Below are 57671 nucleotides of genomic sequence, written 5' to 3' on the forward strand. Positions count from 1 at the left end.
TTCAGTTTTCAAAGAACTAAAAGCGGGTGAAGAGAATCGAACTCTCGACCAGAGCTTGGAAGGCTCTTGTTTTACCACTAAGCTACACCCGCGTGGTCGGGAAGACAGGATTTGAACCTGCGACCCCCTGGTCCCAAACCAGGTGCTCTACCAAGCTGAGCCACTTCCCGTAATAAGCGCGCCCGAGAGGAGTCGAACCCCTAACCTCTTGATCCGTAGTCAAACGCTCTATCCAATTGAGCTACGGGCGCATATTCATGATGGGGGGGTCGTCGTCGTATTTTGGCACTCAATTATCTTATCATACTACTTTTTCAAATGCAAGTACTTTTTTAAGATTTTTTTGATGCGGCCGAGAGGACTTGAACCTCCACGGGGTTTCCCCCACTAGGCCCTCAACCTAGCGCGTCTGCCGTTCCGCCACGACCGCGCGGAAAAAACAAAAAGTGAGCCATGAAGGATTCGAACCTTCGACCCTCTGATTAAAAGTCAGATGCTCTACCAACTGAGCTAATGGCTCGTAAATGGCTGGGCTAGCTGGATTCGAACCAGCGCATGACGGAGTCAAAGTCCGTTGCCTTACCGCTTGGCTATAGCCCATCGAAAAAATATCTTATTTTCAAAGACAAATGTTATTGTACCATAATGTCCAATAAAAAACAACTGCCAATTAGCAGAAGTTAAAATGGCGGTCCCGACCGGGGTCGAACCGGCGATCTCCTGCGTGACAGGCAGGCATGTTAACCACTACACCACGGGACCATTTGGTTGCGGGGACAGGATTTGAACCTGCGACCTTCGGGTTATGAGCCCGACGAGCTACCGTACTGCTCCACCCCGCGATAATACTATTCATATAAAATTCATATGGTGGAGGATGACGGGATCGAACCGCCGACCCCCTGCTTGTAAGGCAGGTGCTCTCCCAGCTGAGCTAATCCTCCGAAGTGGTGACCCGTACGGGATTCGAACCCGTGTTACCGCCGTGAAAGGGCGGTGTCTTAACCACTTGACCAACGGGCCAATATGTATGGCAGAGAAGAAGGGATTCGAACCCTCGCACCGCGTTAGCGATCTACTCCCTTAGCAGGGGAGCCCCTTGAGCCACTTGGGTACTTCTCTGTATGGCTCCGCAGGTAGGACTCGAACCTACGACCGATCGGTTAACAGCCGATAGCTCTACCACTGAGCTACTGCGGAATAATGAAGACAATTTGTATCTTATAAAAATTCTTTCTGTAAGTCAAGAAGTTTTTAACAACATCTTGTTCAAACGTGACATGTTTATAATATACTGGATTGCGTTTTTACTGTCAAGATGTTTTCGATATCGGTTTGAGTTTCCCTTTACACTTTCCGCAGACATATCTTTTTGTATTTATTTGACGCCTTCTTACATATTGAAGTAAACACTCCATACATTCATACTTATAAATCTTTTTTTCCTTCTCTTCATTAATCATTCGTTTACAAAAACGAGGTGCATCAACTTTCTTTAACAACTCACGAAAATCTCTGTCCCTGTGCTTATACCCTCTTCCTGTAATATGCAAGTGATAATGACACAGTTCATGTTTGATGATTCCGATTAACTCCTCCTTACCATACATTTCGTAATATCGATAATTCAGTTCAACATTGTGACTCTTCAACAAATAACGTCCACCAGTTGTACGCAGCCTACTATTGAACGTTGCTTTATGTAAAAACGGCATTCCGAAGTATTGTAGCGATACTTCTTCCACTAGCCGTTGAATTTCTCCCTCGCCCATTCTCATTCCTCCTAAACAAAAAAATATTTTTACACTTTTCACGCTTCTTATACATATATTAAATAGTACATATACCCATCCTCATTCAAGACGCGTGGTTTCTAAAAACACAACATGAATAGAAATCCACTCACCAACCTCTCATCAATAGCACTTTAGATTTTTGAGAGTAGGATTAAACAAGGAGGGATTCCTATGCCTACGTGGCTAAAAAAACAGATGCAACGTGCATATTTCGAAAAAAACCGGTATCAAATTAAATTGCTAAATGAATGCTGGTTTTATTATAGCAAAATACATCAAAACTCATAATCCATTACACTTTTTATTCTATAAAAAAAGAGCAGTTTCATCTGCTCTCTTCTCTTACTATTCAATCGGCAACATAGATAGTGCAACGCGTCCTTTTTTTGTATCAATATCATCTACCCATACTTTTACAATTTGTCCTACTGATACAACATCTAACGGATGCTTTACAAACTGTTTACTAAGCTTAGAAATATGCACTAAACCATCTTGCTTTACGCCTACATCAACAAAAGCACCAAAATCAACAACGTTACGCACTGTTCCTTCTAGTTCCATACCACGTTTTAAATCTTCTAATTTCAAAATCCCTTTTTTCAGAAGTGGTTTAGGCAACTCATCCCTCATATCTCGTTCTGGGCTAATGAGCGCATCTATAATATCAACTAACGTCGGCTCCCCAACCCCCGTTTCTTGAGACAACTTAGAAATCTCTACTTCTTCCAATCTCTTTTGTAATTGCGGTTGTCCTACGTCATCTATCGATAACCCTAAACTCTTCAATAACAATTCAACATTTTTATATTGTTCGGGATGAATACCTGTTCGATCTAATGGATTCGCTCCTTCTAATATACGCAAGAAACCTATACATTGTTCGTACGTCTTTGCACCTAAACGTGGGATTTTCTTTAATTCCGTGCGCTTTGTGAATTTCCCATCCTCTTCTCTCTTTGCCACAATATTTTTCGCAACAGTTTTCGATAAACCTGAAACATATTGTAACAATGCAACCGAAGCCGTATTTACATTAACCCCAACTTGGTTAACAGCTGTCTCTACTACAAATGTTAATGACTCATTCAATCTCTTTTGAGATACATCATGTTGGTATTGTCCAACCCCAACTGATTTAGGATCAATTTTCACAAGTTCAGCCAGTGGATCTTGCAGACGTCTTCCAATAGAAACGGCACTTCTCTCTTCAACTTGTAAATTCGGGAATTCTTCACGAGCTAAATCAGAAGCTGAATATACACTAGCACCCGCTTCATTTACAATAATATAAAAGACTTCCTGTTTCACACTTTGTAATACATCTACTATAAATTCCTCTGTTTCTCTAGATGCTGTCCCATTACCAATTGCAATCATTTCAACTTGATATTTATCTATAATAGAAAGAACTTTCGTTTTTGCGTCATCATATTTACGAACAGGCGGATGCGGATAAATAACATCAATATGTAGTACTTTCCCCGTATCATCTACTACAGATAATTTACAACCAGTTCTATATGCCGGGTCTACCGCTAGCACGACTTTCCCTTTCATCGGAGGTTGTAATAATAAGTTACGTAAGTTCTCAGAGAAAATATGTATCGCTTGTTCTTCAGCTATTTCTGTTAATTCTTTACGAATTTCTCTTTCGATTGAAGATTGAATTAATCGTTTATAACCATCTTCAATCGCTAATTGTACATAATGCGCACTTTTAGAATCGTTATCACGAATTACTTTCTTATATAAGAAATTTAATATCTCATCTACTGGTGGGACAACAGAAACTCTCAATATATCTTCTTTCTCACCGCGATTCATTGCTAATACACGATGTGGTACTACTTTTTGCAATGGTTCTTCATAACTGTAATACATTTCATATATATTCTTTTCATCTTTTTCTTCACCTTTTACAGACGAAGACATAATACCTTTTCTAAAAGTAATATTTCGAATCCAACTACGATACGTAGCTTCATCTGAAATCATTTCTGCAATAATGTCTTGTGCACCTTGTAAAGCTTCTTCTGCAGATTGCACTTCTTTCTCTGCATTAATAAATTCCACTGACTTTTTAGCCGGATCTTCTTTCTTATATAACAACAACCATTCAGCTAACGGTTCTAACCCTTTTTCTTTTGCAATCGTCGCTTTCGTTCTTCTTTTCTCTTTATATGGGCGATACAAATCTTCTACTTCCTGCAACTTTGTAGCTTTAACAATTTGCTGTCTCAGCTCTCCTGTCAGTTTTCCCTTCTCATCAATAAGACGAATAACTTCTTCCTTCCTATCTTCAAGTTGCATCATATATTGCCATCTCTCTAAAATCGCACGAATTTGCACCTCATCTAAAGAGCCTGTCCATTCTTTTCGGTAACGAGCAATAAATGGAACTGTGTTACCTTCTTCTGTTAATTGAATAACATGACGAACTTGCTTTTCGCTAAAGCCTAATTCTTTCACTAACATTTTCATTAACGCTTGTCGATTATCTACCATTTCCATATACAACCGTAACCTCCTCTATAATAAAAAAAGTTGCCCTTCAAAGAGAGCAACTTAAACTGCCGATTTAAAAATCTATTAGTCCTAAACTAATTTGTAACGCTTCATCTACACGACTCATCATCACTTCATCTAAATGAGTGATTTTGTCCGTTAAGCGTTGCTTATCGATTGTTCGAATCTGCTCAAGTAAAATAACAGAATCTCTCTCAAAACCATACTTTTTCGCATCAATTTCCACATGAGTGGGTAATTTCGCTTTTTGAATCTGTGCAGTAATAGCCGCTACAATCACCGTTGGACTAAAACGATTTCCGATGTCATTTTGAATGACAAGAACCGGACGAACGCCTCCTTGCTCAGAACCAACAACTGGGGAAAGGTCTGCAAAATACACGTCGCCGCGTTTTACAATCAAAATATTACCCCCCGCTAACTAAGCGTTCTACTGTATGAGCTGCTTCATACTCCGCTAAGAAAGCTTCAGATGCAATACCAAGATTAATTTTTCCCATTTCAATATACCCACGTCGCATTGATTCATGTTGGTAGCGTTTCTTCGTCTTATGTTGACGCAATAACAATTGTGTTGCCTGGCAAATTAGTTCATGGCGATTCTTATTCTCTTGTTTTCCAATTCCGTCCAATTCCGTTACCATTTGCTTTGGCAACCGAACCACGATTTCAGTAGTTACACTTGATTCGGACACAAAAATACACCTCCACCGTCAACTACACACCCAAATATATATATATGACACCTATTGTAATAATACCATTGTATGGAGCCTGTTGCAAAGACTTCCTTATTCCTTGCTTATGTTTTCCAATTCATAAACAAAACATTCATCTTCTTAAATTTTTTATCTCATAACTAACTAAAAACAATAGAACTCCTCTTCAAAACTTACGTGTAACTTATATAAAAAATGATTATAAGTAAAAAGCTTCTCATCAAAAAGAGCTTATTATCCAGCAATGAACAGTCACTCCAATGACAAGAAGCAATCATACTACCTTCTATATATTGTTCAAGTAATTAATTATCTCTACAACCTTACCATTCCGTATAAATATTCTTGGCACACGGAAACTGATCGTTGCAATAATTTCATAATTAATAGTCCCTGAATATTCCGCAACCTCTGTAGCGCTAATATACTCATCTCCCTGCCTTCCAATAAGCGTAACTTTCGTACCAAGCGGCACTTCACAAGGAAGATGAATCATGAACTGATCCATTGTTACTCGCCCTACAATCGGTACCCTTTTACCATTTATAAGCACTTCAAATCCTTGTAATCTTCTAAGCCATCCATCTGCATAACCAATCGCTACAGTCGCGATCCATTCTTCAGTTTTCGTTCGATAAGTGACGTTATAACTAATTCCATCACCTTTAATCACCTGTTTAATATGAGCTACTTTCGTATGCAGTGATAGCGCCGGTTCTAATTCAAATGGTAAAAAAGGACGTATTTCTACAGAAGGAGATAATCCATACATTGCAATCCCAATTCGCACTGCATTAAATGTAATCCCTTGAAAACGTAACGTGGCAGCACTATTAGCTGTATGGACAAACTTAGGATCCACTCCGAATTCTTTCAACCAACTTAACTGCTCTAAGAACGTGTTATATTGCTTATCAAAATACGAAGTCTCTACCTCATCTGCCGTTGCAAAATGCGTGTATACTCCTTCTAACTCTAAAAACGGTGCACCTTCTAAACTCTTTAAAAATGCTTTCAGTTCTTTTCTTTCACGTATTCCAATTCTCCCCATACCACTATCAAAGTTAATATGGAATTTCATCACAGATGAACCATCCCAAAGTTTAATTGCTTCGTCCACCCATTCTTTTTGAAAAACAGTTAGCGCTACATCATTTTCAGCAGCTACATTTACATCACGCGGCGGCGAGGGACCTAACACTAAAATCGGCACAGTAATACCAGCCCTCCGAAGCACTAAAGCTTCATCTAAAAAAGCCACAGCTAACCTTGTTGCACCCGCTTCTAATGCCGTTTTAGCCACCGGTACATAATCGTGCCCATACGCGTTTGCTTTAACTACAGCAAAAATCTCTACATCACTTGGGATGAACTCTTTAATATGTGTAACGTTGTTATAAATGGCATCTAAATCCACTTCCACCCAAGTGTCACGGTAAAATGGTGCTTCTTCCATAAATACACTTCCTTATACACGATATGCGAAGCTTATTCTTTTATATGCTTCTTTTATGAAATCCACCTTCAAACTAAGAAAAGACGTGGTGCACATATATCACCACGTCTAAGAAGTCTACTTCACCTGCTTCGCTGTAACTGAACGAGCAACCATTAGTAGCTCCTTCGGCTCTAAACCTTTAGACACGAGCATATATTCTACTCCGTTATGCGACCACGTTACAGAGTCTTTCGTCAATGCACCAATCGTAAACCCAAGATCAACTGGTTCTCCACTTACACTTACCGCTGATGAAGCCTCTGCAACTTTTGCCTTTTCTTGTATTAAAGTAAAGGATTTCTTATTTCCAGTGTATGTGAGTATCGCACGCTTGCCACTGTCTGTCTTCAACTCTTTTTCATCTTGCAGAGTCATACCTTGCGGTGTATCAAGTGGATACAAAATAGCAAACGGTTTGTCTTCTTTCGCTGTTGTTTGAACATCTACCTGCGCTCTAGACATATTTTGTTTCGTATCAAATGCACCTTTATCAAATTTCGCATCGAATTTCACCTTAGAGAAATCTACTTTTACAAGAACATTTTGATCATTATCCATTAACTTCACTGAAACTGGAGTCAAATCGCTCTTCTTCAGCGTAATCTCTTGTTTCGGCAACATATTTTGATGTTGATAGTTTGTTTTTGTTTTAAAAATATAATACTTATCTGTTTTCTCGAAAGTAAGGTTTTTCTTATCCTGCAAAATATCTCTTACAAGTGATTCATATAAATAAGCCTGGCTGCTATTTTGCGGCCAATCACTTTGAAAACGGAAGCTCTTATTAAGTGCTGGCGTTAATACAAATACACCTTCTTCATTTCTTAAAATGATTTGGCTCTGATCTTTTTTTGCATTCTTTAAATTCACACGATAAAAAGACGGTTCCTTATGCCAAATCTCTACATTATACTCCTGAGGCTCATTTCCTGTTTTAATAGATAATTTCGCTTCAGCTTGATAACTTTTCATCCCTTTTACTTTTGCCTCTAAATCTCTCACGACATCATCTTGTTTCTTTTCCACACAACCCGCCAACACAAAAACGGTCAACAAACCGACAAGAACTAAAAACAGACGCCTTTTCATCACTTCAGCCCCTTTGCCCCTATAAATGAATGGAAGATGTACCTTCCTTATCGCTACCTCAAATATATGAGACAAAGATATAAAATATGCAGACTAGCGTGACGAGCTTTCTAAAACAACTTGAGCAACAGCAAATTCCTTACTATGACTAATTGATAAATGAACAACACACTCTGCACTTGTAATCAGAATCGGCTTACCTCTTTCATCATTTTTCACTTCAATATCTAAAAAGCTCACTTCTTTCCCGATACCAGTACCTACAGCTTTTGAATACGCCTCTTTCGCTGCAAACCTTCCAGCTACAAACTCTGTAAGACGACTTCCTTTCAGCTCCATAGCAACATTACGTTCATTTTCTGTTAAAATACGTTCCATAAATTTAAGCTTTCCATCTAGCATTTTTTCAATACGATTTAATTCAATAATATCGATTCCAATCCCTATAATCATTTCAAAATCCCCTTCTTCTATTTAACTTTCTTCTTTCATATTGATAAGAATAACAGAGAATCTTTCTGATGCAAAAGGGGTGATAGTAACCGTATGCTAATAAGATCTACTCAAATTTCTTTACAACCGACTATTCTCACCTTACTTTTTATTCACTTAGTTATGATGATATTAGGCGACTTTTTCCTCTTCCCACTGGCAGCCTCTAATGAATATATCGCTAAAGGAGAATGGTGGCGTGTCATAACTTCCCTTCTGGTACACGTAGACTTACAACATTTTCTTTCTAATAGTATTTTTTTGTTTGCACTTGGTTCTTCTATCGAAAAGCAACTCGGACACTTTTCTTTTTTTATTCTATTTTTTCTTTCTGGAATTTCCGGAAATATTTCTTCTTATATTATTATGCCTCCTGAATATATTCACGCAGGTGCATCAGGTGGTATTTTCGGACTATTAGGCGCACAATTATTTTTATTGTACAATCGATACCGCTCTTCAAAACCAAAAGAAATTGCCATTTTCTCAATTGTGATACTTCTATTACTGCTATTTACTTTCTTTAATCCTTCCGCCAATCCGATCAGTCATTTAACAGGTTTAATAACCGGCGGCATTTTAACTCCCTTTTTAACAAAAAAAAACGATGGTGCAAAGCTTATTTAATATAAAAGCTTGCACCATCGATAATTTCTACATCTACCTGTTCGTTTAAATCCCTCATTAATTGAAATAAAGACTCATCCTTCATCTTCGCCTCAATCATACAATCAATTTGCGGAACACTTCCCTTTATCCTTCTTAAAAAAGATAAAAATGCGTCTACATTAATATAATCTGCATGAGCTCTTGGATCTTTTCCCTCTCTAGGGCTAGAGATATGCATTTTAACCGGTAACAAAGATGTTTCCCACGTATGAACAACACGTGCCCAATCTTCATACCAATCTTCTTGCTCATTATTCATCATATGGTGATGCAAATCAAACACGACGGGAATATCTAATTTTTCTCCTAAATATAATGTTTCCTCTAACGTAAAAGTTGTATCATCATTTTCTAATATAATCATTTCTTGAATACCCCTTGGGACATTAGACCAATTCTCTATAAAACGCTCTAATGCAAGTTCTTTATCTTTATACCCTCCTCCAACATGTAGTACACATCGTTGCTTATGTTCAATCCCCATGCCTTTTAATAATTTTTTGTGCATCTGCAATGTCTTTACAGATTGTTTAAAAACACTCTCCTCAGGTGAATTTAGTACAACAAAATGATCTGGATGGAAATCAATTCGCATATTCATATGAATTGCATATTCACCTAATTCTTTCAATTTTTCTTTTAAAGGACGAATATAGTTCCACTCTAGCAATTCCTCATGATTCGCTAAAGGAATGAGCTTAGAACTAAGCCGAAAGAAAGATATGTCATGTCCCTTATTATGCTTTAATAAACGTAAACAATTTTCCAAATTGGAATTAGCAATTCTTTCAAGTTTACGAATTGCAGCATCACGATCATCTATTTTCTGAAACTGTGCGTACGTCATCGTTTGAGATGGGGATGCATTCTTCAAATGCACACTCATCGCAACGTAACCAAGCCTTACAAGCATATAACAGCCCCTTTTCTATCATAACTACTATGTAGTATGCACAATTACAGAAATAAAAAAAGAGAATGCCAACAAAGGGCATTCTCTTTTTTATTAAGCTTGTGGACGGCTATGATGTTTTCTTTCGCCGCGTCCATTTGAAGATCCTGGGCGACCTTGACCTTCACCTCTACGACCACGACTGCCACCATCACGATTACGATCACGGTTTCCATCACGATTGCGATCACGGTTTCCGTCACGATTACGTCCATCACGGTTACGACCATCGCCACCGCCACGTCCGTCACGACTACGATTACGGTTACCATCACGGTATCCGCCTCCGTTACCGCCACGTTTTTTAGAACCGCCACCTCTTGAAACAACTGGTGGTTCTGATGTTAAAGCGATCGGAGTTGTATCCGGCTCTTTAGTCATCATTTTTAAAGCAGCAGCTACTACTGTTACAGAGTCATTCTCTTCTAACATTTCTTCTGCAATACGCTTGTAGTATGATAAGTTCTCATTTTGGATTGTGCTTTGAAGTTTTTCAGCGATTAAACGTTGTTGACCTTCTAATGCCTCATCAAGTGTCGGTGCTTCCATACGATCAACTTTACGCTTTGTTGTACGCTCGATATTTTTTAATTGTCCTGATTCACGTGGTGTTACAAATAACATTGCAATACCTTTTTTACCTGCACGGCCAGTACGACCGATACGGTGAACGTATGATTCTGGATCTTGTGGGATATCGAAGTTGTATACGTGTGTTACGCCTGAAATATCAAGACCACGTGCAGCAACGTCTGTTGCAACAAGAACTTCAATAGCACCTTCTTTAAATTTACGTAATACAGACATACGTTTCGCCTGTGTTAAGTCACCATGAATACCTTCTGCTGCATAACCACGTAAGTTTAATGCTTCTGATAATTCATCAACACGACGCTTTGTACGACCGAATACGATCGCAAGCTCTGGAGATTGAATATCTAGTAAGCGTGTTAACACGTCAAACTTTTTCTTTTCTTGCACTTCTAAATAGAACTGCTGAATGTTTGGCATTGTTACTTCTTTTGCTTTTACTTTAATGTGTTGAGGCTCAGTCATGAAACGCTCAGCAATACGACGGATTGGATCTGGCATTGTCGCTGAGAATAATAATGTTTGATGTGTTTCTGGCACATCTGTTAAAATCGCTTCAATATCTTCAATGAAGCCCATGTTTAACATTTCATCCGCTTCATCAAGAACAACAGTCTCTACGTTTTGTAAGCGAAGTGTTTTACGGTTAATATGATCTAAAATACGACCCGGCGTACCAACAATAATGTGTGGGTGTTTTTTTAGAGCACGAATTTGGCGGTTAATATCTTGACCACCATAAATTGGTAGAATACGAACACGTTTATGTTTACCAATTTTGTATAGCTCTTCTCCAACTTGAATTGCTAATTCACGCGTTGGCGCGATAACAATACCTTGAACTGCTTCTTTATTTGTATCCACTTTATCTAATAGTGGTAATCCGAATGCTGCTGTTTTCCCTGTACCTGTTTGCGCTTGCCCAATAATATCCTTACCTTGCAATGCATGTGGAATTGTTTCAGCTTGAATCGGCGTAGCCTCTTCAAAGCCCATACTTTCAACCGATTGCAGTAAAGACTCACTTAATCCTAATTCTCGAAATGTTGTCAATGTTACTTCTCCTTTTCTATCCTATACTTATCATTTAAAAAAAGGCGTTTTCCGAATTTGCGGAAAAGCCCTTTTCCTGAATGCTCACGTATATAACCGGGCGTATATTCTTCACGAAAATACTTCTAAACGTTATTACACTTTATCAATTATAAGTTTTGTATGTGTAAAAAGCAAACCCAACTGTTACCTTATTTTATATTCAGGGCCTTTTTCTTTACTTTTATTTTTTTATCATTTACTGTAAGCGCTTATTATAAGTTTCTTCTATTTTCGTGACTATCATCCCTATTTATATACACCAATTATTTCAACATCGTAATTACTTCTTCTAATTTCATACCGCGAGATGCTTTTATTAATACAACATCTTTCGCATCGACTACTGCTTGTAAATCTCTTACTAACTCTTCTTTATTATCATACGCCTTTACACGTTCATTAGGGAAATTAATTTTTGCTCCTTCAGCAATTTGAGCTCCTAATCTACCGTATGTGAATACATGTGAGATTTTTGCTGGATCGATTAATTTACCTACCTCATAATGGAACTGCACTTCTTGATTTCCAAGTTCTAACATATCACCAAGCACAACGATTTTTTTAGTAAATCCATCTAAACCATTCATTAAATGGAATGCTGCCTCCATAGCCGTCGGACTTGCATTATAAGCATCGTTGATAATTGTTAATCCACTATCCGTTTTTACAATCTCCATACGCATGCCCGTCATTTGAAGTGTTACTAAACCTTGTTTCATTTCTTCCCACGTCACACCAAAATGTGTCGCAATTGCCATTGAAGCAAGTGTATTGTACACATTATGTTTTCCTAACACCGGTAGGTAGAATGAAATATTTTCATCTCTATTCATTTTAAAATGTGTCCCAGTTGCCTGTAATGTTACAGTTGTTGGATAGTAATCGTTGGCTCTTGCATCACCAAACGTAACTGTTTCCGCTGCTAAATTCATTTCAGGAACACGATTCGTTAATAACGGCTCATCTCCATTATATACGAACACGCCACCTTCTTGTAACCCTGTAACAATTTCTAATTTCGCTTCAGCAATGGCCTCACGAGATCCTAAATCCATTAAATGTGCTTCACCAATATTCGTAATGATAGCTGCATTAGGACGAGCTAACTTAGATAAAAATTCAATCTCTCCTCGGCTTGACATACCCATTTCTAATACAGCTACTTCTGTATTTTCTTCTAAGTTTAAAATAGTGAGAGGTAACCCAATATGGTTATTGAAATTTCCTTCTGTTTTTTGAACTTTGAACTTAGTCGCGAGAATACTTGTCACAATATCTTTCGTGGATGTTTTACCGTTACTACCTGTCACACCAACAACTTTAACATCCAATTGATCGCGATAGTTTTTCGCTAACATTTGCAGTGCAGATAGCGTATCTTCTACAAAAATAACCGGAAGATTCTCGGGTGGATTTGCTACATCTTTCATCCACAATGTAGCTACAGCTCCATTTTCAACTGCTTTATCTACAAAAGCATGTCCATCGAAACGCTCCCCTTGAATCGGAACATATAAGTTTCCTTTTTCAATTTTTCTCGTATCAATAGACACGCCTTGAATAATAGTTCCCTCATATTGCTCTGCTAATCCAGTACCATTTACCATCTGTTCTACTTGCTTTAACATTCGCTTTATCATATAGAAACGCTCCTTACATAGAGGAAGCACTATTCCTACGAATAGTGCTTCCTCCTTTTTTTGTTAGATTGTATATTTAATTTTTTGTTTTTCTTCGTGACGTTCAATCGCTAAACGAATTAACTCTTCGATTAACTCTGGATACGGTAACCCAGTATGTTGCCATAATAGAGGGAACATACTAAACGGTGTAAATCCTGGCATAGTGTTTACTTCGTTAATATACACTTCTCCGTCTTTCGTTAAGAAGAAATCAGCTCGCGTTAAGCCTGCACCATCTAATGATTGGAACGCAATAATTGCATCACGCTTAATCACATCAGATTCTTCTTCTGTCATTTCAGCTGGAATAATTAACGCCGTATCACCATCGATATATTTCGACTTATAATCATAGAAGTCCTTTTTCGGAACGATTTCACCTACAACTGAACATTTCGGCTCATCATTACCTAGTACCCCAACTTCTACTTCACGACCTACAATATTTTCTTCTACAATAATTTTGCGATCAAATTGGAATGCCTCTACAAATGCATTCTCAAGTTCTTCACGATTTTTACACTTATTAATACCAACACTTGAACCAAGGTTTGCTGGTTTTACAAAACAAGGATATCCTAACTTATCTTCTACTTTAGAATAAGCTTCCTGGCGATCTTTTTCCCATGCACTGCGAATGAAAGACGCATATTTTGCTTGTTTTAAACCAGCCTCTGCAAAGATGTTTTTCATAACAACTTTATCCATACCAGCAGATGATGCTAGAACACCATTTCCTACATAAGGAATATTCATCAATTCTAATAATCCTTGAACCGTTCCATCTTCACCGTTTGGTCCATGTAGTAATGGGAAAATAACGTCAATAGCGTTTTCCTCAGAAGCTGCAGATGGAATAATCTCTGTACTTAATGATAACGGAGAAATCGCATTTTCTGCACTACTCATTTTTAAAGCTTCAACATCTGTTACTTCACCTTCAATACGCTCACCACGTACCCATTGACCTTGTTCTGTAATATAAATTGGATGAATCTCGAATTTATCTTGATTTAAAGCTTTAATAGCAGCAAGAGCCGTCTGTAACGAAACTTGATGCTCAGCTGATTTTCCACCATATAATAAACCTAATTTAATTTTTGTCACTGAAATCACCCTAACCAATTGTTTTCATTTTTCTATTTTAGCACTTTTTATAAAAATAGGTAGTTCCTATTTGAAATAAAATGTAACTTCCACAAATAATTAAATGACACTACTTATTGGTTTTCTACACTTTTTCTATTCCACTACTATACAAAGGTGAATTTTAAAATGAAATGGTAATCCTATCTAGTTATGTACCTAAAATATGTAGAAATCCCCTTTTTTGTGTATGTCACCTATTTACTAAGAAGATTGTTTGGTTAGTGTATCTTTTTGCCTTTGCTCAATAAGGCGATCTAAAGAAATATATACAATACCTGCAACTACACATCCTACAGCTAAAATTGTAAATAGCAAGTGGCCAAGTAATCGATCTAATAAAAAGCCTCCCAAAAGTGGACCAAATGCGCTTCCTGTAATCCACTGCAAACTTGCAGCGCCCATATAAGTCCCTCTCAAATGCTCAGGGGCCAAGTTTGCTACAAATGTCATCTGTACAGGCGACATAATCATCTCACCTAACGTATATATAGCATAAACGAACAGTAGTGTTATTAAAATAACTGTAGCATTTGTATTAAACTCTCCAAACCACTTCGGTAACCACCCTATAAAAAACAATCCAATCCCGAACAAACATGCACCATATAACATCGTCTTCCCGACTGGTTTATCCGTAGCCCATTTTGAAATTTGAAATTGGAATAAAACAACTAATAGTCCGTTTAACGCCATTAAATATGGATATGGATTATTCGCTCCAAAAATACGCTTCATTTCGTTATCAAAATGTAGTGGCAACATGCCTTCTGTTTGAGAAAACCCCATCGAAATGATAATACCTGCTAATAAGTAAATCATTAATGCCTTATCTCGCATGACAATTTTCCAAACTGCCCCAGATTCCTTTTCTTTATGTTCTTCCTTATCTGTCCTCTTTGGCATCGTCTCTTGAATAAGAAGCAATACAAGTAACGCATAAAATAGCATTGTAGAAGAGGCAATAATAAACACAAGATTCTTTGACAACACAACTACTGATGCTCCCATTATCGGACCAATCGCAGCACCTATATTGTGTCCCATTCGTAATAAACCATATGCCTCTGTTCTTTTTTCTGGTGCCGTTACATCTGCGACCATAGCTGATGCAGCTGGATGAAATAAAGAATTACTCAATCCTAAAAAAATAGATAAAATTGCATATGGAATAAATCCTTCTATAAATAGAAAACCGAGCATTAATAATGCATTACTTGCCATAGAAAATATCATAATCGGCTTTCTTCCATATATGTCAGCAATTCTCCCTCCTATAAGTGACCCAAAGCTTGCAGCAATTGGAGAAAGCGCCATAATAACCCCAACTTCCAACAACGAATCTACCTTATCTTTTAAATATAATGCAAAAAAAGGCATTAACATCATCATTGCAATTCCATTTAACGTCTCTCCAATAAATCGGATCCATACGTTACGGTCCATCTCCCTTAACTCACGCCACGTATTTTTCATCATTTCACTCCTTTAGTTAGCCAACAATTATCTTATAATAAGTTCAGAAAAATGTAAATTTTCAAATAAAAAAATCCATTCTAACAGAATTAGAATGGATTTTTTCCGCTTATAAATTCGCAACATCTTCTTCTTTTTTACTATTATTTAAAGCACTATGTTTTCGGCTATATAAGAAGTAAACCGCTATACCAATAACCATCCATATCCCAAAACTAATCCATGCTGTCCCCGATAATTGAAGCATTAAGTATAAACAGAAAATCACTGTTAACGCTGGTAAAAACGGTACAAGCGGAGCCTTAAATGCCCTTGGTAAGTCTGGATGGGTTCTTCTCATTACAATTACCGCAACAGCTACGAGTGCAAATGCTGACAATGTCCCCATGTTTACAAGATGTGCTAAAACATTTAAATCTATTAATCCTGAAATCAGTGCCGCAATAATTCCCGTTGTCCATGTATTTAAAAATGGCGTTTTAAATTTCGGATGAACTTTAGCAAGACGCTTCGGTAATAAACCATCTCGGCTCATCGCATAAGAAACACGAACTTGCCCATACATCATAACTAGCATTACTGTTGTAATCCCTGTAATTGCTCCTACTGAAATTACCCCCGCTAAGCCATCTTGTCCAATAAATTGCAGTGCAAAAGCAACTGGATCTGATATATTTAGCTGGCCGTATGGAACAATTCCTGTCAAAATAAGCGAAACAACGATATAAAGAACTGTACAAATTAATAACGATGCAATAATACCAATTGGTAAATCACGTTGCGGACGTTTCACTTCTTCTGCCGCTGTTGAAACTGCATCAAATCCTATAAATGCGAAGAATACTGTGGCCGCTCCAGCCATTACACCATCTAAACCAAATGGCATAAAAGGCGTCCAGTTTTCAGGTTTCACATAATTAAAACCAGCAAAAATAAAAATAAGAACAACTGCTATTTTAATAAATACCATAATGTTATTTACTCGTGCACTTTCACGAACACCTCTAGATAAAAGAACTGTCATCACTAAAATAATTAGAACTGCAGGTAGATCAATTATTCCACCCTTTCCTGTACCAGGAGCCGAGGAGAGAATAGTCGGAATGTGGATTCCAAACCCCTTTAATAAAGATTGAAAATATGCAGACCAACCGTTTGCTACAGCAGATGTAGCAAGTAAATATTCAAGCATTAAGTCCCAGCCAATTAAAAATGCGAATACTTCCCCCATCGTCGCGTATGTATACGTATACACACTGCCCGAGACAGGAACTGAAGAAGCAAATTCAGCATAACAAAATGCAGCAAAGGCACAAGCTAGCGCGGCAATCGCAAATGATAATATAATAGCTGGCCCAGAATGTTTCGCTGCCACAACACCCGTTAGAACAAAAATACCAGTTCCAACAATTGCTCCGATTCCAAGCATAGTTAAATCTAGCGCGCCCAATGTTCTTGCTAACGTTTTTTGCTTACTTTCTTGCATTAACTTTGCAATTGGCTTCTTTTGAAAAATTTGCTTCATCTTTCACTCCTCCAAGTTTTAAATTTTCTGAAAATTTTTAATTCGCTTTTTATTTTACTCATTACGCTTTTCCTAGTCAATACTTTTGTCGAAACAAGTAGAAATTCTTCTGAATATGCACTATCCTTATCATTCTTTCTATATATCTTTCGACAACTCTTTTTGTATTATTATACATGTCGATTCCATAAAAAAGGCATGCTCCCTTATTGAGAGCATGCCTTTTTTTACTTATTTCACAGTATATGAACCTTGTTCAATCCAACTATACATATACTTTTCATCTTCTGTTTCATGTGCTTGTTTTACAATACGAAGCGGACGGAATGTGTCTATCATAACAGCTAATTCAAGTGTCTCTTTCTTCCCGATACTTGCCTCTGTTTTCCCCGGATGCGGCCCATGGGGAATCCCGCTCGGATGAAGTGTAATAGAACCTTCTTCCACACCTTTGCGACTCATAAAGTTTCCTTCTACATAGTAAAGAACTTCATCACTATTAACATTACTATGATAATATGGTGCCGGAATTGACTCTGGATGATAATCGTATAAACGTGGTACGAAAGAGCAAATAACAAAATTATGCCCTTCAAATGTTTGATGTACTGGCGGTGGCTGATGAATGCGCCCTGTAATTGGTTCAAAATCCTCTACATTAAATACCCACGGATATAAATAGCCATCCCATCCAACAACATCTAACGGGTGGTGTCCTAAAACATGTTTATGCATATAGCCTCTTGATTTTGTCATTACGACAAACTCGCCTTTTTCATCATATGTCTCTAATTTTTCTGGACCACGAAGATCTCTTTCACAAAACGGACTATGCTCTAACAATTGTCCGTATTCATTTCGATAACGACGCGGCGTTGTAATTTGGCTATTCGCCTCTACAACAAGAAACTTAGTCTCTCCTTCATCTGGAATAACACGATAAATCGTTCCAATTGGGATCGTTACATAGTCGCCTTTTCTATAGTGAATCGTTCCAAACATCGTTTCAATTTTCCCTGTTCCATAATGAACAAATAACATTTCGTCGCCATCACCATTACGATAGAAATAATCCATTTTTTCTGTTGGGCTCACTACTCCAATTAACAAATCTTCATTTCCAAGTATGAAATTTCGTCCACTTATTGCATCACCACTTTTTTTATTTTCTTTCGTTCGGAAGTGGCGATGAGAAAGGGCAACATCCTCTTCATACTGCAACTGACAAGAATGCGATAATGCAGAATGACCTACTTCTGTTGGCATATAGTGATGATACAAAATAGACTGCGTACCAGAAAATCCTTTCGTTCCCATTACCTGTTCACGATAAAGCGATCCATCTTTTTTACGAAATTGTACATGTCGTTTATGAGGTAGTTCTCCCATGTGACGATAAAACATGCCCATCACCCGCTTCCTTTTCTTTTTTGATCGTATTACGTAGTGTACCTAAACCAGTAATCGACAGCTCTACAACATCTCCATCTTGTAGCCACTCTTCTGTACCAAGTTCTAAAATACAGCCTGTTCCTACTGTCCCAGAACCAATCACATCTCCTGGATATAACGTCACGTCCTCTGAAGCACGTTCAATCATTTCAGCAAATGTATAGTAAATATCTTGGAAGTTTCCCTTTGATAATAGTTTTCCATTTACATGAGCAGTCATTTCTAAATCATATCGATCACCATTACGATAAACATCTAATTCCTCTTTCGTAACAAGATGTGTTCCTAACGACGTTGCAAAGTCCTTTCCTTTCGCAGGACCGAGACCTACTTTCATTTCTGTTGCTTGTAAGTCTCTCGCACTCCAGTCGTTCATAATACAATAACCAAAAATATATTCCTCTGCTTGCTCACGAGAAATATTTCGCCCTTCTTTTCCTATTACGCAAGCAATCTCCAGCTCATAATCAAGCTTTTTAGACTTTTTCGGACCAATTACAAAATCACCGGAACCAATTACAGCACGATGATTAGTAAAATAAAAAACCGGAATATCATACCATTCAGGCACAACATCTAGTCCTCTTCGTCCACGAGCTGTTTTTACATGTTGTTCAAATGCGTAAAAATCTCGAATACTACTCGGATTAGGAAGAGCAGCTGTCAATTGTACTTCTTCTAAAGCATATATACCCTTATTTGGATTCTTAATATTCCGCACTACTTCTACATACTCATCCGTTTTCTCTAAAAAAGCCATTATAGAAGAAGGGATTTTCCCTTCACTAGCAAGATTCATATCTATTACTTTGTCACCTTCAAGCCATCCAGCCCGTATTTCTTTTGAAGGAAGACGAAATGTAACAAATTTCATCCTGATTCCTCCTTATAAAAATGAAATTTCCACCAGCAAAGGGACTTTTGCTGGTGGATATGAATCTTATAAGTTTCCGCGACGCTCTTGTTCTCTTTCAATTGATTCGAATAACGCTTTAAAGTTTCCTTCACCAAATCCACGAGAACCTTTACGTTGAATGATTTCAATAAATAAAGTCGGGCGATCTACAATTGGTTTCGTAAAGATTTGTAGTAAGTAACCTTCATCATCACGATCTACTAAGATCTTTAATTCTTTTAATTTATCAATTTCTTCATCGATTTTTCCAACTCGTGCAGTTAACTCATCATAATAAGTATCAGGTGTATCTAAAAACTCCACCCCATTTGCACGAAGCGCTTCAACCGTTTTAACAATATCACTTGTTAATAAAGCAAGATGCTGTACACCAGCTCCATTATAGAATTCTAGATACTCTTGAATTTGTGACTTTCTCTTTCCGTCTGCTGGTTCGTTAATAGGAAACTTAATACGGCTTCCATTTGTCATAACTTTCGACATTAAAGCCGAATACTCTGTACTAATATCATCATCATCAAAATGAATCATTTGTTTAAAGCCCATGACATTCTCGTAATAACTAACCCACTCTTCCATTTTTTCAACATTACCAACTACATGATCGACAGCAATTAAGCCAGACTCTTCAAATGGAATATTAAACTCTACCTTTTCGAATCCTGGCATAAATGCCCCTTTATAATTTTTACGCTCTACAAGCGTATGAATTGTATCACCATACGTACCAATAACTGCTTTTTTCAATGTACCGTCCTCATCTGTTAATTCCTCTGGTGGAGCAATTGCGACGGCACCACGTTTCACTGCTTCTGAGTATGCTTTATCAACATCATCAACAAGTAGTGCCACATCCTTGACGCCATCACCATGAGTCTTTACAAACTCTGCAATACGATTTTCACTACTTAAAGCTCCAGACACAACAAAACGCATATTTTTTTGCACAAGAACATAAGATACCTTTTCACGGTTTCCAGTTTCTAATCCAGAGTAAGCCACAATTTTGAATCCGAATGCTCTCGCAAGATAATAACTCGATTGCTTTGCATTCCCTACGTAAAATTCCAAATGATCTACATCACGTACTGGAAAAAAGTCCTCCATTTGTGCAGCTAGCGTATCCATAGATTTTTGTTTCATAATATCTTCATCCCCCTGTAAATAGATTAAATGGTCCATACTTAAAACCAACCGAAAACGCTTCCAACATAAATAAATAGAAATTAGTTAGCAAGCTAACAAATTCTGACCTTTAAAATTTTCTATCTTTTCTGTCAAATTCCTCTTTTTTTCTTACATATAAAATTCGACTTTTTTCTCTTTGAAATAAAGTGAAACTTTAATCAGCCCTCACCAATCAGGCTTTTACTCAGTGGATTTTTGATTACTCGTTGAATCAAGTTGCAACCGCAGCGTCTAATTAGCCATGGATGCTAAATAATGAGGTAACTTTAATACTTGAAGGTATATAAGAAGAAAATAAAAAAGACTCCAACATATTAACTACTTACTAATACGTTAGAGTCTTTATTTTTTTTGAATGGTTGTATTTACATATATCATACTAATACACTTGCAAGGAATAGAATAAATGATGTTAATATTACCGCTCCACCTAAGGATCCTAATAAATCTGTTTTTGTTACTTGAAACACTTGTTCACTGTTCATATCCCTCATTCTCCTTCCATTTTTGTTTGATTTAAAACTTCTATTATACTAATACACTTGATAGAAATACGATTAATGCTGTTAATACTACTGCTCCACTTGCTGATCCTACGAAGTCACCTTTTGTTACTTGTAATACTTGCTCTTTCATATCTTTCATTCTCCCTTCTTTTTCTTTTGTTACAAAGTTTCTATTATACTAATACGCTTGATAGAAATACGATTAATGCTGTTAATACTACCGCTCCACTTGCTGATCCTACGAAGTCACCTTTTGTTACTTGTAATACTTGCTCTTTCATATCTTTCATTCTCCCTTCTTTTTCTTTTATTACAAAGTTTCTATTATACTAATACGCTTGATAGAAATACGATTAATGCTGTTAATACCACCGCTCCACTTGCTGATCCTACGAAGTCACCTTTTGTTACTTGTAATACTTGCTCTTTCATATCTTTCATTCTCCCTTCTTTTTCTTTTGTTACAAAACTTCTATTATACTAATACGCTTGATAGAAATACGATTAATGCTGTTAATACTACCGCCCCACTTGCTGATCCTACGAAGTCACCTTTTGTTACTTGTAATACTTGCTCTTTCATATCATTTATCCTCCCTTTTTATAAGTTATCTATATGTAATTTCTAAGAAATGTTTATTTCATAGTTTTTATGTTAACGTTACATTAAATTTGATAACGTAACGTTTGTAACATTAATGTAACATAACTATTGTTACGTTGCAATATAATAACGTGAAATTTATTACACTTTTTTTACGTTTTTTTATAACACTCCCCAAAAACCCTTATTTAATGCACTTTTCACTAAGCTCACGTTTGTAACATTCGTGTAATATTAAAGTCATAAAGTGAAATATAGTCATCCTTCTCTCTATTTTTGTTACAAAACAGTTTATTTAGTGACACTAAACCTATCTAATCTTTACTTACTTTTAATATGAGATAAAATACCGTCTTTCCAAGATAAGTTTATATGTTTCCTCTATATAACTATGTATAATAAAAACAAAGAGGTGGTCATTTTGAAATTAATCGCATTAGATATGGATGGTACACTACTATCATCTAATCTTGAAATCTCCAAAGAAAACCTACAAGCAATCCAAACTGCACAAGAAGCTGGTCATATTGTAATGATTTGTTCTGGTCGTGCGAAAGAGGATGCTTTAAAGCTATTGGAAGAATATAAATTATCTCTTCCAGTCGGAGCAAGCAATGGGGCTATTGTTTATGTGGATGGAAAAGTAATTAACTCTCGTTGTATACAAAACGACAAAGTGTACAAACTTGCAAAATTACTAGAATCTGAAGGTTTCCCATATAAGCTATATACGAATAAAGGCGTTTATTCTCCATATACATGGCAAGATCAAGTGATGCAAGCGTTCGAAGAAAATAAGCATGCGCTCGATGTTACATTAGAGGAGCTTGAACGAATTACAGAAAAGCAAAAAAAATCAAACCTAATTACTGATTTCAAAAAAATAGAAGATGTTGTAAATAACCAAGAACTAGAAATATCTAAATTCTTCATTTCAACATTTAATGCAGCGCATCGCGCACAGCTATTAAGCGTGTTACAAGAAGACGCTGATATTATGGTTACAGCATCAGCTCCTACTAACTTAGAAATTATGGATAAGAATGGACATAAAGGAAACGGGCTACAGCAGATGGCAGCTCATTTTAATATCCCTATTGAAGATACAGTTGCTATTGGTGATAATTTTAATGATGTACCAATGCTAGAAGTAGCAGGCTTATCTGTTGCAATGGGCAACGCTGAAGAAGATGTAAAAAAACTATGTGATGTTGTAACACTAACAAACAATGAATATGGTGTTGCTCACGCAATTGAGCAATTTGTATTGAAACAAACTTCGTCTAGTAAATAAAAAAAGGACTCTTTCAATTTGAAAGAGTCCTTTTTTTATACATGATGACAAGAAACAAAATGATTATCACCAACATTACGAAATTCTGGTATTGTTTTTTTACAAACATCTGTTGCAAACGGGCAACGTGTATGAAAACGACAACCCGAAGGTGGACTTGCTGGACTTGGAATATCCCCTTCTAGTATAATTCGCTCTCGCTTCACTGTTGGATCTGGTATTGGAACAGCTGATAACAATGCTTTTGTATACGGATGTAACGGATTGGTAAATAACTCATCACGCGGCGCTGTCTCCACAATTGTACCTAAATACATAATTCCGATTTTCGTACATAAATGTTCTACTACACTCAAATCATGTGAAATGAATAAATAAGATAATCCCTTTTTCTCCTGTAACTCACTAAATAAATTAATAATTTGTGCTTGGATAGATACATCTAGTGCCGCCACAGGTTCATCAGCTACAATGAATTCTGGATTTAATACCATAGCCCTTGCTATTACGATACGCTGACGTTGTCCACCAGAAAACTCATGGGGATACCGGTCAATATGATAAGGAGCTAAGCCACATAACTCCAATACTTCAATTACCTTTTCACGAACATTTTCTTTCGTCGCTAATCCGTGGGCCAACATCGGCTCTCCAAGCGCTTCACCAATTCTCATTCTCGGATTTAATGAGCTAAATGGATCTTGGAAAACGAGCTGCATATTAGGGCGATGTTTTCTCAATTCATCCTTGGATAAAGAATGAACATCTTTCCCTTTAAACTTCACTTCCCCCTCCGTTTTTTGAACGAGACGTAAAATTGTTTTTCCTATCGTTGTTTTTCCGCTCCCTGATTCGCCAACGAGACCAAACACTTCACCTTTATTAATAGTAAAACTTACTCCATCAACTGCTTTTACATGCCCGATCGTTCTACTAAATATGCCACCTTTAATTGGAAAATATGTCTTTAGGTTTTTCACCTCTAATAATGGTTCACTCATTGTTCCGCACGCTCCTCATATAACCAGCAAGCTACTTTATGATTTTCATCATTTACATTTAGATTCGGGGCTTCTTTTCCACATATTTCCACACAATGCTCACAACGCCCACTAAAGTAGCAAAACTCACCTAAACCAACTAAATTCGGAACTTGCCCTGGAATAGAATATAGTTTATCTATTCGTTTTCCCATTACTGGTTTTGATTTCAACAATCCTTTCGTATAAGGGTGTTTTGGATTTTGGAATATCTCTAGTACTGGAGCTTCTTCAATAACTTTCCCGCCATACATAACGACAACGTAATCAGCCATTTCTGCTACGACACCTAAATCATGTGTAATTAATAAGATCGACGTTTTAAATTCTTCTTTCACTTGTCTTAGTAAATCCAATATTTGAGCTTGAATCGTAACATCAAGAGCTGTTGTTGGTTCATCTGCAATTAATAACTTAGGATTACAACTAAGCGCAACAGCAATCATAATACGTTGTAACATCCCGCCGCTCAATTCATGCGGATAAGAATGAACAATTTCATTAGCACGGGCTATGCCAACTTTACGAATTAACTCAATTGCTTTCTTATACGCTTCATTTTTACTAAGTAATTCATGCTCCCTTAGCGTTTCTACAATTTGCTCACCTACAGTGAAGACCGGATTTAGCGATGTCATCGGTTCTTGGAAAATCATCGCAATATCATTGCCTCGTAAACTACGAAGTTCTTTCTCTTTCATTCCTAAAAGACTTTTTCCTTCATATAAAATGTCTCCACCTACTACACTGCCAGATTCAGCAATAAGCCCCATAATAGATAAAGCCGTTACACTCTTCCCGCAACCTGATTCTCCTACTACACAAACCGTTTCACCTTCTCGAACAGCAAAGCTAACATGGTTTACAGCCTTCACTGTCCCTTCCTCCGTTTGAAAGTGTGTTTGTAAGTCTTTTAGCTCTACTACCGCTCTACTCATACCTTCCCACCTACCGTCTCATCTTTGGATCTAACGCATCACGAAGTGCATCACCAAGTAAATTAATTGATACAACTGTTATAAAGATTGCAAAACCAGGCGGAATCCATAACCACGGACGCTTTTGGAAATCAATTAATGAGTTAGCTGCGCTAATCATGTTCCCCCATGATGGTGTAGGTGGGACGACACCGAGACCTAAGTAGCTTAGCGCGGATTCACTTAAAATAGATCCAGCCACACCTAGAGTTGCTACAACAATAAGTAACGGAAAGACGTTAGGAATTAGATGATGAATGATTTTCCGAGAATCTTTTAATCCTAATACATCTGCCGCTTGCATAAAGGCTTGCTCCCGCAATGTTAAAATTTGTCCCCTCACAAGACGGGCAAGTCCTGGCCATCCTACTAAACTTAAAATAATCATTACAACATATAAACGGTACTCCGATGGTAATTTCCATTCTGATAAAATTGCTCCCATTATAATAAGTAGTGGTAATCCTGGAATGGACATTAACACATCTGCAACACGCATAATTAAATGATCTACAACTCCTCGATAAAAACCAGCAATTGCTCCTAATAGAGCTCCTAGTATAACGGATAGTAGCATCGACGCTAAACCGATTGTTAATGAAATACGCCCTGCTTGCATAAGTCTAGTTAAAATATCCCGTCCCAACTGGTCTGTCCCAAGCCAATGTGACAGGCTGGGTGGTTTATTAATTTGTGTTACTTGTACTTTCCCATCAGCATACGGTGAAAAGATTGGACCAATAAAACTAAATAAAAACATAAATATTAAAACGTATAAGCCACACAGTGCCATCTTATTTTTCTTGATTTTTTTATACGCTTGGCGCCATGGTGATGATTCATTTCTCTTTTTCCGTTCTTTCTTTTTCTCTATTATAGGTGTAATAGTCTCCATATCTTTCCCCCCTTACTTCAATCGAATTCTTGGATCAACAAACGCATAGACAATATCAGCTAAGAAATTAGCCATAATTGTTAAACAAGAAAGAAACATTGTAAAGGCCATTAATACCGTATAATCACGAAAGTTTAATGCTTCTAATTGAATACTCCCAATCCCTGGCCAATTAAAAATCTGTTCAATAATAATGGCTCCTGAAAATAAACCCGGTAATTCAAAAGCGAGTAATGTAATTGCTGGCAAAATTGCATTTTTCAATGCATGTTTATAAATAACGGTTCTTTCTTTTAAACCTTTTGCACGAGCAGTACGAATATAATCTTGCCTAATAACATCCAACATGCCCGTTCTAAAATAGCGTGTTAACGATCCTACACCAAGAAGCGTTAAAATAAATACAGGTAGAATCATATGACGTAATACTTCTAATATGTATGCTATCCCTGTTGAGTTACTCCCAATATCAATCATGCCACCAATAGGTAATAACTTTAAATCAACTGCTAATAATTTAATTAAAAATAGTCCGATAAAGAATGATGGAAATGACATTGCTGCAAAGACACCGATTGTTACCAATCTATCAAACCAAGAATGCTGCTTTGTTGCAGAAATAACCCCAATAATAAGAGCAATAATCCAAGTGAAAAATAAAGCTGCAGCAGCAACAATAAATGTATTCCAAATGAATTTATTAAGTAATGAAGTTACCGGTTCTTGGTACTGTAAAGAAAATCCAAAATCACCATGCAAAGCATTCACTAGCCAATGAAAATACCTTTCAATAATCGGTTTATTTAAACCGTACAACTCTCTTAATTCTTGAGCTCTCTCTGGTGTTAATTTTGGATTTGAATCGATATAATCACCCGGTAAGAGTGCAAATAAGAAAAAGATAATAATAGACGTACCAAACAATGTAGGAATCATTTGTAGAAACCTACGAATGATATATGTTTTCACCTTTTGTCTCCCCAATCCTATTTACTTAAAAATAGAAGAACATTTTTTCAAAACAGCTACCATTCCATTGCTGTGTGAAAAAACGTCTTCTATTATTTAGGTCAACCCTTATTGTTCAATAGATAACACTGGTAAGTTGGAACTGATGCTATCGTACTTTTCTGGATCAATTCCTTTTATACGTGCATTATGAGCATAAAGTAGTTTACGATAGTTTAATAAAATAACTGGTGGATCATCACTTAACTCTTTATACAGCTCTTTATAAATCGCTTTACGTTTTTCAATATCTGTCGTTCCTATACCTTTTACAATCAAATCATCTACTTTCGGATTATTATAACCCGTATCACTTTTTGGATTAGTTGATAAGTACTCACTTACAACTTCACTTGGATCACTAATTCCTGGTGTTGAAACTGCCGCTAAATCGTAGTCACCTTTTCCTACTTTTGAAAGCATCGTATTAAAGTCCATCAACTCTGGATTTAATTCAACACCAATTTCTTTGTAACTTTCTTTTGCAATTGGAATAAAGATATCATTTGTTTTACCTGTATTTGATGCGTAGTATGTTAATTTTAATTTTTGACCATCTTTTTCACGAACCCCGTCAGAACCTACTTTCCAACCAGCCTCATCCAATAATTTTTTAGCCTTTTCTACGTCGTGCGGATATTTATTAATACCTTCTTCTGTATATGCCCATGAAACTGGAGCAATTGGTACGTTAGCGACAGAGCCATAGCCTTGTAAAGCTGTATCCACATACTTCTTACGGTCTAATCCATAAGTAAGTGCTTGGCGTACCTTTTTATCTTTCAAATACGACTTCTTATTATTTACATAGATATAAGCAATATCACTTGATGATTCAAGATTAATATTTGCAAACTCCAATCCTTTTAATTGGTCTATATTTTCAGGGTTCGCTCTAAATCCACTATAGTCCAGTTCACCTGTTTGGAATAATTGGAATCCAGTATCACCTGATGTGATTTTGTAAATAAAGTTTTTAATTTTTGGTTTACCTGCATAATAATTTTCGTTAGCAACAAAGCGGACTTCTTGACCTGGAACATATTTTTCAAATTTATATGGACCCGCTGCAATTGGTTGCCCATATAATGCTTTTAAATAGTCTAAACTTGTATTTTGTTTATAATCTTTTCCATAATAAGCTTTTGATAGCACTGGGCCACCTAAATTCGTTAGCGCCTGTGAATTAACTTTTTCAGTTGTAATTTTAATTGTCTGTGGATCAACAACTTGGATTCCTTCAATAGAAGTTGCTTTTCCTTCTTTATATTCTTTCCCACCTTTAACAGCATACTGAGCAATATCCAATCCACCTTCATACGCTTTATCATGAAGTAGTGTTAATGTAAATGCTACATCATCCGCTGTTAGAGGCGACCCATCACTAAATTTTAAATTTTTACGTAAATGGAATGTATATGTTAACTGGTCAGCAGAAATATCCCATTTTTCTGCAAGATCCGGAACAGGTTTACTTTGTTTGTCTGTTGTTACTAATGAAGCAAAAATAACCGACGTTACATTTCCATCCCAACCATTATCTTGGAAATACGGAAGGAAAACTCCCCCTGGCTTAGAAATGGCTGTAATGAAAGTATCTTTTCGTTGATTTGCTTTCTCTGGACTTTTCTTTTTATCTGTAGCTGGAATTGATTCAATCTTAGAATCTTTTAAATCCTGCTTTTTTACTGGTTCTGTAGAAGCCGTATCCTCCTGTCCCCCACAAGCAGATAACACAAGCGAACTACTAAGTAATACTGAAAATACACCAGCCCATTTTTTTGTCTTTTTCTTCATTGTCCCCACCCTAACTGTTTAATAGTTATACCCTTTGAACTTATTAGCTTATGTATGCCTCCCACAGCACATTTATAGCCAATCGGAAAAGTCGGTTTTAATCAGAAAAAAATAGATGTTTTTGAGGGGTAACAATCTTATTCCGACCTTTCCGGTAGACTTTATGGTTATTAGCTTATATCGTTCAGTATATTTTGTCAATTCTTTCTAAATAAATATTTTGAGAATTTTTCCAAAATTATCACTCTATTCTTATACTTTAAGAAAACTCAGCTATAATTCGTATTAAAAACTTAAAAATCTACTTCTATTTCTTCAGCATGAAACATAAAATACTAATAACCAATTACCAAAAAGGGGGCGAAAATATGGACAACCTATTCCAATACGTCCTGCACTACGTATTATTAACAATTATGATAGTCGGGGCGCTATTACTATTCCCGTTCTTCCCAAAGTTCGTCCTCTTTTTAGCTTTTTTTATCATGCTCGGGATCGCTATTATAATTTCAACAAGAGAAGATGCCACGCAGAAAGAGAGCAGAGTTCAGCGCGTAAAGCTGTAACTTTGCTCTCTTTTCGTTTTCAATCACTAGTCTCTGTTACACATATTTATCCCGCTATTTGCCGGGCAGTAACCCCCCCACTGATTAAAGTTTCACTTTATCTCTCGGGAAATAATTAGCCTTTGTTTTTGTGATTACTCCTATTGAAAAGCCACTAATGACATTTATTTTTCACCTTATCATTTCATACGCTTCACAAGCTATGCAAATTGAGAAACACGGATTTATCTAAGTTACTGTTTCACGTGAAACACATCGCTTCATTTAATCTTTAAAGCAAAATATCATTATGAAAAAGCCACTTCCTCCAGCAAAACTGAAAGGAAGTGGCTTTCTACTCTTTACTCCAAAATATTCTCTAACTCACTATATAACTTCGCTCGTAACAACTCTTTCATCGTTTTTTCCTCATATAATTTTTCAAGTCTTTCAACATCAGCTACATGTTCCATTTCACATTCTATTGCATATATATCTTCTTCTACATGCATTAACTCATTTTCAATCTCTTCAAGATTCCTAGCTTTTTTCTCTTTTACTGGAACCATTTCAACACTCTTTCTCCCTTGGCGTTTCTGCTTTATTACTTGCTTCTCAAGCTTTTCTTCCCATTTTTGACGAGCCCATGCATAGTTTCCTGCAAACTCAAATAATTTACATTCATCAATCCAGTACGTCTTTTCAAATAACTTATTTAAAAAATAACGATCATGTGAAACAGCTAGGATTGTTCCATTATATTGCTCAAGGGCTTCCTCTAAAACTTCCCTTGATTCAATATCAAGATGGTTTGTCGGCTCATCTAAAATTAGAAAATTGATGTCTTGATACATAAGTTGCGCAAGTCTTAACCTCATTTTTTCTCCACCGCTCAGTTGCGTTACTTTCTTAAATACTGCTGGACCATAAAATAAAAACTTAGCCAATATATGTCTTGCTTCTCCTTCGGTTACAGCTACATACTCTCTAAACGCTTCTAATACATTACTCTTCACATTTCCATACGTATGCTGTGATAAATAACCAATTTTGACACTACTACCAATTCGAATTTCACCAACGTCTGGATTTATTTCTTCTAATAGTAGTTTTAATAATGTAGTCTTTCCTGTACCATTACGACCAACGATAGCCGCACGCTCTTGAAAACGAACATGTAAATTCGCTTGTTCAAATAAAGGTCGTCCAGCAAAACCTTTACTCACTTCTTTCATTACAACAACATCTTTCCCGCTTCTCTCTTGCCCTTCAAACTGAAGACCCATCTGTTTTCGTTCTAAAATTGGCCTCTTTAATTTCTCTATACGTTCTAACGCACGTTCCATATTTCTCGCTCTTTTATGCAATCCTTCATTCGGAGGGTTCGCTTGATTTGCCCATTCACGTAGACGCTTAATTGCTTCTTTCATTTTCTTTATTTTCTTTTGTTGCTCCTGATAAGCTTGAAACTCTTGAAGTAATCTTTCTTCCTTCTCCTCAACGAACTGAGAATAATTCGTATGGTACACGTGAATCTCTCCATCTTCCAGATCAAAAATTTTCGTTACAACTTCATCAAGGAAATAGCGATCATGTGAAATAACCATAACTGTTCCAGTGTATTCTTTTAAAAATTGCTCTAACCATTCAACTGCAAATAAATCTAAATGATTTGTTGGTTCATCTAATAGAAGTAAATCTGGTTTCTGCAATAGCATATATGCAAGGCTTACTTTCGTCTGTTCTCCTCCACTTAATTCTGTAAATACTCTTGAAAATAAGTCTGTCACTTGTAAGCCATTTGCTACCTTCATTATATTTGCCTCGATTTCATAACCACCGAGAAACGCAAATTTTTCTTGAATGAATCCGTACCTCTCCATTAGCTTTTGCAAAGAAGATTGTTCCTGCTCCTCCGCCATATTTGTTTCTAGAGCATGCATTTCTTTTTCTAATTCCTTTTCTACTTTAAAAGCGGAACTCAATACATCATATACAGTCAGGACCTCATCAAACTTCGGAATTTGTGCGACATGACCAATACGTGTACCTTTCTTCATATGGATGGCTCCTGCATCCAAACTCTCCATTCCCGTTAGAAGCCCAAAGATTGTTGTCTTCCCACTACCGTTACGCCCAACTAACCCAACACGTTCACCATTCTTTATTTCAAGCGATATATTTTCAAATATGATGTTTCCACCAAAAGATTTCGTTACATTATTTACACTACAAATAGTCATTTTCCGTACTCCTTTCAATATAAAAAACCATGAGAAAGAAACATTCCCCATGGTTTTTCGGCATAGAAAAAGGAAGCCAAATAGCTCCCTTTTCACACGTTTATTAAAAATGGGTGAAGAGATTTCTATCGTTCAATAGTCACTATGCAATTGTTAAAAAAGGGCATACGTATCCCGTTAACAACTACATCATGAAAAATCGCACGACAAAAATAGATAAAATCTAAAAATTTGGCACGTGCAGCTAAAGAACGTTTCATCTCATTCACCCCTTTCGTACGGAATTTAATACTTACTTCTTTATTATACTTTCCAATTTCATGTTTGAATAGTCATTTTTCTGAAAATAATGAAGATAGACTAAACATTTCAATAAGTGACATCAAATCTTACAAAACTGTTATGTTCACGTAATGGAAAGCGATAGTACGAAAAGATGCCTCCCTATACAATAAAGATGTAAACAAGAGAGACAAACAAAAGGAGGAAACAAACATGATGAAAGAAATCGTAAAAGCAATCTTTGAGGTATTAGTGAACGGACAAGCAGTTGTAAAAGAACTAAATGAACTATAAAAAGGAGTGAAGAAATATGATGAACATGGTGAAAATGATTTTACACGCTTTAGTCGATGCAAAAGCAGTTAGCCAAGAATTAAACGAACAATAAAAAGGGGTATATGAATATGAAGAAAGCCATTATTATCATTGTAAGCACAGCAATTACTTTATACACAATAAAAAATAGAAAAAAGAAAAATAATGAAAATGTTCTATATTATCCATACACACTATTAGAGAAAAAATAAAAGACAAGGTACCCTATCGTAATGAGGATATCTTGTCTTTTATTTTTTCCATATTTCCTTTAGAGGATTTCCTTCTCCTTTCCCCGAATGTATTAAGCGGGATTTTTACACATATTTTAAAGGGGCATATATACAAATGGATACACAACAACTATATTTTTTAAACGATATCGGTAAACAAAAACCAGAAAGTATTCGGAATAGAAGCGCTGCATGTCCATTTTGCGATAAAGAACATTTAACGGATATTTTAGCAACTGATGGTTCTATTATTTGGTTGAAAAATAAATTTCCTACATTACAAGATACATTTCAAACAGTGTTAATCGAAACCGATAATTGCGAAGATCATATCGCAACATATACAGAAGAACATATGCGGAAATTAATGCAATTTTCTATTCAACATTGGTTACACTTACAGAAGAACAAGGAGTTCGCATCTGTGATTTTATATAAAAATCACGGTCCATTTTCAGGTGGAAGTTTGCATCATGCACACATGCAAATTATCGGAATGAAATATGTAGATTATCTTGAAAATATTGAAGAGGAAAATTTCCAAGGAGTAATTGTTCAAAAAAATGAACGCATTGAGCTTAATATTTCAGAGCGTCCCATTATCGGCTTCACTGAATTCAATATAATCATTGATAATATTTCATATATAGATGAAATGGCAAATTACATTCAGCAAACTGTACGTTACATACTGACAGATTTTCATAAAGGATGCAGTAGTTATAACTTATTCTTCTATTACTTAAATGGAAAAATTATTTGTAAAGTTGTTCCTAGGTTTGTCGTTTCACCGCTGTATGTAGGATATAAAATACCTCAAGTTTCTACAAAACTAGAAGACGTAAAAATACAACTAGCGGAGTATTTCACAAAATGACACGATTATCAAAAAAAATAGAGTAGGTATCAAAACCTACTCTTTTATTACACCTTTATTTCGATAGTACACATCTTCTAATCCGATGTTATACTTCATGTTATTATCCGTCCACTCCGGCCCTAAATTCCCTGGCCATCCAGATGTATTCGCTATATATTTCAGTAATGCAAAATCAGTCAAACCTTTTTGCACCCCGCGCTTATATCCTTTCATCAAATGCGGCATTGCAATTTGTGCATTTGTACGTGGATCTTTTAGCTCATCATCAGTTAAATGTTCTGGTGCAAGCCCGCCGCCGCGGTGTAGTTGAAACAATCCGAATGAAGTTCCATTATCTCCTACACTCCTTGGATTTAATCGACTTTCATGCTCAGCAATTGCAAGAGGTATCCATTCTGGAAGATTTACTTTCTTCGCTTCCTCTATAATAATTTGTTTCATCTGTTTTGCTTCTTCTGAATCAACATAGCTTGTTCCATTCACTAGCTTATCCATTCCTTCAGACTTTCCTTGGAAATATAAATATACTCCAAGAACAACTAAAAATCCTACAAAGAATTTCTTCACTACCTCTACCTCTTTCTCCGCTGAAATTTGTCCCCTTTCAGCCTTCCCTTTACAATTACCTACATTCTACTACTCTTTTATCATAGCAAATAACTATACATATTATCATCATGCTTTAGACCGATTTTGTGAAAAAACAGCTGGTAAATACGTACAAAAATGTAACTTTCATAGACTATAACGCATTCATTGTATATAATTGTAAATTGAATTCTAAATATAAACTAGGAGAATAATAATATGAAAAAATGGCTGTTACTCTTATTCAGTTTACTACTATTAATTCCTGTCCCTATTTCCGCACAAAAAACTGAACAACCAAAAACCCTTATTTTATACAGTTCAAACGATGATCAAATTACAAGTGATATCCAAATACTTAATACACAAGTAGGGCATTTCACTAATAATATAACAATTAAAAACATAAAACAGTTAGCTGAAATAACTGATAAATCTTCGTATACACATGTTATTTACATGGGTGAAAAACAAGAAGAACTTTCTACTGAAGCAAAGGAATTTCTAGAAGGCTTCCCAGGGCCATTACTAGTTTTAGGTCAAAATATAGAACAGTTATCTACTCGCTTTTCATTTATCACACTTAAAAATGAAGATATAAACTCTGATACAATTGAATATCCAACACGTAAACTAAAGAATATATTAGAAGAAGAAAGATCAATTAAACAACTTGATACAAACGGAACAATTCTCGCACATGCTTTAAGAGGAAATAATACTTATCCATTAATTGTACAGCAAAATAATTCTTATTATGTAGCAACTTCTAACCTCTTTGATTGGATATCCTATTATATTGGCGAAAGCCTATTTTCTTATTTTCAGCAAAAAACCGAAACCAATAAAAAATTAGCTTATTTACGTCTTGAGGATGTTCACCCAGCAGCAGATATAAATCAATTGAAAGAAATTGCTGAATTACTAAAAGAGAAGAAGATTCCTTACATGATCACTGTTATTCCTGTATATACAGATCCAGATACAGGTAAAACACTACATTTAAAAGATAAACCCGAACTAGTCGATCTTTTACGCTCTATGCAAGATGATGGCGCAGCGATTATTATGCATGGTTACACTCACCAATTTTATGATAGTGAAACTGGGGAAGGTTTTGAATTTTGGGACGTAAAGACGGATCAACCAATTCGCCAACCGAAACATGAAAAACCGAAGAGAAAAGATGAATTTCCAAATATAGAGTCATATAACCAATATGTAAAAAAAGGGGAAGAGTTTGAGGAAAAATATACGACAGATCACATCGAAAAGGGGATTCAAGAACTTGTAGATGCTAAACTATATCCTGTCGCCTTTGAAGCACCTCATTACACAATGTCTCAAAAAGGGTATGAAATATTATCAAGATACTTTTCAACTTATGTAGGACAACTACAGTTAAGTGATACAACTTGGAAATCCATGCACTCTCCAGCATATAGAAGTACACCATCATTTCTACATGGAATGAAATTAATGCCTGAAACAGTCGGTTTTATTGAAGAAGATAAGCCACAAGCTATTGCTAAAATGAAAGCAAATGCTTTATCTGTTGCTAAATTATCCGATGGGATTATTGGAGCATTCTATCATCCTTACTTAGGTGTGAAACCATTAAAAGAAGTGTTAAAGGATCTAGAAAGTATTCCAAATATAGAATGGATTGATTTACAAAAGGAAAAGAATGAAGTAAAAATGAAAGATATTCATATTACGACGAATAAAGACGGCATTCACGTTGAAAAACCAACCAGTGCGAATGACATAATTGATTATATAAAGCAATATGGCTTCTTCCTTATACTAGGGTTCGTTATCATTGTCTTTCTTTTATTATTAAAACGTGCGAAAAAATTAGAATCCTAATACAAAACCACCGAGCAGAACGCTTGGTGGTTTTTTGTCCTATATCAAACCGTGGCATTTTACTAAATACATTCAATTTTTACTTTTTCCGTTACATGATTAAAACTATAATTCTCCTATCCTTTCAAATAAAATTGACTTGTATTTTCATATATTGTTTTTGCGACCTTATCAATGGATATGTTTTTTATAGAACTAATTTCCTTTAATACCTCTCGAATCATTCTTGGGTGCGTTATAACATCCTTTTGAAATTCCCACGGACCATCTGTTTCTACCATCATATATTCAAGCGGATAATACGAAACGATTTTTCTAATCTTCTCCTTATGTAAAACATCCGGTGTAATCGAAATATAATAACCATTTCTCATCATCCGTTTCATTGTTTCATCGCTTCCTTTAAACCAATGGAAGTGTGCACGTGAAACTTTATATTTCTCTAGCAAATCACATACAATGTCAGCATCTTCATAAACTGCGTGTAATACAATCGGCAAATTATACTTACTAGCTAGTTCTATAAATTTTTTCAATACAGCTATGTATGGATCTGCAGCAATTCTTTCATCTTCTTTTCTCAAATAATAGGGCAAACCTACTTCACCAATCGCAACAATTTCCTCTGCGTTCTGTTCAATAAGTTGATAAATCCGTTCACACTCTTCTTTATGAATCTGTTGCTCTGGATGAAACCCTATCGCTGGATATATAAAGGGATACTTCTTCGCTAAAGATAACGTTTCCTTACAAGATTGATAATTCATAGATACCGCAATAAGCCCCTTTATTTCATTACTATTTTCCACCTCTTTCAGTAATCTGCTCTTCTCTTCATCCTTATATTGATCAACATGTATATGACTATCAATCCATTTCATCTTTATGCCCCCATAAAAAAAACAAGAAAGGACTTCCTTTCTTGTTTTAGCATCTATATTATTTAACAATTAAGTTTGTTATGATATCAAATAATCCAATACACACTACGGCAACAGTAAAGTAGCTACAGAAATCTTTAATTGGTAACTTCACTACTTCTTCTTTACGCATCCCATTTTTCTCCCTTCTTACTAGATCCCTAATTATTTTTCTATCTGTATCTATTATGCAAAAAATATGACAAATTTACTATCGAATTAACTTACGTAAACCTTACAATGTTGTAAGGTTTAAAAAAGATCCCCATCTTTATTCAGATGAGGATTATTAAAAATTAGTTGGTTTTTCATTCTTCATTACAAACAGAAAGTAATACATTGAGACTTTCTAGTTACACTATATGAAAATTACTATCTTTTAACTATCGAATTACATTACAGAAGGCTTACATGTTTGTAAGTTATGTGTAATGTAATTCGATAGTTCTCCTTACTTATATTTCGTACAATAAAGTTAGAAAGTAAGCCAAATAAGAAGAACAATCACATAACCAAATTACATTGCTAGTAGCTACTCTTCTTATAGCTTTCACCCATGCTACTACAATGTACCCCCTTCCCCTTTATATAACAAAAAAGCCTTAGTCTATATGGACTAAGGCTTTTTTGTTAACCTTAAAAATACCCTTACCCAGTATTTTTATTTTCGACAAAAAATAGCTGGGGGTATATTTCGCTATCTCACCGTTAAAAGTTTACTCTTCGCATTTATAGGAATATTTGCAACCTCAATCTCTTCAATGGACTCACCGTAACGCCCTTTTGCAAAAACCTTTAATGCTTCATCTCTCTTTAACATATGCTTAACCGTTTTCTTTATTTTCTGCTCTCTACCACGTTCATCGAATGCAATAAATTCATATTCATACCACTCATCACCGATATGCTGACCAATTGTATTCACAACCGTATAGTATTCTTTCGTCTTATACAGTGGATTATATTTATCGATAACCGGTCCAAGTTTCGTAGGCAGTAACATTACTACTATCACTATCATCGCTATTATAGTAGTGATCAATTTTTTCTTCATAATAAACATTCCTCCTCTGCAGGATATATATACATCCATTTTAAAAAGGGGGAATAAAATCTACTATTGAATCTCATTACATTACACTTACATTTTTGTAAGAATTAAAAAAGGTGAACGAATTTACTCGTTCACCTTTTAGCTTGCTTTAAAGCCACCGCCAAGTACATCACGTACATCATGTATAACAACGAAAGCATCTTCATCTACCCGGCTAATAACTTGTTTTAACTTAACAAGCTCTTGTTTATTAATAACAACATATAAAACTTCTTTATTTTTACCAGTATATCCGCCGCGCCCTTCTAATACAGTAACACCGCGTGTCATATTTTTCGTAATAGCTTCACGAATTAAATCTGGTTGATTCGAAATAATCGTAACAGCCGTTTTTGTGTCCATTCCTTCTACAATGAAATCAATCACCTTCGCTCCAATGAACACAGCCACAAGTGTATACATCGCCTTTTCTTGCCCTATTATAAATACAGAACCAGCAATTACAACAATATCAATAATTAGTACGCCTTTCCCTACACTCCAACCTAAATATTGATTTGCTAACTGAGCTAAAATTGCTGATCCTCCCGATGTACCTCCGGCTTTGAACATACAGCCTAATCCAATACCCACAAATAAACCAGCAAATAAAGCTGCTAATAATGTATCACTATTTACATGATACTCAATATGTTCTGTAACGTATAAGAACAAAGATGTTTCTACAATCCCTAAAATTGTATAAATCATTGTTTTCTTATCAAAAAATTTATAACCAACAGCTAGTAAAATTGCATTTATAGCAAAGTTCACAATTCCTGGTGACCAATCAAATAAGTAGTACGTAACAACCGTTAAACCAATAATTCCACCTTCCGATAAACGGTTTGGAATTGCAAAGTAATTAATACCAATTGCGAATAATAATGAACCAATTGTAATTAGTGTTATTTCCTTTATACGTTGATTAACCATAGTTCATACCCTCCCCCCATTTGACATTGTATCACTATCTCCTAGAGGTTTAGAAGTGGTTTTTATTCCGCATTTTCCCTCTTAAAAATTGAAATATTATGTTTAAACAGAGGGTTGATTAATTATTCATATTTGCTCTAACTGCACGGACAAATCGCTCCACATTCCCTTTCTGAATATACTTAGCGCGAATGGTTTCATGACTACAAGTAAATTCAAAATACGGATGAAAATCTATGCTATCTATATGCAAATATGAATACTCTTTAAATGTTGAAGAATAGTACGGAAATTTCCCGTAAAAAAGGAGACGTCTAGTAGTGGCAACAAAAACCCCATGTTGATACGATAATATAAAATTATCCTTCTCAAATATCCCTACCACAAAAGCCAGAATCTTTTCATCATCATCTACATACTTTTTCATACTCGATAAAAGTTCATTCATGCATATTCCTCCAAATTCTATTCACTGCATTAACACTTGAAAAGAATCCATGGATTATTACAGACCGGTTTAACTCCTTTATAAAGTATGAAACGCGTTTCCTGTCAAAGATATTTCAAAAAAATAATCCGTTATGCGATTATACACATAACGGATTACGATTAAACTGTAGAGCGTTCCACAAGTTCGTATGGAATTTCCAGCTTTTCTTGTTCAGAACTCTCGTCATTCACTTTTCTATGCAACATTTCAAAAGCAGTTTTCCCTATCTCCTTTAAATTTTGATCAATAGTTGTCAATTGTAACACTTGCGAGATAGGTTGATTATCAAAGCCAATAATCGCTAAATCCTCAGGAACTTGAATCCCTAATTTTTCAACTTCTGTCATAACCCCAATCGCAACTTCATCACCTGCTACTATTAATGCTTCAGGAAGATCCTGCATCTCTTTTAACTTATGAGCCACTTTTACACCATCTTCTAGTGTAAAACATTCTGTAAAAATCCATTCTTCATTAACCTCTTCGTCTATAGATTGCAATTGCTGTTTATAAACACCAAAACGTTTTTGGCTACTTGGCCCTAATTTCCTTCCCGTGCAATAACCAATTTTTTTATAACCTTTCTCAATCAAATAATCCATTCCTAATTGAAAGGCCGCTGAATGATTCGTATATACACTTGAGATGTTTGAAATATCATTGTCTTCACAAGCAATTATTGCGCCGTAAGAAGCATATGGTTCTATCGTTTCCCAATCATTTGCACGTGAACAAATAATAAGACCATCCAATTGTTTTGTTTTTAACATATGTAAACTTTTCATTTCTTCTTTTTTATTATAATTCGTTTGGCAAAGTAGCACCCTGTAATTATGCGCTAACGCAGTCTCCATCATTCCGCTCACCATCGCATCAAAACACGGATGATTAATATACGGTAAAATCACACCAACAATATTCGTTTTTCCTTTTGATAAATGAACAGCATTTGCGTTTTGCGAGTAATTCAATTTCTCAACTATCTCTATAACCGCTTTCCTTTTTTCTTCACTTACATATGGGTGATCATTCAACACTCTCGAAACAGTCGTAACTGAAACTCCCGCCATCTTTGCAATATCTTTAATATTAGCCATACACTCACCTCTACCTTTAACTTAATGAATCTCATGAACATATGTCAAATCTTCTTATCATTACACCTTCATTCGTTTCTCTTACAAAAGTGTAATTTTTCTGTAAGCTAATTCGATAGTTACTTTCCGCAACATTTCATACAATTGAGTCAGAAACAGGGTAACAACTATTCGAAAAGGAGCGGATTAATATGCTGAACAAAATGAAAACGAACAATTTCTAAAATACAATGGGCATGGTATTTTCCGCTCTTATCGACGCAAAAGCTGTTGCTTCTACATTAAACAAGTAAGGAGAATATATTATGAATAACATCACTTTTAACAAATTAGATTTTTTAGGACTAGCTAGTGGCTCGCTTCTTCTTACTGCTTTTATTTACGCCGCTACGCTTGTATAACTTTGTGTCCCCTTTCCCCTTTATTATAAATAGTAATAGAAAAGACGACCGTCTATGCCCGGTCGTCTTTTCTTATTTTTGATTTGATTGCAAAGCTTCTTTTAACTCCTCAAACTTCTCATTTAATTGATCTGTCATCATTTTCATAGCGGTTTTTCGATCTATTTGTTCTCCAGACTCAATTTGAATTGGATCTCCAAAAATCAATTGTGCCTTTTTCCCCTTTATTAATTCTTTTACACTTGATGGACCAACATAAGCTGCTGGTACTAACGGAACATTAGAACGCATCGCAATTGTCACAGCACCCGCTTTTAATGAAACATCTTCCGCTGATCTTGTTCCACTCGGAAAAATCCCTACTACCTTTCCTTCTTTTAATAAACGTGATGGAATTTTAAGTGTACTTGGTCCTGGATTCGCACGATCTACAGGGAATGCATTTACATTTTTAAAGAACCAATTTTTGAATTTCCCTTCAAATAATTCTTTTTTGGCCATGTAATGAATTTGAGTTGGATACATCCCTGTAGCTAACATTAATACATCCATAAAACTTGTATGTGTACATGCAACAACATACGGTCCACCTTCTGGTAGCTTTTCTCTTCCTTGTACTTCTACTTTCCCAGCTGTTTTAAATATATATTTCAACAAAAATGTAATTGGTTTATACATTTATTTCGTTCCTTTCTAAACATCCGAAGTATAATCATATTCTTACAATAATTATAACACTAAGTTTTAGGAGTTGGTAATAAAATTAAGGATGAATTGTTAAATTTCAATTCTTACAAAAGTGTAATTTTCTTGTAAGCTAATTCGATAGTTACTTCTTACTATATTTCATACAATTAAGTCAGAAACAGGGCAACAATTATTCGAAAAGGAGTGGATCAATATGATGAACAAAATGAAAACGAACAATTTCTTAAATACAATGGGCATGGTATTATCGGCTCTTTTCGATGCAAAAGCTGTTGCTTCTGCATTAAACAAGTAAGGAGAATGTATTATGAATAACATTACTTTTAACAAATTAGATTTTTTAGGATTAGCTAGCGGCTCTCTTCTTCTTACTGCTTTCATTTACGCTGCTACGCTTGTATAACTTTGTGTCCCCTTTCCCCTTTATATAGAAAAAGACGACCGTCTATGCCCGGTCGTCTTTTTAATTTTTTCTTTCTTTCAATTCTTTTAAAAGCTGTATCAGCTCAGCTTGTTGTTTTATCTTTTTACGACCATTTCGATTAATTGCTGCAAGCTCACAGGCAACTCCGACGGCGAAGAAAAACAATAAACTTTCTAACATATGAAATCCTCCATTTGCCTATTAAACAGCTTGACGTAATTGTTCTTCTTGTAAAACTCTCTTATTTATATTTTCTTCTTTTCTCTGGCAAACGTTATTGCGAATAAGCGCTGCAATAACAAGTACAGTCCCTATAATATCAAACATTGTGATCTGATACCCTTGCATCATCATAATAACTAAAGTCGTAATTGGTACAAAATTAATAAATAAAATCCCATTAATGGATGATAAAATTTTCACACCATAGTTCCAAGCAAGTAGCGCTACAATACCTGGCAATGTCATCATAAATAACAAATCATACTTCACAATAGAAATCGTTCCCATACTAGGAACTGAAACATATCCAAGCGACGTAATAATTACCGTTATAATTCCTGTAACAGTCGTACCGAATACACACGTCAACGTAGAATAACGTAATGTTGACCAATCACTACACGTTTGACCACCCATCGTATAAATAACCCAGCCTACAACACCAATAAATATAAATGCTAATGAGAACATATTATCTTTCAATGTTACAAAGAAACTCATGTCACCTTTTGTAATAACAAACACAGCTCCTACAAAAGCAATAACCATACTCGTTATCATATACTTCTTCGGTTTTATATGCTTATATCCCCATAAAATACAAATAGAAATCATCGGCATAAGTGATTCCATAATGGAAGCTACCATTACACCCGACTTACCCATTAACATTTGCCCTAAAAATATGAGGACATTATATACTGTAAATGCCATCGTTCCAAAAAAGACGAGTAACTTTCCTCTTCCCTCTAAACGAAATGCCTGTTTTCCTTCTTTCATTAACAACAATACAATCAGCATTATCGCCACTGCTCCATAACGAATAAGCGAAAAATAAAATGGATCTATGTATTCTAGCGCATGATCAGCAACTGGAAACATCGCTCCCCATGACATACTCGCAATTAAACACGCTAAAGCCCCTATTATCATTTGACCTCTTCTCACCGCAATCCCCCGTTTCTTTCTATTTGCACAAAGAGAATTGTAAAAGAAAAAATATATCACGTAAAATGATTCAAAATGATGTTAACTATCATTTATAATGATAGTTAACATCAAGGGGGATTACAAAATGGAATTAAGAGACTTACAAATCTTTAAAAGCGTTGCCGACCAGGGTAGTGTAAGTAACGCAGCAAAGGAATTAAATTATGTACAATCAAATGTAACTGCACGTATTAAACAACTAGAAAACGAATTAAAAACCCCACTCTTTTACCGCCATAAACGAGGAATGACTTTAACAGCTGAAGGAAGAAAAATGCTCGTTTATGTTAATAAAATTTTGCAAGATGTCGACGAACTAAAACAAGTATTTTTAGATAGTGAAACACCCTCCGGTATATTAAAAATCGGTACAGTAGAAACAGTAAGTACATTACCTACCATTTTATCTTCTTACTATAAAAGCTATCCGAATGTCGATTTATCATTACAAGCGGGTCTAACAGAAGAATTAATTAGAGAAGTACTTGATCATCAATTAGATGGTGCCTTTATATCAGGTCCTATTAAACATCCACTAATCGAACAATACGATGTTAGTACAGAAAAATTAGTACTTGTAACACAAAATAAAGCTTTTCATATAGAAGAATTTACAACAACGCCTCTACTCGTTTTTAACCAAGGATGCGGATACCGTTCCAAACTAGAACGATGGCTGAAAGACGAAGGTTTGCTACCAAAAAGAATTATGGAATTCAATATATTAGAGACAATATTAAACAGCGTTGCACTCGGCCTCGGAATTACACTCGTACCACAGTCTGCTGTCCATCATCTTTCTAAAGCAGGTAAGGTACATTGTCATGCAATCCCTCAAAAATACGGCAGTATTTCAACGGTTTTCATACGCCGTAAAGATAGCTATATGACGAATTCAATGCGTAGTTTTTTAAAAACAATTGAAGAACATCATCATATCAATATGCTGTGAAAGACATTCTTACATGAATGTCTTTTTTTCTTACAAAAGTGTAAGTCTTTCGTAAGCTAATTCGATAGTTGCAAGTAGCCATATTCCCTATAATTAAGACATAAGCAGGGCAACAACAATTCGAAAAGGAGCGGATACGCATGATGAACAATATGAAATCAAATAAATTTTTAAATACAATGGGCATGGTGCTATCCGCACTTGTCGATGCAAAAGCTGTTGCAACTACATTAAACAAATAAGGAGAGATTATAATGAACAACATTACTTTCAACAAATCGGACTTTATCGGACTTGCAAGTGGAGCTACTCTTCTTACGGCTTTCATTTATACACTTGCTCAAGGTCTTGTTTAACACTTTGTTTCCCCAAACCCCTTTATATAGAAAAGGCTGCTCGTCTTATAGACAAGCAGCTTTTTAGTTTGTTTCATATATAATTTGACCTGTTTTCGTAATATCATATCCGCCAATTGCATTTAATTCATTATGAAATTCTTCCGATTGCAGAATGTCTTTCACGACTTCAATCAGCTCTTCATTTTCTTTATTCTTCAAAATTACTAAATCATACTGTTCTTTCATGATTGGAATAAAGTCCACATTTACAATTTGCGAAAACTTTTCTGAACCTACTCCTACATCAGCTTTTCCATTTGCAACTTGCGTGGCAACACCCAGATGATTCGATTCTTCCCATTCATATCCACTAATATCAGCTTTATTTAATTTTTGGATTCGTAATTGTTCATCCACTAACACTCTAATACCAGAACCCTTTTCTCGATTTACAAACTTTATAGTGGATCCGGATATGTCGGCCCATGTCTTTATTTTCTTCGGATTTCCTTTTTGGACATAAAACCCTACATTTCTGGACAATAAATTAATCATAATACATGGCTGTCCTACTAAAATGCGTTTTACATAAGGAACATTATATGTACCCGTTTCACCATCAAACAAATGCAAACTAACGATACTTCCTTCTCCTTGATACATTTTCACTAAACTTGTTAAGCTACCTTGATACGCCCTTAAAACATTAGAACTTAGCAAACGATTTTCTATACGTTTAGCTAACATATCTAACGTTAGTTCTTGACCACTAATAATACACGTGTTCAAGTTACTACTACCATCGTTTTTTACAGGATTAACTTGTACCTTTCCTGTTTTCATTTGCTTTATATATTGATCTAAATCTGCTGCATCAATGCGCATCTGTCTACCAACTCTATAAGAAGGAAGTTCTCCTTTTTTAATTAAGTCGTATACAGTTAATTTTGATACTTTTAATCGCTTTGCTACTTCTTCCGTTGTGTAGGAATGATGATCCATAGACGATTCCTCACTTTCTCCTTTCATTGTAACAAAGAAAAGAATATTTCTCCTATTTTTTAAAAATAGACATATGTTCAAATTATATTCAATTATAACTAGTTATATTTAGTTATATTTAGTTATAATTAGATGTGTCAAAACGAAAGGGGATTTTTTTATGAATAAATTTACATTACGTTCCATCGGGGCACTTATACTTTCTTTCCTTCTTATATTTAGCACTGCTTGTACAAGTGGGGAAAAGCATACAAAGTCAGCTGCTAAAAAGGATAAAACAGTTGAACTCACTATCTCAGCTGCTGCAAGCTTACAAGATGCATTAAAAGAAATTGAAAAACAATATAAAGAAAAAGAACCAAATATTAAACTTTCTTTTAACTTCGGTGCTTCTGGAGCACTTCAACAACAAATTGAACAAGGTGCACCTGCTGATTTATTCTTCTCTGCAGCAGAAGATAAATTCCAAACCCTTGTAAAAAAAGGATTCATTAATGAAAAAGAAGGGAAAAATCTTCTTGGAAATGAACTAGTTCTAGTCATCCCTAAAGATAGTTCTCTTACAAAATTTCAAGATTTAAAAGATGAGAAAATCAAAAAAATTGCACTTGGTACACCTGAATCTGTACCTGCTGGAAAATATGCAAAGGCTTCTCTAACACACGAAAACCTTTGGAATGATGTTCAAAATAAAGTCGTATTTACAAAAGATGTTCGCCAAGTGTTAACATATGTAGAAACAGGAAATGTCGATGCTGGTATCGTATACAAAACAGATGCTCTCATTTCAGATAAAGTAAAAATTGGTGAAACAGCAGCAGCTATTTCTCATGAGCCAATCCACTATCCTTTAGGTGTTATAAAGGAATCTAAACATAAGAAAGAGGCGACTTCATTTTATGAGTATTTGCAGTCAAAAGATGCACAATCTATCTTTAAGAAATATGGATTTACAGTCCTGTCGTAATTACTATGAGCATTGATGCTATTATATCGCCTGTCTTTCTATCTTTAAGAGTAGCTGCGTGTGCCACTATTCTCGTTACAATTTTAGGGACGATTGTCGGGCGAGCACTAGCTCGCTCCTCATGGCGATATAAAGTACTATTAGAAACCATATTTTTATTACCAATGGTACTTCCACCAACTGTTATCGGCTTCTTTCTCATTATCATCTTTGGAAACAACAGCCCGATCGGAAGGTGGGTTGAATCATTATTTCAGCAGTCTATTATGTTCACATCTACCGCTGCGATCATCGCTTCTACAGTTGTTGCATTTCCGCTTATGTATCAATCAGCGAAAACGGGATTTTCTATCGCAAATGTACAAATTGAAGAAAGTGCTCGTGACCTTGGCGCAAGTGAATATCAAGTTTTTCTGCACGTTACACTTCCGCTCGCATTTCCTGCATTACTAAGCGGGATGATTTTGAGCTTTGTCCGCGCGCTCGGTGAATTTGGTGCTACACTCATGTTTGCCGGGAATATCCCTGGTAAAACACAGACAATCCCGACTGCAATTTACATGGCCATTGACGCAAGTAATATGCAACTCGCCTGGACACTTGTGGTTATCACTATTAGTATGTCACTCCTATTTCTGCTATGTATTCAGCTTATTAACAAAAGAATTACTAACCCTTAAAGCAGCTTTTTTGGAAGCTGCTTCTTTATTTCTTAGGAAATAAAATATACCACCGGGAAATAACTGAATTTTACCTCTTATTTAAATATACATTTTATTTGAATTCACTTTCTAAAATAGGCAATTTCCTGTTATTATATGGAGGTGTTTCAAAAAATGAAGAAATGAAAACGCATTTATATCGTGAATTCTTCATCCTGTTTTAGCGATCGGTAATCTTCTACTCTATTAGTGGGGCATTACCGATCGTTAGAACGATATGTAACTATATTGGTATAGCAAACCGAAGGGAGTCTTGTAATGGACATTTTATTAGCGCTTCTTCCTGCAATTGCATGGGGAAACATCTTATTAGTAAGCGTAAAAATGGGCGGTGGTGCATATAGCCAAACGGTAGGTATGACAATCGGTGCTCTATTCTTCGCAACAATTATGTATGTATTTACTCAACCAGCTTTAACAATGACAGTCTTAATTGTTGGGTTTATTTCAGGTTTATTCTGGGCTTTAGGACAAGTAAACCAATTAAAAACAGTTGAAAAACTAGGTGTTTCAACTACCGTAACAATTTCTACTGGTATGCAACTTGTTGCAACTTCTATCTTTGGGGTTATCGCTTTCCGTGAGTGGACTACTACTACAACGATTATTCTGGGAACGATTGCAATCCTATTAATCGTAGTTGGTGTTGTATTCACATCACTAGATGATAAAGAAAATGCTCAGCCACCAGGACAATTGAAAAAAGGACTTCTTACTTTAATTGTTTCTACTTTCGGCTATCTTGTATATGTAATTATTATTCGTTGGTATAATATCGATGGTTGGTCTGCTATTTTACCACAAGCAGTTGGTATGTTTGTTGGTGCGGTTGTACTGACGTCTAAACATAAACCATTTAACAAATATGCAATCCGTAATGCTTTATCTGGTTTACTATGGGGAACTGGAAACTTATTCTTACTTCTTTCATTACCACGTGTTGGAGTAGCAACAAGCTTCCCATTATCTCAAACTGGAATCGTTATCTCAACATTCGGTGCGATTGTATTCTTAGGTGAAAAGAAAACAAAACGTCAATTGATCTTTATTGCACTAGGTAGTGTTTTAATTATCGGCGGCGCTGTACTACTTGGTATGACAAAAGCTTAATCTTATATTCTATTAGTAAACCCCTGAAGCATATATGCTTCAGGGGTTTTTTAATTCTAATTATTTTCTAGATATAATTATTTGTATGTTCTTGCCCCTTATAATTGCTCTTCCACTCTAGCAAACCAGCTACACATATAAAGAGATTAATAATAGCTAATATTAGCATGACGTATAAACCAGTAGAAATATAAATTACAATGCTAACTACGTTATATAAAATCCATAAATGCCAGTTTTCTAATATTTTTCGACTTAACATAAATTGAGCCACTAGTCCCAATACGGCATTTAAAGCGTCTAAATATGGACTTGTTGACTCTAAATAACGGACTTGATAATAACCCCAACCAATCCAAGCAACTAAAATAAAACTTATATAAAAAGTCCACCCTTTCAAATCTAAACGAACTGTTGCTTTTACTTCTCCCTCCCCACTTTATGCAATCCAATAATACCAACCATATACATTAAATATAAATTGAAAAGCGGCTAATACTGCCATTGCATATAAACCTTGTGTAATAAAAATGTATAGAAATACCGCAACAGTAATCATGCCAAATAAAAAGTTGGATACTTTTTCTCTCGCTAATAACCAAACATTAATGATCCCCATAATTGATGCGAAAATTTCAATATAACTCGATTGAATATACAATCCAACTAATACACAAATAATACTAGAAACAAGTAAAAAAATGGACTTCTAACCATATTTATCTCTCCCCAGATGTGTAATAAATTCCCTATCACCAGTATAAGGAATAGCCCTTTCCTTTACCATGAATTTCCGCCTTCTCATTATCCATTCCATCTACGGTAAGTCTTTTCTTTTTACAAAATTCTCTTAAAGATGATATCGTTTTTATAACATATCTCTACTAGAAAGGAATAAAGGATATGCCTAACAAACATCGAATTTTATTTATTGGTGCTGGTCGTATGGCAGAAGCTATATTTTCCGGATTACTTAAAACAAGCAAAGAGTACATCGAAGAAATTATTATCTCTAACCGAAGCAACGTAGAAAAGTTAGAACAATTACAAAGGCGATATAATGTGTCTATTACAACGGATTGGAAGCAGCATATTACATCTGTCGATACGGTTGTTTTAGCAATGCCACCTTCTGCTCATGAAGAATTATTAGCTGAGCTATCTCCGTTAATATCAAATCAACTTGTCGTAACAGTAGCAGCTGGCATTGGACCATCTTATTTAGAAGCTAGACTCCCAAAAGGCACACCTGTTGCTTGGATTATGCCTAATACAGCTGCTGAAATTGGAAAGTCTATCTCCTTATATACAATAGGACAATCAGTAACCGAGATGCATCAAGAAACCCTGCAACTGCTTTTAAGAGGTATTGGTACTTCGCAACTTTGTACTGAGGAAGAAGTTCATCAGCTTACTGCAGTTACTGGAAGTGCACCAGCCTTCCTTTATTACTTTGCTGAAAGCTTAATTGAAGCAACAAAAAGTTATGGAGTCGATGAAGAAACCGCAAAACATCTTGTCATTCAAATGATTTCTGGCTCTGCTTCTATGCTCGAGCAAACGCAAAATCCAGCTAACCTCCGCGAACAAGTAACAACGCCAGGTGGTTCCACAGCTGAGGGTCTCAAAACTTTATACGAATATAATTTTTCAGAGGCAATTCAAAAAGCAGTAGAAGCAACAAACAAAAAAGCTAGGGGGAAATAATATGATTTTAACAAGTTTAAAAGATTATACAACATTACATAACGGTGTAAAAATGCCTTGGTTTGGTTTAGGTGTTTTTAAAGTAGAAGATGGTTCAGAAGTAATTGATTCTGTAAAAGCAGCAATTAAAAATGGCTACCGCAGCATCGATACTGCAGCAATCTATCAAAATGAAGAAGGCGTTGGACAAGCGATTCGTGAATCCGGTGTTTCACGTGAAGAATTATTTATTACCTCAAAAGTATGGAATAGCAATCAAGGATATGAAACAACACTTCAAGCATTTGAAACTACATTAGAGAAATTAGGTCTAGAATATTTAGATTTATATTTAGTACATTGGCCTGTAAAAGGGAAATATACTGAATCATGGAAAGCATTAGAAAAACTTTATAAAGATGGCCGTGTTCGCGCTATCGGTGTGAGTAATTTCCACATTCACCACTTACAAGACGTATTTGAAATTGCTGAAATTAAGCCAATGGTCAACCAAGTGGAATATCACCCACGTTTAGCACAAGAAGAGCTACATGCATTCTGTAAAGAACATAATATCCAGCTTGAAGCTTGGTCACCATTAATGCAAGGACAACTACTAGATAATCCAACGTTACAAGAAATTGCGACAAAATATAATAAATCAACTGCGCAAATTATTTTACGCTGGGATTTACAAAACGAAGTTGTAACAATCCCTAAATCAATTAAAGAACATCGCATTATTGAAAATGCAAACATCTTCGACTTTGAATTAAGTGCTAATGATATGAAAGCAATTCAAGCTTTAAATGAAGATCGTCGCGTCGGTCCAGATCCAGATAACTTTAACTTCTAGTAGAAAAACCACTGCCATATGCAGTGGTTTTTTCGTTTAAGAAAACTGAAAATTTAAACTATATTTCATTTGGTTGACACTTCATTATTCAAGGTGTAAGATTTTGAATTATCAAAGAAACACAAAAATTAATAAAATTTATTCGTTTACTCATTGTATCAAGAGAGGTGGAGGGACTGGCCCTTTGAAACCTCGGCAGCAGGTTCATTTTGAATACTGTGCCACTTCCTGCAAGCTTTATGCTTGAAAGATAGAATGAGGGACTTCGTTTATATACGGGTGCATAACTTGTACGTAAAAATCCCTCTTTCTCAATATGAAAAGAGGGATTTTTTATTTTTCATTTCCCTCATCATCATCCAAACTTAATTATTTAGGAGGAAAATCAAATGAAAAAGAAGTTTGTACCCGGTATTGCATCAGTTGTAGGAGTAAGTATTTTATTAACTGGTTGCGGTAGTTATAAAAACGAAGCAAGCGGAGCAAATGCAAAAGACGAGGCACCTAGCAAACAGGTTTTAAATTTATCTTCACCTACTGAAATACGAACAATGGATACGGCCCGTGCTACAGATACTGATTCTGGTCAAGTAATGAGAAACGTATTTGAAGGTTTGTATAATCTTGGTGAAGGTAACAAACCTTTCCCTGGCGTTGCAAAATCTCATGAAGTAAGTGGCGATAAAACAAAATACACATTCCATTTGCGAGATTCAAAATGGTCAAACGGCACTCCTGTTACAGCGAAAGATTTTGTGTTCGCTTGGCAGAGAGCCGTAGATCCAGCAACAGCCTCTGAATATGCATTTCTATTCTTTGATATTAAAAATGCAACAAAAATTAACAACAAAGAACTTCCAGCCGACCAACTTGGTGTAAAAGCAGTTGATGACCATACGTTTGAGGTAGAATTGGAGCGTCCTGTTCCGTATTTTATTAGCTTAACAGCGTTCCCAACATTTCTACCAATTAACGAGGAATTCTTTAAAGCACAAGGTGATAAGTACGCTTTAGAAGATAATACAATCTTGTACAATGGAGCTTTTACACTAAGCGATTGGAAGCACGAACAAAGCTTTAAATTTAAGAAGAACCCTACCTATTGGGATAAAGATACTGTCAAACTAGAAGAAATCAATTTTAACGTCGTAAAAGAAAAATCAACAGAAGTAAATTTATTCGAGTCAAAACAATTAGATCGTATAAAACTAACATCTGACTTCGTTGATAAATATAAAAAAGATGCTAACTTTAAAGAACGTCCAAATGTAGGCGTACAATTTTTACGCATGAATCAACAAAACAAAGTACTTCAAAACGTTTCTGCACGCCAAGCAATCGATCAAACAATTGATAGAAAATCCTTTGTAAATACGTTATTAAATGATGGCTCTACACCAACATTTGGTCTCGTTCCAAAAAACTTTGCAAAAGGACCTGAAGGAAAAGACTTCCGTACTGCAAACGGCGATTTAACAAAAGTTGATACAAAATCTGCACAAGAATTATGGAAAAAAGCTAAACAAGAGCTTGGTTCTGAAAAGATAACATTAGAATTATTAACGAGTGATGCTGACCTTGATAAGAAAACTGGTGAATTCTTAAAAGGGCAACTAGAAAAGAATCTAGATGGATTAACAGTAAATATAAAACCGCAACCGCGTAAGCAACAAGTTTCGCTTTTATTAAAAGGTGACTACGAAATCGGAATTGACGGCTGGAGCCCTGACTTTGCGGATCCAATTACATTCCTTGAGCTATTTACAACGAATAACCCTTATAACTTAGATCATTACTCTAATAAGGAATTCGATGAAACAATAGCAAAAGTGAAAACAACTTTAGCTGGTGATGAAAAAGCTCGCTGGGAAGCATTACTAGAATCCGAGAAAATATTATTTAAAGACTCTGTTATCGCTCCTCTTTACCAAAAAGGCGAATCTTATTTAGAACGTTCTTATGTGAAAGGAATTGTGCAAGTAGACTTTGCGGGTCAATTAAACTTCAAGTGGGCAAAAATTGAAAAATAAAGTAAAACCGTAATAAGTGGGGGTTCTTCATCCCCACTTATTATTAGCCCACACCAATTGTTTTTTTAGCAAAATATATTAAAAGTAGGTTCTCTCACACAAAAGAATCTACTTTTTTAACATATTATTCTAAGAAATTAACATTCTATTTTTATTATTGACATATAGTTCTTTCCAGTGTTAATATTCTAAATAATCAAAGAAACAAAATATTTCACCATCAAAATATAATGTCTACTAAGTTGAAACATATAACGATAGATTATAGCTCAACATGTATATACATATAGAACACCTGATCACCTATAAACAAATATTTATAATAGGTTCTATCTCCTTCTATAGCTACTTCAAGACATGGACATTATGACGTTACGAACAACACATTTAGGGAGGAACGAACAATGAAGAAAAAAGTTGTACCTGTTGTTGCATCTGTTTTAGGGGCAAGTCTATTACTAACTGCTTGCGGGGGAAATAAAGATAATGCAGGCGGAGCGAAAGCAAACGATAAAGTACCTGATAAACAAGCAATTAACTTATCATTCGCTTCAGAAATTCCAACAATGGATGTTGCAAAAGCAACGGATGGGGAATCCATGAATGTAATGCGCAATGTTTTTGAAGGTTTATATGCAATGGGAGAAGATAATAAACCGATTCCTGGTGTTGCTGAGTCGGTTGACATTAGTCCCGATAAAACAAAATATACATTCCATCTGCGTGATTCAAAATGGTCAAACGGTACTCCTGTTACAGCAAAGGACTTCGTCTTTGCTTGGCAACGTGCCGTAAATCCTGATACAGCAGCTGAATACGCATTCTTATTCTTCGATGTACAGAATGCGAAACAAATAAACCAAAAACAATTACCAATTGATCAACTAGGGGTCAAAGCTGTTGATGACAAAACGTTAGAAGTACAACTAGACCGTCCTGTTCCTTACTTCTTAAGCTTAACGACATTCTCAACATTCTTGCCAATTAATGAAGAGTACTTAAAGTCTCAGGGCGATAAATACGGTTTAGAAACAAATCATTTAATTTACAACGGTGCTTTCACATTAGATAACTGGAAACACGAACAAAGTTTCCAATTGAAGAAAAACCCTAACTATTGGGATGCTAAAACGGTAAAATTAGAAGAAATCAACTTCAATGTCGTTAAAGATAAGTCTACAGAAGTGAACTTATATGATTCAGGACAAATTGATCGCGTTGCTTTAACTGCAGAGTTTGTTGATAAATATAAGAGCGATCCAAACTTCAAGGAACGCGCTGAAGTCGGCATTCAATTCTTACGACTAAATCAGAAAAATGAAACATTAAAAAATCAACATGCACGCCTTGCTATTAACGGCGCAATGAATAAAAAGGCTTACGTAGAAACAATTTTAAATAACGGTGCTATTCCAGCTGAAGGAATGGTTCCTGCGAAATTTGCAAAGAGTCCAGAAGGCAATGACTTCCGTAAAGAAAATGGAAATCTAGTCAAGGATGATGTGAAAACAGCGAAAGAAAACTGGAAAAAAGCAAAACAAGAACTTGGTACTGACAAAGTAACAATCGAACTATTAACAAGTGACAATGCTTTAGCTAAAAAGACTGGTGAATATTTAAAAGGTGAATTAGAAAAAAACCTAGATGGATTAACAGTGAATTTAAAACCACAACCACGTAAACAACAGTTGAAACTACTATTAAGTGGTGACTATGAAATTGGTATTGACGGCTGGGGCCCTGACTTCGCTGATCCAATTACATTCTTAGATTTATTTACAACAGATAGTGCTTATAACTTCGATAAATACTCTAACAAAGAGTACGATGAGCTAATTCATAAAGTGAAAACAGATTTAGCTGGCGATGAAAAAGCACGCTTTGAAGCAATGAAGCAAGCTGAAAAAATTCTATTACAAGACGGCGCTGTCGCTCCTTTATACCAACAAGGTCGTTCTTACTTACAACGCTCTTTCATTAAAGGACTTGTAACGACTGACTTCGGCGGTGAATTTAACTACAAGTGGACAGAAGTTGCAAAATAACAAAAGTAAAAAGGTATCCTACGAAGGATACCTTTTTACTTTTATACAACTTTAACTACAGAGCTTCCTCTTCCCTTTACCATTCCTTTTATAGCTAAAGTCGTCACTGCTACTAATTGTGTAACCAATACAATAACTAATAATGAAATAATATTTCTCTCTAAACTAACTCCTCCGAATATTATTGTATAATAGCCATTTGCTGCATATGTTGCTTGAAATAATTGACCGATCGTTTGATACGTTTTAGAAAGCATTTCAGTACCTCCTCACAACTTCAATTTACCATATACATACAAATCATTTTTTATTTAAATTGCGGATGAGCCCTTGTGACTACAGGATAATAATTTATTTTCAACACATACATAATTACATGTTTTTGGGAAAAACTTGTATAGAACGAATTTACATAAGGAGGAATTTATAATGAGAATTCTACTATCAGTTTTATTAGCTCTTATGCTAGTACCTGCATTAACAGGATGTAAAGCTCCTGCAAAAGAAGACACAACTTCTAATAAAAAGACGACTGAAGAAGCAAAAAATGAGGCTCCTGCAGATTTAAAACTAAACTTCAATGAATTCGATTTAAAGGCAGACTACCAAGATACAAAGAAAGACTACGAAGCAGACTATAAAAATGTAGCAGCTGATAAGAAAATGGAAGCAAAAATTGAAGATCATAAAGCAGATGTAAAATTAACAGGAGACGAGGCTATTACAAAATTAAGCCCACTTCTACAAGAGTTAAAATTTGATAAAGATACTGCTGACCAAGAAGTAATCGATCAAGTAGTGAACGTGTTCAAACTTGATAAAGACTATCAAAAATTTGATTTAGAAGTTGTCTTCTCTGATGGAACGAAAAAAGAATACAAAAGAGAAATAAAATAAAGAAGTAGGCGATTGCCTACTTCTTTATTTTTTAATTTTTGCGTATCTTAGTTCTGGACTAGAACCGATAATGAATTGGACACCAGATACTGATGGTTTTTGTAAATATGAAGCACTTGGGAAAATAATTGGGATTAATGGTGAATCTGTAAACATAATATCTTCCGCTTTATGCAATAAGTCAAAACGCTTATCTTCGTTTTGTTCAACTTTTGCTTCTTTTACTAAAGCGTCAAATTCTTTATTATGCCATTTTGCATAGTTATTCGGACCATCACCTGCATATAAATCTAGTTTAGTAATTGGATCTAATAAAGAGCCGCCCCATCCCATATAAGCTAATTGGAAATCACTTTGCTTGTATGTGTCGATGTAACTCTTCCACTCTTTATTTTCTAATTTAATATCTACGCCAAGATTTTTCTTAAACATTTCTTGCATTGCTTCTGCTACTTTTTTATGTTGTGTATCTGTAGTGAATTTTAATGTTACTTCAGGTAATGTAGACCACCCTTGTTCTTTCATACCTTCTTCTAATAATTTTTTCGCTTCTGCTGGATCAAATTTAACGTAATCACCTTTTTCTTTACGGAAATCACGACCACTTTGTGTTTTTGCTCCTTCTGGAACGAATGCATATGCTTCTTGCGCATTATTTTTATACAGTTTTTCAACGATAAATTTACGATCAACCGCTAATGAAAATGCTTTACGTACCTTCGCATTTGTGAATGGCTCTTTTTCTACGTTAAACGAATAAATATAAGATGAGAATCCTGCAACACGCTTATATTCTTTATTTCCTTTTTCTTTTTCAATCATCTCTTGTGGTAAACCACTTAGTAAATCTAATTCTTTTGATTTAAATAATTGATACGCTGTTTTAGAGTCTGGAATAATACGAAACTCAATTTCTTTTAATGTTACCTTTTTATCGTAGTATTCTTTATTTTTTTGTACTGTAATAGCCTGGTTATGCTTCCACTCTTTTAACTTGAATGGTCCATTCGTAATTAACTCTTTTGGATCTGTTTTTAATTTATTATTATCATCAATCGACTTTTTAGCTAATGGAATAAATAATGAGCTTGCTAATTTCTGTTTAATAGAAGCAACTGGATGTTCAAGAGTTACCTTTAATGTTTGAGGATCAACGACTTGAATACCAACTTGTCCCTCTTCACCTTTTCCAGTATTATATGCCTCTGCCCCTTTAATGAAATACATTTCTGTCGCATTCATAGAACCCGTTTTCGGATTTAATAATCGCTTCCATGCAAATTCAAAATCATTTGCCGTAATCGGAGAACCATCTGACCATTTAATATCTTTCTTCAAATGGATTGTATATTCAGTTCCATCAGCATTTACTTCTTCTTTCTCTGCTAATTCATTTTGATATTTCCCATCACTATCTTGCGTATATAAACTTGAAAACAACTGCCCAATTATATAACCTGACGTGCTATCTGTTGCAATAGCAGAATCAAGTGTGTATGGATCACTACTAATATTCGTTACTAATCGATCGCCTTCTCCCTTACCAGCACTCGCCTTTTGCGTCTCTTTCTTACCGCAAGCGACCGAAGTAATCGCTAAAACAGTCATAATGATAAACAGTAAAAACTTCTTCATCCTACATTCTCCTTTAACCCGAAATTTTTGGTGTTGATGCTAACAATGTTTTTGTATAAGAATGTTGTGGATTACGGAACACTTCGTCCGTATTTCCAAATTCAACAAGTTCTCCTTTATATAAGACAGCCACTTTTTCACATAAATAGTGAACCATCGGCAAATCATGTGCGATAAATAAATATGTATAGCCTTGTTCCTTTTGAATTTTTTGCAGCAGATGTACAATTTGAATTTGCAATGAAACATCTAATGCTGA

Annotated in this window: 60 protein-coding genes, 12 tRNA genes, 1 pseudogene and 1 riboswitch (1 of these 74 running past the window's edge); of the genes and pseudogenes, 19 read left to right on the forward strand and 54 right to left on the reverse strand. The window is 35.5% G+C overall.

The window, feature by feature from the left end; translation table 11 throughout:
* Positions 1–21: 21 nt before the first annotated feature.
* The 13 genes from DN400_RS20810 to DN400_RS20870 all read right to left on the reverse strand — a co-directional run bounded on the left by DN400_RS20810 (position 22) and on the right by DN400_RS20870 (position 1772).
* A tRNA-Gly gene (locus DN400_RS20810) sits at positions 22–92 on the reverse strand.
* Position 93: 1 nt separating this feature from the next.
* A tRNA-Pro gene (locus DN400_RS20815) sits at positions 94–170 on the reverse strand.
* Positions 171–177: 7 nt separating this feature from the next.
* Positions 178–251 (reverse strand) — tRNA-Arg (locus tag DN400_RS20820).
* Between the two features lie 96 nt (positions 252–347).
* Positions 348–430 (reverse strand) — tRNA-Leu (locus DN400_RS20825).
* 17 nt (positions 431–447) lie between these two features.
* Positions 448–520: transfer RNA gene (locus DN400_RS20830), tRNA-Lys, on the reverse strand.
* Between the two features lie 5 nt (positions 521–525).
* Positions 526–600: transfer RNA gene (locus DN400_RS20835), tRNA-Gln, on the reverse strand.
* 86 nt (positions 601–686) lie between these two features.
* Positions 687–762 (reverse strand) — tRNA-Asp (locus DN400_RS20840).
* 3 nt (positions 763–765) lie between these two features.
* A tRNA-Met gene (locus DN400_RS20845) sits at positions 766–842 on the reverse strand.
* A gap of 26 nt (positions 843–868) precedes the next feature.
* A tRNA-Val gene (locus tag DN400_RS20850) sits at positions 869–944 on the reverse strand.
* A gap of 4 nt (positions 945–948) precedes the next feature.
* A tRNA-Glu gene (locus tag DN400_RS20855) sits at positions 949–1023 on the reverse strand.
* Between the two features lie 8 nt (positions 1024–1031).
* Positions 1032–1122, reverse strand: a tRNA-Ser gene (locus DN400_RS20860).
* A 3-nt stretch (positions 1123–1125) separates the two neighbouring features.
* Positions 1126–1200 (reverse strand) — tRNA-Asn (locus DN400_RS20865).
* 113 nt (positions 1201–1313) lie between these two features.
* Positions 1314–1772, reverse strand: coding sequence for a SprT family protein (locus DN400_RS20870; RefSeq protein ID WP_000503730.1), 459 nt, complete (start codon positions 1770–1772; stop codon positions 1314–1316).
* Positions 1773–1967: 195 nt separating this feature from the next.
* On the opposite strand from DN400_RS20870, the gene cmpA reads away from it, so the two are divergent.
* Entirely contained in the window at positions 1968–2084 is a 117-nt protein-coding gene (gene cmpA, locus DN400_RS20875) for a cortex morphogenetic protein CmpA (RefSeq protein ID WP_001143640.1), read from the forward strand.
* A 57-nt stretch (positions 2085–2141) separates the two neighbouring features.
* Here cmpA and DN400_RS20880 read toward each other — a convergent pair whose 3' ends face one another.
* The 6 genes from DN400_RS20880 to acpS all read right to left on the reverse strand — a co-directional run bounded on the left by DN400_RS20880 (position 2142) and on the right by acpS (position 8084).
* Entirely contained in the window at positions 2142–4310 is a 2169-nt protein-coding gene (locus DN400_RS20880; protein WP_065229651.1) for a Tex family protein, read from the reverse strand.
* Positions 4311–4377: 67 nt separating this feature from the next.
* Entirely contained in the window at positions 4378–4728 is a 351-nt protein-coding gene (gene ndoA, locus DN400_RS20885; protein WP_000635965.1) for a type II toxin-antitoxin system endoribonuclease NdoA, read from the reverse strand.
* A 4-nt stretch (positions 4729–4732) separates the two neighbouring features.
* Positions 4733–5020 (reverse strand): antitoxin EndoAI, encoded by a 288-nt coding sequence (locus DN400_RS20890; protein WP_000004570.1) that lies wholly within the window; start codon positions 5018–5020, stop codon positions 4733–4735.
* 310 nt (positions 5021–5330) lie between these two features.
* Positions 5331–6500 (reverse strand): alanine racemase, encoded by a 1170-nt coding sequence (alr, locus tag DN400_RS20895; protein WP_000390593.1) that lies wholly within the window; start codon positions 6498–6500, stop codon positions 5331–5333.
* A gap of 117 nt (positions 6501–6617) precedes the next feature.
* Complete coding sequence (locus DN400_RS20900; RefSeq protein WP_002094231.1) at positions 6618–7568, reverse strand: LolA family protein; 951 nt, start codon at positions 7566–7568, stop codon at positions 6618–6620.
* A 156-nt stretch (positions 7569–7724) separates the two neighbouring features.
* Positions 7725–8084 (reverse strand): holo-ACP synthase, encoded by a 360-nt coding sequence (acpS, locus tag DN400_RS20905; RefSeq protein ID WP_000583414.1) that lies wholly within the window; start codon positions 8082–8084, stop codon positions 7725–7727.
* Positions 8085–8177: 93 nt separating this feature from the next.
* Between acpS and DN400_RS20910 the strand changes: the two genes are divergently transcribed.
* Positions 8178–8750, forward strand: coding sequence for a rhomboid family intramembrane serine protease (locus DN400_RS20910; protein ID WP_000908526.1), 573 nt, complete (start codon positions 8178–8180; stop codon positions 8748–8750).
* On the opposite strand, the gene uvsE is transcribed toward DN400_RS20910, so the two are convergent.
* The 14 genes from uvsE to DN400_RS20980 all read right to left on the reverse strand — a co-directional run bounded on the left by uvsE (position 8743) and on the right by DN400_RS20980 (position 21904).
* Entirely contained in the window at positions 8743–9705 is a 963-nt protein-coding gene (gene uvsE / locus DN400_RS20915) for a UV DNA damage repair endonuclease UvsE (protein ID WP_000961144.1), read from the reverse strand. The two genes, DN400_RS20910 and uvsE, sit on opposite strands and share 8 nt — an antisense overlap.
* 93 nt (positions 9706–9798) lie before the next feature.
* A complete protein-coding gene (gene cshA, locus DN400_RS20920; RefSeq protein ID WP_000206602.1) occupies positions 9799–11388 on the reverse strand; it encodes a degradosome RNA helicase CshA in 1590 nt (529 codons plus the stop codon).
* A gap of 305 nt (positions 11389–11693) precedes the next feature.
* Positions 11694–13070 carry a UDP-N-acetylmuramoyl-tripeptide--D-alanyl-D-alanine ligase gene (murF, locus tag DN400_RS20925; RefSeq protein WP_000595969.1) on the reverse strand — a complete coding sequence of 459 codons (1377 nt, stop codon included), beginning with the start codon at positions 13068–13070 and terminating at the stop codon, positions 11694–11696.
* Positions 13071–13133: 63 nt separating this feature from the next.
* Positions 13134–14219 (reverse strand): D-alanine--D-alanine ligase, encoded by a 1086-nt coding sequence (locus tag DN400_RS20930; protein ID WP_000161433.1) that lies wholly within the window; start codon positions 14217–14219, stop codon positions 13134–13136.
* A gap of 243 nt (positions 14220–14462) precedes the next feature.
* On the reverse strand, positions 14463–15734 hold the full coding sequence (locus tag DN400_RS20935; RefSeq protein ID WP_097913948.1) for an MDR family MFS transporter: 1272 nt from the start codon (positions 15732–15734) through the stop codon (positions 14463–14465).
* A gap of 109 nt (positions 15735–15843) precedes the next feature.
* Complete coding sequence (bcaP, locus tag DN400_RS20940) at positions 15844–17259, reverse strand: branched-chain amino acid transporter BcaP (RefSeq protein WP_000809361.1); 1416 nt, start codon at positions 17257–17259, stop codon at positions 15844–15846.
* A gap of 231 nt (positions 17260–17490) precedes the next feature.
* Positions 17491–18663, reverse strand: a complete 1173-nt coding sequence (locus DN400_RS20945; RefSeq protein WP_014481934.1) for a homogentisate 1,2-dioxygenase — start codon at positions 18661–18663, stop codon at positions 17491–17493.
* Positions 18629–19585: a fumarylacetoacetate hydrolase family protein gene (locus DN400_RS20950; RefSeq protein WP_053565410.1), complete on the reverse strand. Its 957-nt coding sequence runs from the start codon at positions 19583–19585 to the stop codon at positions 18629–18631. Before DN400_RS20950 ends, DN400_RS20945 begins: the two co-directional genes overlap by 35 nt.
* A 66-nt stretch (positions 19586–19651) precedes the next feature.
* A complete protein-coding gene (hppD, locus tag DN400_RS20955; protein WP_053565411.1) occupies positions 19652–20770 on the reverse strand; it encodes a 4-hydroxyphenylpyruvate dioxygenase in 1119 nt (372 codons plus the stop codon).
* Positions 20771–21189: 419 nt separating this feature from the next.
* Positions 21190–21300 carry a DUF3948 family protein gene (locus tag DN400_RS20960; protein WP_001083691.1) on the reverse strand — a complete coding sequence of 37 codons (111 nt, stop codon included), beginning with the start codon at positions 21298–21300 and terminating at the stop codon, positions 21190–21192.
* A gap of 43 nt (positions 21301–21343) precedes the next feature.
* A complete protein-coding gene (locus tag DN400_RS20965; RefSeq protein WP_000664237.1) occupies positions 21344–21451 on the reverse strand; it encodes a DUF3948 family protein in 108 nt (35 codons plus the stop codon).
* Positions 21452–21494: 43 nt separating this feature from the next.
* The gene (locus DN400_RS20970; protein ID WP_000654250.1) at positions 21495–21611 is read right to left on the reverse strand and encodes a DUF3948 family protein; all 117 of its coding nucleotides are present in this window, start codon (positions 21609–21611) and stop codon (positions 21495–21497) included.
* A 34-nt stretch (positions 21612–21645) separates the two neighbouring features.
* The gene (locus tag DN400_RS20975; protein WP_000654250.1) at positions 21646–21762 is read right to left on the reverse strand and encodes a DUF3948 family protein; all 117 of its coding nucleotides are present in this window, start codon (positions 21760–21762) and stop codon (positions 21646–21648) included.
* Positions 21763–21796: 34 nt separating this feature from the next.
* Positions 21797–21904 carry a DUF3948 family protein gene (locus DN400_RS20980; protein WP_000664237.1) on the reverse strand — a complete coding sequence of 36 codons (108 nt, stop codon included), beginning with the start codon at positions 21902–21904 and terminating at the stop codon, positions 21797–21799.
* Positions 21905–22346: 442 nt separating this feature from the next.
* On the opposite strand from DN400_RS20980, the gene DN400_RS20985 reads away from it, so the two are divergent.
* Positions 22347–23219, forward strand: coding sequence for a Cof-type HAD-IIB family hydrolase (locus DN400_RS20985; protein WP_065229649.1), 873 nt, complete (start codon positions 22347–22349; stop codon positions 23217–23219).
* 35 nt (positions 23220–23254) lie between these two features.
* On the opposite strand, the gene DN400_RS20990 is transcribed toward DN400_RS20985, so the two are convergent.
* The 5 genes from DN400_RS20990 to DN400_RS21010 all read right to left on the reverse strand — a co-directional run bounded on the left by DN400_RS20990 (position 23255) and on the right by DN400_RS21010 (position 28936).
* Positions 23255–24220: an ABC transporter ATP-binding protein gene (locus DN400_RS20990; RefSeq protein ID WP_063546235.1), complete on the reverse strand. Its 966-nt coding sequence runs from the start codon at positions 24218–24220 to the stop codon at positions 23255–23257.
* Positions 24217–25197, reverse strand: a complete 981-nt coding sequence (locus tag DN400_RS20995) for an ABC transporter ATP-binding protein (protein ID WP_098312870.1) — start codon at positions 25195–25197, stop codon at positions 24217–24219. The genes DN400_RS20990 and DN400_RS20995 overlap by 4 nt, the downstream gene beginning before the upstream one ends.
* Positions 25198–25207: 10 nt before the next feature.
* Entirely contained in the window at positions 25208–26131 is a 924-nt protein-coding gene (opp4C, locus tag DN400_RS21000; RefSeq protein ID WP_000447957.1) for an oligopeptide ABC transporter permease, read from the reverse strand.
* 12 nt (positions 26132–26143) lie between these two features.
* Positions 26144–27100 carry an ABC transporter permease gene (locus DN400_RS21005; RefSeq protein WP_000860687.1) on the reverse strand — a complete coding sequence of 319 codons (957 nt, stop codon included), beginning with the start codon at positions 27098–27100 and terminating at the stop codon, positions 26144–26146.
* A 108-nt stretch (positions 27101–27208) separates the two neighbouring features.
* Entirely contained in the window at positions 27209–28936 is a 1728-nt protein-coding gene (locus DN400_RS21010) for an ABC transporter substrate-binding protein (protein WP_000730676.1), read from the reverse strand.
* Positions 28937–29304: 368 nt separating this feature from the next.
* Between DN400_RS21010 and DN400_RS21015 the strand changes: the two genes are divergently transcribed.
* Positions 29305–29502 (forward strand): hypothetical protein, encoded by a 198-nt coding sequence (locus DN400_RS21015; RefSeq protein ID WP_000369254.1) that lies wholly within the window; start codon positions 29305–29307, stop codon positions 29500–29502.
* A 341-nt stretch (positions 29503–29843) separates the two neighbouring features.
* On the opposite strand, the gene abc-f is transcribed toward DN400_RS21015, so the two are convergent.
* Together abc-f and DN400_RS29965 are read right to left on the reverse strand one after the other, a co-directional pair.
* Positions 29844–31775 (reverse strand): ribosomal protection-like ABC-F family protein, encoded by a 1932-nt coding sequence (gene abc-f / locus DN400_RS21025; protein ID WP_142309127.1) that lies wholly within the window; start codon positions 31773–31775, stop codon positions 29844–29846.
* A gap of 74 nt (positions 31776–31849) precedes the next feature.
* Positions 31850–31984 carry an RAxF-45 family protein gene (locus DN400_RS29965; protein ID WP_000830643.1) on the reverse strand — a complete coding sequence of 45 codons (135 nt, stop codon included), beginning with the start codon at positions 31982–31984 and terminating at the stop codon, positions 31850–31852.
* Between the two features lie 420 nt (positions 31985–32404).
* On the opposite strand from DN400_RS29965, the gene DN400_RS21030 reads away from it, so the two are divergent.
* Both DN400_RS21030 and DN400_RS21035 read left to right on the forward strand, forming a co-directional pair.
* Positions 32405–32533 (forward strand): spore coat protein B, encoded by a 129-nt coding sequence (locus DN400_RS21030; protein WP_098312869.1) that lies wholly within the window; start codon positions 32405–32407, stop codon positions 32531–32533.
* 136 nt (positions 32534–32669) lie between these two features.
* Positions 32670–33431 carry a DUF4931 domain-containing protein gene (locus DN400_RS21035; RefSeq protein WP_065229646.1) on the forward strand — a complete coding sequence of 254 codons (762 nt, stop codon included), beginning with the start codon at positions 32670–32672 and terminating at the stop codon, positions 33429–33431.
* A gap of 36 nt (positions 33432–33467) precedes the next feature.
* Here the strand turns inward: DN400_RS21035 and DN400_RS21040 are convergent, their stop codons facing one another.
* Positions 33468–34001: a transglycosylase SLT domain-containing protein gene (locus DN400_RS21040; protein ID WP_000713249.1), complete on the reverse strand. Its 534-nt coding sequence runs from the start codon at positions 33999–34001 to the stop codon at positions 33468–33470.
* Positions 34002–34241: 240 nt separating this feature from the next.
* Here DN400_RS21040 and DN400_RS21045 point away from each other — a divergent pair, with 240 nt between their 5' ends.
* Complete coding sequence (locus tag DN400_RS21045; RefSeq protein ID WP_065229645.1) at positions 34242–35891, forward strand: DUF2334 domain-containing protein; 1650 nt, start codon at positions 34242–34244, stop codon at positions 35889–35891.
* A gap of 116 nt (positions 35892–36007) precedes the next feature.
* Here the strand turns inward: DN400_RS21045 and DN400_RS21050 are convergent, their stop codons facing one another.
* The 5 genes from DN400_RS21050 to DN400_RS21070 all read right to left on the reverse strand — a co-directional run bounded on the left by DN400_RS21050 (position 36008) and on the right by DN400_RS21070 (position 40427).
* Positions 36008–36772: a TatD family hydrolase gene (locus DN400_RS21050; protein WP_098312868.1), complete on the reverse strand. Its 765-nt coding sequence runs from the start codon at positions 36770–36772 to the stop codon at positions 36008–36010.
* 736 nt (positions 36773–37508) lie between these two features.
* Complete coding sequence (locus DN400_RS21055) at positions 37509–37865, reverse strand: YxeA family protein (RefSeq protein ID WP_000727877.1); 357 nt, start codon at positions 37863–37865, stop codon at positions 37509–37511.
* 138 nt (positions 37866–38003) lie between these two features.
* Complete coding sequence (locus tag DN400_RS21060; protein ID WP_000248045.1) at positions 38004–38840, reverse strand: YitT family protein; 837 nt, start codon at positions 38838–38840, stop codon at positions 38004–38006.
* 118 nt (positions 38841–38958) lie between these two features.
* The gene (locus DN400_RS21065; RefSeq protein ID WP_001004245.1) at positions 38959–39288 is read right to left on the reverse strand and encodes a PH domain-containing protein; all 330 of its coding nucleotides are present in this window, start codon (positions 39286–39288) and stop codon (positions 38959–38961) included.
* A 161-nt stretch (positions 39289–39449) separates the two neighbouring features.
* Positions 39450–40427 (reverse strand): LacI family DNA-binding transcriptional regulator, encoded by a 978-nt coding sequence (locus DN400_RS21070; RefSeq protein WP_098211848.1) that lies wholly within the window; start codon positions 40425–40427, stop codon positions 39450–39452.
* A gap of 305 nt (positions 40428–40732) precedes the next feature.
* On the opposite strand from DN400_RS21070, the gene DN400_RS21075 reads away from it, so the two are divergent.
* Positions 40733–40828: a DUF3948 family protein gene (locus DN400_RS21075; RefSeq protein WP_001060007.1), complete on the forward strand. Its 96-nt coding sequence runs from the start codon at positions 40733–40735 to the stop codon at positions 40826–40828.
* 72 nt (positions 40829–40900) lie between these two features.
* On the opposite strand, the gene DN400_RS21080 is transcribed toward DN400_RS21075, so the two are convergent.
* Complete coding sequence (locus DN400_RS21080; RefSeq protein ID WP_098312867.1) at positions 40901–41506, reverse strand: lysophospholipid acyltransferase family protein; 606 nt, start codon at positions 41504–41506, stop codon at positions 40901–40903.
* Positions 41507–41843: 337 nt separating this feature from the next.
* Here DN400_RS21080 and DN400_RS21085 point away from each other — a divergent pair, with 337 nt between their 5' ends.
* The gene (locus DN400_RS21085; protein ID WP_001060007.1) at positions 41844–41939 is read left to right on the forward strand and encodes a DUF3948 family protein; all 96 of its coding nucleotides are present in this window, start codon (positions 41844–41846) and stop codon (positions 41937–41939) included.
* Between the two features lie 60 nt (positions 41940–41999).
* On the opposite strand, the gene DN400_RS21090 is transcribed toward DN400_RS21085, so the two are convergent.
* Both DN400_RS21090 and DN400_RS21095 read right to left on the reverse strand, forming a co-directional pair.
* Positions 42000–42140, reverse strand: coding sequence for a YrzO family protein (locus DN400_RS21090; protein ID WP_000894065.1), 141 nt, complete (start codon positions 42138–42140; stop codon positions 42000–42002).
* Between the two features lie 21 nt (positions 42141–42161).
* A complete protein-coding gene (locus DN400_RS21095) occupies positions 42162–43130 on the reverse strand; it encodes a DMT family transporter (RefSeq protein WP_002004285.1) in 969 nt (322 codons plus the stop codon).
* A 127-nt stretch (positions 43131–43257) separates the two neighbouring features.
* Between DN400_RS21095 and DN400_RS21100 the strand changes: the two genes are divergently transcribed.
* Positions 43258–44124, forward strand: coding sequence for a LysR family transcriptional regulator (locus tag DN400_RS21100; RefSeq protein WP_063546223.1), 867 nt, complete (start codon positions 43258–43260; stop codon positions 44122–44124).
* A 254-nt stretch (positions 44125–44378) separates the two neighbouring features.
* Positions 44379–44480 (forward strand): DUF3948 family protein, encoded by a 102-nt coding sequence (locus DN400_RS21105; protein ID WP_001060018.1) that lies wholly within the window; start codon positions 44379–44381, stop codon positions 44478–44480.
* Positions 44481–44543: 63 nt separating this feature from the next.
* Here the strand turns inward: DN400_RS21105 and DN400_RS21110 are convergent, their stop codons facing one another.
* The gene (locus DN400_RS21110; protein ID WP_065229674.1) at positions 44544–45464 is read right to left on the reverse strand and encodes a substrate-binding domain-containing protein; all 921 of its coding nucleotides are present in this window, start codon (positions 45462–45464) and stop codon (positions 44544–44546) included.
* 160 nt (positions 45465–45624) lie between these two features.
* Between DN400_RS21110 and modA the strand changes: the two genes are divergently transcribed.
* The 3 genes from modA to DN400_RS21125 all read left to right on the forward strand — a co-directional run bounded on the left by modA (position 45625) and on the right by DN400_RS21125 (position 48263).
* A complete protein-coding gene (gene modA / locus DN400_RS21115; RefSeq protein ID WP_098312866.1) occupies positions 45625–46431 on the forward strand; it encodes a molybdate ABC transporter substrate-binding protein in 807 nt (268 codons plus the stop codon).
* A 5-nt stretch (positions 46432–46436) separates the two neighbouring features.
* The gene (gene modB / locus DN400_RS21120) at positions 46437–47111 is read left to right on the forward strand and encodes a molybdate ABC transporter permease subunit (protein ID WP_002152004.1); all 675 of its coding nucleotides are present in this window, start codon (positions 46437–46439) and stop codon (positions 47109–47111) included.
* A gap of 300 nt (positions 47112–47411) precedes the next feature.
* Positions 47412–48263 carry a GRP family sugar transporter gene (locus DN400_RS21125; RefSeq protein ID WP_000353546.1) on the forward strand — a complete coding sequence of 284 codons (852 nt, stop codon included), beginning with the start codon at positions 47412–47414 and terminating at the stop codon, positions 48261–48263.
* 67 nt (positions 48264–48330) lie between these two features.
* Here DN400_RS21125 and pnuC read toward each other — a convergent pair.
* A pseudogene (pnuC, locus tag DN400_RS21130) lies at positions 48331–48980 on the reverse strand (nicotinamide riboside transporter PnuC).
* Between the two features lie 186 nt (positions 48981–49166).
* On the opposite strand from pnuC, the gene proC reads away from it, so the two are divergent.
* The 4 genes from proC (at position 49167) to DN400_RS21150 (ending at position 54880) form a co-directional block, all read left to right on the forward strand.
* Positions 49167–49970 carry a pyrroline-5-carboxylate reductase gene (gene proC / locus DN400_RS21135; protein WP_063546217.1) on the forward strand — a complete coding sequence of 268 codons (804 nt, stop codon included), beginning with the start codon at positions 49167–49169 and terminating at the stop codon, positions 49968–49970.
* 1 nt (position 49971) lies between these two features.
* Positions 49972–50805: an aldo/keto reductase gene (locus DN400_RS21140; RefSeq protein WP_098312865.1), complete on the forward strand. Its 834-nt coding sequence runs from the start codon at positions 49972–49974 to the stop codon at positions 50803–50805.
* 152 nt (positions 50806–50957) lie between these two features.
* A riboswitch (SAM riboswitch) is annotated at positions 50958–51062 on the forward strand.
* Between the two features lie 132 nt (positions 51063–51194).
* Positions 51195–52835: a peptide ABC transporter substrate-binding protein gene (locus tag DN400_RS21145; RefSeq protein WP_000726449.1), complete on the forward strand. Its 1641-nt coding sequence runs from the start codon at positions 51195–51197 to the stop codon at positions 52833–52835.
* Positions 52836–53239: 404 nt separating this feature from the next.
* Positions 53240–54880 (forward strand): peptide ABC transporter substrate-binding protein, encoded by a 1641-nt coding sequence (locus DN400_RS21150; protein ID WP_000731063.1) that lies wholly within the window; start codon positions 53240–53242, stop codon positions 54878–54880.
* Between the two features lie 41 nt (positions 54881–54921).
* Here DN400_RS21150 and DN400_RS21155 read toward each other — a convergent pair whose 3' ends face one another.
* Positions 54922–55137 (reverse strand): hypothetical protein, encoded by a 216-nt coding sequence (locus DN400_RS21155; protein ID WP_000949590.1) that lies wholly within the window; start codon positions 55135–55137, stop codon positions 54922–54924.
* Positions 55138–55309: 172 nt separating this feature from the next.
* Between DN400_RS21155 and DN400_RS21160 the strand changes: the two genes are divergently transcribed.
* Positions 55310–55777 (forward strand): YusW family protein, encoded by a 468-nt coding sequence (locus tag DN400_RS21160; protein WP_001221551.1) that lies wholly within the window; start codon positions 55310–55312, stop codon positions 55775–55777.
* Between the two features lie 24 nt (positions 55778–55801).
* On the opposite strand, the gene DN400_RS21165 is transcribed toward DN400_RS21160, so the two are convergent.
* Both DN400_RS21165 and DN400_RS21170 read right to left on the reverse strand, forming a co-directional pair.
* The gene (locus tag DN400_RS21165) at positions 55802–57412 is read right to left on the reverse strand and encodes a peptide ABC transporter substrate-binding protein (RefSeq protein ID WP_000714087.1); all 1611 of its coding nucleotides are present in this window, start codon (positions 57410–57412) and stop codon (positions 55802–55804) included.
* 13 nt (positions 57413–57425) lie between these two features.
* A protein-coding gene (locus tag DN400_RS21170) for an ABC transporter ATP-binding protein (RefSeq protein WP_147801905.1) crosses the window boundary here: on the reverse strand, positions 57426–57671 show its 3' portion. The gene runs 528 nt beyond the window's last position; 246 of the gene's 774 nt are visible here — the last part of the coding sequence; its start codon lies off the right edge, out of view; the stop codon is at positions 57426–57428.

Source organism: Bacillus sp. AR8-1 (genome assembly GCF_008042345.1).
Lineage (GTDB): Bacteria > Bacillota > Bacilli > Bacillales > Bacillaceae_G > Bacillus_A > Bacillus_A cereus.

Coding starts and splice junctions, on each gene's coding strand:
- DN400_RS20870 (WP_000503730.1), bottom strand. CDS start 1,772: ATGGGCGAGGGAGAAATTCAACGGCTAGTGGAAGAAGTATCGCTACAA.
- cmpA (WP_001143640.1), top strand. CDS start 1,968: ATGCCTACGTGGCTAAAAAAACAGATGCAACGTGCATATTTCGAAAAA.
- DN400_RS20880 (WP_065229651.1), bottom strand. CDS start 4,310: ATGGAAATGGTAGATAATCGACAAGCGTTAATGAAAATGTTAGTGAAA.
- alr (WP_000390593.1), bottom strand. CDS start 6,500: ATGGAAGAAGCACCATTTTACCGTGACACTTGGGTGGAAGTGGATTTA.
- acpS (WP_000583414.1), bottom strand. CDS start 8,084: ATGATTATAGGGATTGGAATCGATATTATTGAATTAAATCGTATTGAA.
- DN400_RS20910 (WP_000908526.1), top strand. CDS start 8,178: ATGCTAATAAGATCTACTCAAATTTCTTTACAACCGACTATTCTCACC.
- uvsE (WP_000961144.1), bottom strand. CDS start 9,705: ATGCTTGTAAGGCTTGGTTACGTTGCGATGAGTGTGCATTTGAAGAAT.
- murF (WP_000595969.1), bottom strand. CDS start 13,070: ATGATAAAGCGAATGTTAAAGCAAGTAGAACAGATGGTAAATGGTACT.
- DN400_RS20935 (WP_097913948.1), bottom strand. CDS start 15,734: ATGAAAAATACGTGGCGTGAGTTAAGGGAGATGGACCGTAACGTATGG.
- bcaP (WP_000809361.1), bottom strand. CDS start 17,259: ATGAAGCAAATTTTTCAAAAGAAGCCAATTGCAAAGTTAATGCAAGAA.
- DN400_RS20945 (WP_014481934.1), bottom strand. CDS start 18,663: ATGTTTTATCGTCACATGGGAGAACTACCTCATAAACGACATGTACAA.
- DN400_RS20950 (WP_053565410.1), bottom strand. CDS start 19,585: ATGAAATTTGTTACATTTCGTCTTCCTTCAAAAGAAATACGGGCTGGA.
- hppD (WP_053565411.1), bottom strand. CDS start 20,770: ATGAAACAAAAATCTATGGATACGCTAGCTGCACAAATGGAGGACTTT.
- DN400_RS20960 (WP_001083691.1), bottom strand. CDS start 21,300: ATGAACAGTGAACAAGTGTTTCAAGTAACAAAAACAGATTTATTAGGA.
- DN400_RS20965 (WP_000664237.1), bottom strand. CDS start 21,451: ATGAAAGAGCAAGTATTACAAGTAACAAAAGGTGACTTCGTAGGATCA.
- DN400_RS20970 (WP_000654250.1), bottom strand. CDS start 21,611: ATGAAAGATATGAAAGAGCAAGTATTACAAGTAACAAAAGGTGACTTC.
- DN400_RS20975 (WP_000654250.1), bottom strand. CDS start 21,762: ATGAAAGATATGAAAGAGCAAGTATTACAAGTAACAAAAGGTGACTTC.
- DN400_RS20980 (WP_000664237.1), bottom strand. CDS start 21,904: ATGAAAGAGCAAGTATTACAAGTAACAAAAGGTGACTTCGTAGGATCA.
- DN400_RS20990 (WP_063546235.1), bottom strand. CDS start 24,220: ATGAGTGAACCATTATTAGAGGTGAAAAACCTAAAGACATATTTTCCA.
- DN400_RS20995 (WP_098312870.1), bottom strand. CDS start 25,197: ATGAGTAGAGCGGTAGTAGAGCTAAAAGACTTACAAACACACTTTCAA.
- opp4C (WP_000447957.1), bottom strand. CDS start 26,131: ATGGAGACTATTACACCTATAATAGAGAAAAAGAAAGAACGGAAAAAG.
- DN400_RS21010 (WP_000730676.1), bottom strand. CDS start 28,936: ATGAAGAAAAAGACAAAAAAATGGGCTGGTGTATTTTCAGTATTACTT.
- DN400_RS21015 (WP_000369254.1), top strand. CDS start 29,305: ATGGACAACCTATTCCAATACGTCCTGCACTACGTATTATTAACAATT.
- abc-f (WP_142309127.1), bottom strand. CDS start 31,775: ATGGGGAATGTTTCTTTCTCATGGTTTTTTATATTGAAAGGAGTACGG.
- DN400_RS29965 (WP_000830643.1), bottom strand. CDS start 31,984: ATGAAACGTTCTTTAGCTGCACGTGCCAAATTTTTAGATTTTATCTAT.
- DN400_RS21030 (WP_098312869.1), top strand. CDS start 32,405: ATGAATATGAAGAAAGCCATTATTATCATTGTAAGCACAGCAATTACT.
- DN400_RS21035 (WP_065229646.1), top strand. CDS start 32,670: ATGGATACACAACAACTATATTTTTTAAACGATATCGGTAAACAAAAA.
- DN400_RS21045 (WP_065229645.1), top strand. CDS start 34,242: ATGAAAAAATGGCTGTTACTCTTATTCAGTTTACTACTATTAATTCCT.
- DN400_RS21050 (WP_098312868.1), bottom strand. CDS start 36,772: ATGAAATGGATTGATAGTCATATACATGTTGATCAATATAAGGATGAA.
- DN400_RS21055 (WP_000727877.1), bottom strand. CDS start 37,865: ATGAAGAAAAAATTGATCACTACTATAATAGCGATGATAGTGATAGTA.
- DN400_RS21060 (WP_000248045.1), bottom strand. CDS start 38,840: ATGGTTAATCAACGTATAAAGGAAATAACACTAATTACAATTGGTTCA.
- DN400_RS21065 (WP_001004245.1), bottom strand. CDS start 39,288: ATGAATGAACTTTTATCGAGTATGAAAAAGTATGTAGATGATGATGAA.
- DN400_RS21070 (WP_098211848.1), bottom strand. CDS start 40,427: ATGGCTAATATTAAAGATATTGCAAAGATGGCGGGAGTTTCAGTTACG.
- DN400_RS21075 (WP_001060007.1), top strand. CDS start 40,733: ATGAATAACATCACTTTTAACAAATTAGATTTTTTAGGACTAGCTAGT.
- DN400_RS21080 (WP_098312867.1), bottom strand. CDS start 41,506: ATGTATAAACCAATTACATTTTTGTTGAAATATATATTTAAAACAGCT.
- DN400_RS21085 (WP_001060007.1), top strand. CDS start 41,844: ATGAATAACATTACTTTTAACAAATTAGATTTTTTAGGATTAGCTAGC.
- DN400_RS21090 (WP_000894065.1), bottom strand. CDS start 42,140: ATGTTAGAAAGTTTATTGTTTTTCTTCGCCGTCGGAGTTGCCTGTGAG.
- DN400_RS21100 (WP_063546223.1), top strand. CDS start 43,258: ATGGAATTAAGAGACTTACAAATCTTTAAAAGCGTTGCCGACCAGGGT.
- DN400_RS21105 (WP_001060018.1), top strand. CDS start 44,379: ATGAACAACATTACTTTCAACAAATCGGACTTTATCGGACTTGCAAGT.
- DN400_RS21110 (WP_065229674.1), bottom strand. CDS start 45,464: ATGGATCATCATTCCTACACAACGGAAGAAGTAGCAAAGCGATTAAAA.
- modA (WP_098312866.1), top strand. CDS start 45,625: ATGAATAAATTTACATTACGTTCCATCGGGGCACTTATACTTTCTTTC.
- modB (WP_002152004.1), top strand. CDS start 46,437: ATGAGCATTGATGCTATTATATCGCCTGTCTTTCTATCTTTAAGAGTA.
- DN400_RS21125 (WP_000353546.1), top strand. CDS start 47,412: ATGGACATTTTATTAGCGCTTCTTCCTGCAATTGCATGGGGAAACATC.
- proC (WP_063546217.1), top strand. CDS start 49,167: ATGCCTAACAAACATCGAATTTTATTTATTGGTGCTGGTCGTATGGCA.
- DN400_RS21140 (WP_098312865.1), top strand. CDS start 49,972: ATGATTTTAACAAGTTTAAAAGATTATACAACATTACATAACGGTGTA.
- DN400_RS21145 (WP_000726449.1), top strand. CDS start 51,195: ATGAAAAAGAAGTTTGTACCCGGTATTGCATCAGTTGTAGGAGTAAGT.
- DN400_RS21150 (WP_000731063.1), top strand. CDS start 53,240: ATGAAGAAAAAAGTTGTACCTGTTGTTGCATCTGTTTTAGGGGCAAGT.
- DN400_RS21155 (WP_000949590.1), bottom strand. CDS start 55,137: ATGCTTTCTAAAACGTATCAAACGATCGGTCAATTATTTCAAGCAACA.
- DN400_RS21160 (WP_001221551.1), top strand. CDS start 55,310: ATGAGAATTCTACTATCAGTTTTATTAGCTCTTATGCTAGTACCTGCA.
- DN400_RS21165 (WP_000714087.1), bottom strand. CDS start 57,412: ATGAAGAAGTTTTTACTGTTTATCATTATGACTGTTTTAGCGATTACT.